This window comes from Streptomyces luomodiensis (genome assembly GCF_031679605.1).
Classification (GTDB): domain Bacteria; phylum Actinomycetota; class Actinomycetes; order Streptomycetales; family Streptomycetaceae; genus Streptomyces; species Streptomyces luomodiensis.
In genome coordinates, this window is the sequence record NZ_CP117522.1 from 3,780,649 (window position 1) to 3,836,696 (window position 56,048).

The window sequence follows — 56,048 nt, forward strand, 5'->3', positions numbered from 1 at the left end:
ATGCGGCGACTGGTTGGACGCGGCGACGATGAACCGTGGGAGGGAGAGCGGCCCATGCTGGACCTGGCCCGGCTGCGGGCGCTGCACGCGGTGGCCGTGCACGGCTCGGTCAGCGCCGCCGCGACCGCGCTCGGCTACACCGCGTCGGCCGTGTCGCAGCAGATCGCCAAGTTGGAGCGGGAGACCCGGACGACCCTTCTGGAGCGGCAGGGCCGGGGCGTCACGCTGACCGACGCGGCCCGGCATCTGGCCGCCACCGCCCAGCAGCTGCTCGCCATCGTCGAAGAGGCCGAGACCACCCTGGAGGAACGGCGCGGACAGCCGACGGGCCGGCTGGTGATCGGCGCCTTCGCCTCGGCGGCGCGCGGGCTGATGCCCGTGGCGCTGGCCGCCCTCGCGACCGAACACCCGGCCCTGGACGCCCGGCTGCTGGAAGTGGACCCGCATCTGTCGGTGGACCTGGTGACGCAAGGGGTCATCGACCTGGCCGTGGCCCACGACTGGGACATCGCCCCGCTGCCCGCCCCGGACGGGCTGGAACGGGCGGTCATCGGGGACGATCTGTGCGATCTGCTCGTACCGGCCGGGCATCCGCTGGCCGCGCGAGCCGAACGGCGACCGCTGTGCCGCGCGGACCTGCCGGGCCAGCGGTGGATCTGCCAGCCGCCCGGGTCGGTGTGCCACGACTGGCTGGTCCGTACGCTGCGCGCCTCCGGCCAAGAGCCGGACCTGGCGTACCAGGCGGCGGAGAACCACACCCAGATCGCCCTGGTGGCGGCCGGTCTCGGTGTCGCCCTCATGCCCCGTCTGGGGCGCGGCCCGCTGCCGGACGGGGTGCTGGCGCTGCCCCTGGAGCCGGTCCCGGTGCGGCGGCTGTACGCCGTGTGGCGCACCGGCGCGGCCCGCCGCCCCGCCATCACCGAAACGGTGCGGCTGCTCCACGGCCTCTGGCCCCGGCGCACGGGCTGACGTGTTACCGCACGGGGCGACCCCCTCCCCGCCCAAATACAGCGCGGCAGGGAGGGAAAAAGCTAGCGCCCGCAACCGGAGGTGCCGGAATCCCGGCAGTGCGGGACGGACGGACTCACGAAACCGCGCCGCCCACCGTCCTCGCGGCTTGACGAACAGCATCAGGCATCAGTGAGGCGAGGTACGCACCAACAGGTGCGCTGGTCATTCAACGAACTCCAGGCCGGTGGGCGAAAGATGTCGTGCGCGTGCTCACTAGACCTCACCAATGGAATGAGCACTTGACACCTGTCATCCCAGCAGGCGGGTGTGAATGGCTTCGCTGATGGCCCGCACTGCACGGTCAACACCTTGCTTCATGGATTCAGGGGAAAGCCGTTCGGATTCATAGATGAAGGCTGTGGAACCGCGCCGGCTGCCGCAGTAGTCGATGATCCCGTGCTCGATTTGCGTCCGTAGTGCCTTCTCGTATCCGTGGCGCTCATACGCACCCGAGTCGCCGCCGGCTATGGGTACAAGATGCGTGGTGAGGTGCTGTAGTTTCGGCCGCAGGCCCGAAGCGGATGAGTACTCGAAGGCCCAGCCGTTGACGAAGACACGGTCGATCCACCCCTTCAGCAGTGCGGGCATCGACCACCAGTACACGGGGAAGACCAACACGAGATCGGTGGCACGCTCAAGACGGCACTGCTCAGCCACGACGTCAGCCGGATGGTTGCCACCCTCCTGGTACGCCCGACGATCCGCTGAAGTGAACCGGGGGTCGAACCGCTCCTCGGACAGGTCGGCGATCTCGACCGAACCGGGACGAAGCGCTGCCTCGAGTCTTCCCAGCACGAAATGCGTCAGGGACTGGGGGTCCGGGTTGGCGGCAACCAGCAAGGTGTGCATCGATGGCTCCAGTTACCTGAAGAGCGGACGTTTACAAAGGCGAGGATGTGCGGGATTGCGCGCGGACTCCTTCTCCTGAATGTCCACTGCGCCGGAGCGGCCGCCGCGGGATTCAGCGCCGCCAGGCTCCCGCTGCTGCGGCCCGCAGGACGAAGTCCTCAAAGGTCCGCGGCGCGCGTCCCAGCACGGTGACGACGTCGTCCGTCGTCCAGGCGGTCACCCCGCGCTCCAACAGCACGAACATTTCGGCGAGGAGATGGGCCTCGTTCTCGCGCCAGCCCTCCTGGACCAATGCCGCGGTGTACTCGGCCGGGGAGATCTGCCGGTAGGCGATGGGCAGTCCGGACGCCCGGGAGATCAACTCGACCGCCTCCGCCCAGCTCAGCCCGCGCGGCCCCGTCAGCTCGTAGACCCGACCAGCATGTCGGCCGGGCTCGGCCAGCACTGCGGCCGCAACGTCGGCGACGTCCTCGAGGTCGATGAACGGCTCGGGCACCGCACCTGCCGGAAGCGCCAGCTCGCCAGCGGCCAGCGGGGCGTGAAAGGGGTGCCCGTCGAAGTTCTGGGCGAAGTTCGCGGCACGCAGAACGGTCCATTCCAACGTCGAACTGCGCACGGCATCCTCGGCCGAGCGCATGTCCAGCCCGAACGCGGAGTCGCCCCAGTCGTCGGCGCCGTGCCCGGAGAGCAGGACCAGGCGCCGCACGTCGGCGGCCTCGGCCCGGGCCACGAACTCGTGCACTGGACCGGGCACGGTCGGGGGCACCACGTAGACAGTGGTGACGCCCTGCAGGACCTGATCCCAGTGGGCGGGGTGGAACCAGTCGAACGGGGTCTGGCTGGAACGGGAGGCGACGCGCACATGCGTGCCGCGCAACCGCAACCGGGCGGCTACCCGTCGACCGGTGTTGCCCGTCGCGCCAAGGACCAAAGTGGTGTCGCTGCTCATGACGGCGATTCAACGGCACGCATTCGGACGGATCCATAGGCGACAAGCCGAACCACCTGGTTAATCGTCCAGTTCGTTTAGTCTCGCAGGGTGGACGCTTTCGGTGACCTCCTACGCGGGGTGCGGGCCCAGGGCTCATTGTTCGGCAGCTCGACCCTGACCCCGCCCTGGGCGCTGCACTTCGTGGACGGTGCACCGCTGACGTTGTGCACTGTCCTCTCCGGGGGCGGCTGGATCGTGCCGGAGCACCGCCCGCCCGAACCTTTGTGCGTCGGCGAGACAGTGGTCGTGCGGGGCCCGGCGCCGTTCCTCTTCGTCGACGAGGTGGGCACCCGGGCGGAGCCCGTCGCGTGCGGCGCGTTCTGTTCGACGCCCGATCAGGGCGGAACCCGACACCGGCTCGGCTGGCACGAAACCTATGACGGAGGCGACAGCGCGACGACACTTGTCGTCGGCGCCTACCCGGTGCACGGCGAGATCAGCCGCAGGCTGCTGGACGCGCTGCCCGTCGTACTGCGCGTGGGGTCCGGCGGCAAGCCCGACCCCGTGTGGGAACACCTCGCCGTCGAAGCCGCCGCCGACACACCGGGCCAGCAGGTGGTCCTCGACCGGCTGCTGGACTGGATGCTGGTGTGCGCACTGCGCGAGTACTTCGATCGGCCCGACGGTAATCCCCCGGGCTGGTATTCCGCCGGGCGGGACCCGGTGGTCGGCGGCGCGCTGCGGCTGCTGCACAGCGAACCCGCGGCGCCATGGACGGTCGCCTCACTGGCCGAGCGCACCGGGGTGTCACGCTCCACGCTGGCCAAGCGATTCACCGACCTGGTCGGCAAGCCGCCACTGACCTACCTCACCCACTGGCGCATGACGCTCGCGGCGGACCTGCTGACCGAGCGCCAAACGGCGACGGTCGCGGAGATCGCCCGCACAGTGGGCTACTCCGACGCGTTCGCATTCAGCGCGGCGTTCAAACGGCTCCGCGGCGTCAGTCCCAGCACATACCGCAGCGCCGCGACAGCCCTGTCCCAGCAGCCGGCCGGCACCCTCCCGACCCACCCCGGTAACGGGCCCGCCATCCCGATTCAGGCCGGCTCACCCGCCTGAGCCCGCCACCCGACCCGCAGCGTTTGTGGACCATGGTCAGCTATGAGGGGAGAGGGTGCCGTGCGCAGGCCGGTCACAGGCGAGGGGCATGTCCACTGCAGCCAGATCTGCGCCGCGAGCGACCCGAACAGCGCGAATCCGGGTCGCCCGCCCTGACACACCACACGCGGAACCGTTGCGAGCCGCCGCGCGTCGAAGCGGTGTGCTGAGGGGGAGTCCCCGTACGGCGGTCATCGGTCTCGCTGTCGGCCGCGTCGCCGACCGCCCTCTCCGCCGCCCGCGGCCCGCAGCACCCGCCGCCGACGCGACACCCCTCCCAGAGCGTCGGCGGCGCCCCGGGGGGGCCGAAACGCGTCGTACGGCCGTCGGACGGGACACACCACCGGGCCGACAAGATGAGCAACTTTCCTTGACCGGGACCGGGTTGGTGTCCCAGCGTGTCCAGCACACCTTCGGCCGCCCCCTCCGAACCCGTGGAAGGAGTGCGGGTGCATACGCCCACGTCCCGCCGTGCCTTGCTCACCGCCACCCTGGCCGCCGCCGCGGCCGGTGCCTGTAGCGCGCCGACGCACAGCTCGCCCGCGTCCGCCACTCCCGCGCGCCACCCCGCCTCCGGTTCCGGCGGCGCTTCCGCGACCCCCTCCGGACCCGCCTCCGGCTCCGGCCGGGACCGGGAGCGCGACCGCCGGCGGATCGACGACCTCATCGGGCGGATGACGCTGGATCAGAAGATCGGCCAGCTCTTCGTGATGCGGGTGTACGGCCATTCGGCCACCCGCCCGGACCCCGCCGACGTGGCGGCCAACCGCAAGGAGATCGGCGTCGACAACGCCGCCGAGCTGATCGCGAAGTACCACGTGGGCGGGGTGATGTACATCCGCTGGGCGCACAACATCCGCGACCCCCACCAGGTCGCCGCGCTCTCCAACGGCATCCAGAAGGCCGCCGCGAAGGGCTCCGCGCCCGTCCCCGTCCTGATCTCCACCGACCAGGAGTACGGCACCGTCGCCCGGATCGGCGCGCCCGCCACGCTGTTCCCCGCCGCCATGGCGCTCGGCGCGGGCGGCAGCGCGGCCGACGCCCGTACGGCCGCCCGTACCGCGGGGGCCGAGCTGGCCGCGCTCGGCATCCGGCAGGACTACGCCCCGATCGCGGACGTCAACGTCAACCCCGCCAACCCGGTGATCGGCGTGCGCTCCTTCGGGGCCGATCCGAAGGCCGTGGCCCGGCTGGTGGCGGCCCAGGTGGCGGGCTATCAGAGCGCCGGGGTCGCGGCCACCGCCAAGCACTTCCCCGGCCACGGCGACACCAGCGTGGACAGCCATGTCGGCCTGCCGCTGATCACCCACTCACGGAAGGAGTGGGAGCGGCTGGACGCGCCGCCGTTCCGGGCCGCGATCGAGGCGGGAATCGACTCGATCATGACGGCGCATCTGCTCTTCCCCGCGCTCGACCCGGCCGACGACCCCGCCACGCTCTCCCGCCCCATCCTCACCGGAGTGCTCCGCGAGGAGCTGGGCTACGACGGGGTGGTGGTCACCGACTCCCTCGGCATGCAGGGGGTGCGGAAGAAGTACGGCGACGACCGGGTGCCGGTGCTCGCGCTCAAGGCGGGCGTGGACCAGCTGCTGAACCCGCCGAGTCTGTCCGTCGCCTTCCAGGGGGTGCGCGCGGCCGTCCGGGCGGGCGAGATCGACGAGGACCGGATCGACCGGTCGCTGCGGCGCATCCTGGACCTCAAGGCGCGCCGGGGGCTGTTCGACGACCCGTACACCAGCGACCGCGCGGTCAACCGCACGGTGGGCACCCGCGAGCACCGCGCCACCGCCGACCGGATCGCCGAGCGCACCACCACCCTGATCACCAACCGCGGCGGGCTGCTCCCGCTGTCACCGGACCGCCATCGCGACCTGCTCGTGGTGGGCGTGGACGCCGCCGCGCCCTCCGGCACCGGCGGCCCGCCGACGGCCGTCCTGGCCCGCGCCCTGTCCGGGCTGGGCTTCTCGGCGGAGGCGCTGCCCACCGGCACGGACGGCTCGCCCGGCCCCTCGCCGGAGCGGATCGAGGCGGCGGTCGCGGCGGCCCGGGGGCGGGACGCGGTGATCGTGACGACGTACGACATCGCCTCCGGCTCGTCCCAGCGCACCCTGGTGGCGCGGCTGGTGGCCACCGGTGTGCCGGTGGTGCATCTGGCGCTGCGCAATCCGTACGACATCGCACGGCTGGACGGACGCGGCACGGCCCCCGGGGCGTCGCTGGCCACGTACTGCTGGACGGACGGGGAGCTGCGCGCGGCCGCCCGGGTCATCGCGGGACGGGCCACCCCGCGCGGCAAGCTGCCGGTGGCGGTGCGGCGCGCGGACGACCCGTCCCGGGTGCTGTACGAGATCGGGCACGGGCTGACGTACTAGCCATCCGGGCGGGCGTACCAGCCCACCCGGGCGGCGTACCGAGCCCGTGCCCGATCGGGTCCAGGGTCCTTGCGGACGTTACGGACGTTACGGATGTTACGGACGCAGCACCGGCTCGCGCTCGATCCCGCGCCGGTCGAGCTTCGCGTCGTGCCGGGCAAGCGGCTCGCGCGTCTGGCTGACGCCCGCCCACCGCTGTACCTCCGCCGTGGCCTTGGCCTTCTCCTCGGCCGAGAGCTGGGCGATGTTCGAGCCGTGGTTGCCGCCGGCGACCGTGTAGACGTAAGCGTCCTTGGCGCCCTTGCCGACCCGGAACCGCTCGGCGCCCCACGGGTCGTTCTGCCCGTAGACGAAGAGCATCCGCTGGGCGTCCTGCCGCACCCAGCGGTCGATGTCCCGCATGGCGGCCGGGTGGAAGCGCATCGGGATGTCGCGCGGCACATAGCTGCGCGGGGCGTAGATGCCGGGGTAGCGCAGCAGCCCGGCCAGGTGCGGGGTCGCGAAGGTGGGCGAGCCGAGCTCGGTGCCCGCCTGGTAGTAGTACGGCGTGTAGGTCTCCAGGCCCTGGTCGGTGTAGGCGGAAAAGCCCGAGATCTCGTCGATGAAGCCGTACAGTTCGTCGGTCGAGGCGGTGGGGGCGGGGACGTCCCCACAGTCCTTCAGCAGGTGGTACTGCCAGAAGGCCCACACCAGGTCCAGGACGACGTTCTCGTACGCCTTGTCGGCGCTGCCGACGACGGTGAAGGTCTGCCCCTCGTCGTCCGCCCACTTCTGGTAGCGCGTCACGATCTCGTCGCGCCGCACCAGCGCCTCGTGCTGCACCGCGTTCAGCTTGTCGCGGCATTCGGCCGTGCCGACGTTCGCGAAGAAGCGGTCGTAGGCGGAGTCCTCCTTGTCGACCACGTCGTTGGGCGCCACGTAGGCGATGGTCCCGTTCATGTCACGCGGATAGAAACGGCGGTAGTAGGTGGCCGTCATTCCGCCCTTGCTGCCGCCGGTGGCCAGCCAGTTCTTGCCGTAGACGGGCTTGAGGGCCCGGTAGAGGCGGTGCTGGTCGCTGGCGGCCTGCCAGATGTCCAGCTTGGACCAGTCGGCGGGCTGCGGCCGGGACGGGGTGAAGAAGCGGTACTCCAGCGACACCTGGTTGCCGTCCACGATCTGCGTCGGCTCGCTGCGGCGCGGTGCGGTGGTGACGTTGTAGCCCGAGGTGTAGAAGACCGTGGGCCGGTCGGTGGCCTTGTGCAGCAGGGTGAACCGCTGCTGGAAGGTGCCCTGGGAAGGATGCCGGTGGTCCACCGGCTGGGTGTAGGTGAAGACGAGGAAGCGGTAGCCCTCGTAGGGCTGTTCCTCGACGAAACGCATGCCGGGAATCGCCAGGACGCGTTCCTTGATGTCCGGCTGGGCGGGGGCGGCCGGTGCCGCGGACGCGCCGGTGGCACCCGCGCCGACCGCCCCCATCAGTATCGCGAGCGACAGCAGCCATCTGAGCACCTTGCGCATGCACTCTCCCCTTGTCGCCGTTATGGCCCTCGCGACCCGTGAATTCGCACAGGTCGCCGAGAACCTATCCGGGCACACACGCGGGTGGCCAGAGGCTGTTGGCTCACCAACGCGACGCCGGATACGGAGAGTTGTTACCGTCGCCCTCTTTCGTAGCGGGCTGTGATGGCTCATGCTGCCTGTATGGACCGAGACGAACGGCACGACCGGAGTGAACGGGCCGAGCGGCTGACGCGGTATCTGAACGAATTGCAGGAACGGATCGACCCTCGCTCGCTGGAGCTGCTGATGCGGCTGCTGCGCGAGCTGAGCACCTCACCGGCCGTCCGCGGAGGGACGTACGAGCTCGGTATGGGGCCGGAGGAGAAAGAGCTGTTCACCCCCGCTCTCCAGGCCGAGTTGCTGGTGTTGTTCGGCCTGCTCACCTCCCAGGACGAGCGTGTGGTGGTCGACCTCGGCGACAGTCCGCACGCCAAGGGCATGAAGGTGCTGGTCCCTCAGGAGCGGGCCCAGGACCCCGAATTCCTGTACCGCCACAAGCAGCGGGTGGCGGCCGAGGCGGAGCAGCGGGAGCGCGACCGGCGGGAGGTGGAGGGCATAGCGAGGGCCAGCGGCATGGAACCGTGACGTTACCGTACGTAACATCGGGCGAACGCTGAGCGTTACCGGCCATAAGGCGGCCGTAAGGCGACCATGCGGCAGATGGGCGACACACGGTCGGCACGTGGGGCGACACACGGGCGGCATGGGGGCGGCATATGACCGGTGCACTCCCCCCGCCCCCGCGCCGCGGGCCCACCCGACGCGCTGCCACGCGACGGCGGGCCCACGCGACGCGGGCCATCGGCGAGTGCCGGGCGACGGCGGAGGCCGGCGGCGGGCCGCCACCGCCCGCGGGCTCAGGCGACGGCGGGGGCCGTCAGCACGTGTCAGGCGACGGCGGGGGCCGTCTCGCCCATGAAGGTGCGCCACAGCTCGGCGTACCGGCCGTCCCGCGCCACCAGCTCCTCGTGGGTGCCGTCCTCGACGACCCGGCCGTGGTCCAGGACCACCACCCGGTCCGCGCGGGCCGCGGTGGTCAGCCGGTGCGCGACGACCAGTGTGGTGCGCCGGCCCGTCAGGCGGTCCGTGGCCTGGTTGACCAGGGCCTCGGTGGCCAGATCGAGCGCGGCCGTGGCCTCGTCGAGCAGCAGGACGTCCGGGTCGACCAGCTCGGCGCGGGCCAGCGCGATCAGCTGCCGCTGCCCGGCAGAGAGATTGCGCCCGCGCTCGGAGACCTCGTGCAGATAGCCACCGTCGAGCGACGCCACCATCGCGTGGGCGCCGACCGCCCGCGCGGCGGCCTCCACCTCCGCGTCGCTCGCGTCGGGGCGCCCGTAGGCGATGGCGTCCCGCACCGTCCCGGCGAACAGATACGGCTCCTGCGGGACCACACCGAGGTGGCGGCGGTACCCGGCGAGGTCGAGCTCGCGCAGATCCGTTCCGTCCACCCGCACGGCGCCCCCGGTGGGGTCGTAGAACCGCGCCACCAGCTTGACCAGGGTGGACTTACCGGCCCCGGTCTCCCCGACGAACGCCACGGTCTGCCCCGCGGGGATGGTGAGCGAGATGCCCGCCAGCGCCTCCTCGCCGTCCCCGTACCGGAACCGCACCTCGTCGAACGTGATCTCGCCGCGCATCCCACGCACCTCGCGCGGGGCGTCGGCGACCGGTGTGGTGGTGGGCTCGCGCAGCAGCTCCTGGATGCGGCCGAGCGACACGGTGGCCTGCTGATAGCCGTCGAAGACCTGGGAGAGCTGCTGGACGGGGGCGAAGAACAGATCGATGTAGAGGAGATAGGCCACCAGCGCGCCCGCCGTCAGCGTGCCGTCCCCGACCCGTCCGGCGCCCACGATGAGCACCAGCGCGGACGCCACGGACGACAGCAGCTGGACGAACGGGAAGTACACCGAGATCAGCCGCTGACCGCGCAACCGCGCCTGGCGGTAGGCGTCGCTGCGTGCCGCGAACCGCTCCCGGCCGGACCGCTCACGCCCGAACGCCTGCACGATCCGCAGCCCCGCCACGCTCTCCTGGAGATCCGCGTTGACCACGCTCACGCGCTCGCGGGCCAGCTGGTACGCCTTGACGCTGCGGCGCCGGAACAGCACGGTGCCGAGGACGAGCGGCGGGAGGGTCAGGAAGACCACCAGCGCCAGCTGCACGTCGATGATGAGCAGCGCGACCAGGATGCCGAAGAAGGTCAGCAGGCTGACGACGGCGGTGACGAGGCCGGTCTGGAGGAACGTGGACAGCGCGTCGACATCGGTGGTCATCCGCGTCATGATCTTGCCGGTCAGCTCGCGCTCGTAGTAGTCGAGACCGAGCCGCTGCAACTGCGCGAAGATCTTGACGCGCAGCGCGTAGAGCACCCGTTCACCGGTCCGCCCGGTCATCCGCGTCTCGCCGATCTGGGCGGCCCACTGGACGAGGACGACGAGCAGCGCGAGCCCGGACGCGGTCCACACCGCCCCGAGCGCGAGCCGCTGGACGCCCTGGTCGATACCGTGCCGGATCAGCACCGGCAGCAGCAGCCCGGCGATCGCGTCCACGGCGACGAGCAGCAGCGCGAGCGCGAGCGGCGCCCCGAAACCGCGCAGCAGCCGCCGCAGCCCGTACGCCTCCTCGGGGCGGGTGGCCCGCTCCTCGTCGATGTCGGGCGTATCGGTGGCGGGCGGCAGGGCGGCGACCTTCGCGAGCAGCTCGGGGGTGGCGGGCATCCCGGACAACGCCCCGGCGAACCCGGGCCCGGCCACGGCCCCCGCCCCGGCCGCCGGCGCCCCCGCCTTACGTCCCTCACCATCGGACCGCACCCACAACTCGGGCGTCACGCCCTGCTCGGGGGTCGTGTCACGGCTCACGCCCTGCTCGGGGGCCACACCTCGCTCGCGGGTCGCGCCCCGCTCGGGGCCCGTCCCGGCCCCGTCGGGCCGGGGCCCCGGCGCGGGATACGGCTCGCTCGGTCCCTCGGCGCCCGCCGCACCGCCGGACGCCCCGGCGAGCCCTGTCGCCCCCGCCCGGTCTCCGGCGCGGGCGTGGTCGGGGTCGTCCCCGCCGTGCGGGCGGCACCGCTCCTCGCCACTGCCGTCGGACCGCGCCCACAGCTCGGGCATCAGCCCGTCGCGCCCCGTTTCGCCCGTGGCGTGCGCCGGGTCGTCCCCGCCGCGCGGGCACAGGTCCGCGCCCGCGTCGGGGCGGCCCCCGTGGCCGTCACCGGTCCCCACCTCCGCGGCACCTGGCTCCGCTCGGTCCGCGACCGGGGCGTCGGCCCGGCCGGCCGCCTCCGGACCACCGTTCTCCTGCCGCTCACCGTCACGGCACGGCGCGGTCGGCCCCGCCGGAGCGGCCTTGCCCCCGAAGGCGCCGGTGCGGCCCGCCTCCGTCCGGCCCTGCGCACCCCCGCGATGCGCCGGGTCGTCCCCGCCCCGCGCCCGCACGCCCGCCGCCGGGTGCGGGCACCCCTCGCGGTCGCGCGCCGGGCCGTCGCCATCGGCGGACGGCTCCCCGTCGAGGTACGGCTCGGCCAGCCCCGTCGCGGCGGACTCCCCGCCGAACGCACCGGCGAACCCCGCCGCGCGCGTGGCGCCGCCGCGCGGCTCGGTATGGGCCGGGGCCGGGGCGGGCGCGTCCGCGCCCCGAGCCGCCGTGCCGTCGGCGCCCGGGGCGGCGGGCGCGGCGGGCGCGTCGTCCGTCAGCAGGCTCCGGTACACGGCGCTCCGCGCCCTCAGCTCCTCGTCCGTGCCCACGTCCACGACCCGGCCCCGCTCCATGACCGCTATGCGGTCGGCGAGGGCGAGCGTGGAGGGGCGGTGGGCGATCAGCAGCGTCGTACGGCCTGCCATGACGCCGCGCAGCGCCTCGTGGATCTCGTGCTCGACGCGTGCGTCCACCGCCGAGGTGGCGTCGTCGAGGATGAGCAGCCGGGGGTCGGTGAGGATCGCGCGGGCCAGGGCCAGCCGCTGGCGCTGGCCGCCGGAGAGGGTCAGCCCCTGTTCGCCGACCTCGGTGTCGTAGCCGTCCGGCAGTGCCGTGATGAAACCGTCGGCCTGCGCGGCGCGCGCGGCGGCCCGGATGCGTTCCTCGGACGCGTCCGGCAGCCCGTAGGCGAGGTTGGCGCGCACCGTGTCGGAGAAGAGGAAGCTGTCCTCCGGCACCAGTCCGATCGCCCCGCGCAGCGAGTCGTACGTCAGCTCCCGCACATCGTGGCCGCCGATCCGCACCGCCCCCGACGACACGTCGTAGAAGCGCGGCAGCAGCATGGACAGCGTCGACTTGCCGCTTCCGGAGGCGCCCACGACGGCCAGGGTCTCGCCCGGTTCGATCCGCAGGGACACCTCGGACAGCACCGGGCGCTCGGGGTCGTAGCCGAAGCTCACCCGGTCGAACTCGACCGTCGCGGGGGCGTCCTCGGGGAGCTCCCGGGCGTCGGGGCGCTCGTCGATGACCGGCTCGGTGTCGATCAGCTCGAAGACGCGCTCGACCCCGGCCCGCGCCTGCTGCCCGACGGTCAGGATCATCGTGAGCATCCGCACCGGCGCCACGAGCTGGGCGAGGTAGGTGGAGAAGGCCACGAAGGTGCCGAGGGTGATCTGGCCCCGCGTGGCCATCCAGCCGCCGAGCGCCAGCATGGCGACCTGGCCGAGGGCGGGGACGGCCTGGAGGGCGGGGGTGTAGCGGGAGTTCAGCCGTACGGTCCGCAGCCGGGCGGCGAACAGCCGGCGGCCGACCTCCCGCAGCTTGTCGGTCTCCTGCGCCTCCTGCCCGAACCCCTTGACCACCCGGACACCGGTCACGGCCCCGTCGACGACCCCCGCGACGGCGGCCGCCTGCCCCTGGGCGTACCAGGTGGCGGGGAAGAGCCGGACGCGGCTGCGCGAGGCGAGGATCCACAGGGCGGGGGCGACGGCGAGGGCGACGACGGTGAGCAGCGGTGACAGCACCGCCATCACGACGAGGGAGACCAGGAAGAGCAGTACGTTGCCGATCATCATCGGCACCATGAAGAGCAGGCCCTGGATCAGCTGGAGGTCGCTGGTGGCCCGGCCGATGATCTGGCCGGTGGAGAGGTTGTCCTGCCGCCTGCCGTCGAAGCGGGTGATCGCCGCGAACATATCGGTGCGCAGCGCGTGCTGGACGTCGAGGGCGAGCCGTCCGCCGTAGAAACGGCGGATGTAGGTGAGGACGTACACCACGAGCGCGGCGACGATCAGCAGGGTGGCCCAGGGGGCGAGTGACCGGTCGTGCCGGACGATCACATCGTCGATGATCAGCTTCGGCACCAGTGGGACGAGCGCCATGACGGCCATCCCGACGAGCGAGGCGCCCAGCGCGAGCAGCACATCGCCGCGGTACCGCCAGCAGTAGCCGAACAGCCGCCGTACCCAGCCCTGTCCTGCATCCGCGCCGCCGGCGTCCGCTCCGCCCGCTTTGACCGCTCCGCCCGTTTCGCCAGCCGCTACGTCCGCCACCCGTGAACCTCCCGATCCGCACACTCTTCCGGAAGGCGGCAACACACTGAGGTGCGGATTTCATCCTGCCGCAACAAACGGACCGGGGCGCGTCAGGCCACCGGACCCCGGACCGCCCCTGCTCACCCGTCCTGATCAGGGTGGCCCCGGCCGGGCCGGGATGTCGTCGGCCTGCTGCGCACGGGCGGACCGGGCGGACCGGACGGACCGGGCACCGGGTGAACCAGGTCAGAACGCGGCCGGGCGCACCAGTCCCGTCTCGTAGGCGAACACCGCCGCCTGGGTCCGGTCACGCAGCTCCAGCTTGGCCAGGATGCGGCTGACATGGGTCTTCACGGTCTGCTCGGCCAGCACCAGCCGTTCGGCGATCTCCGCGTTCGACAGCCCCTGGGCGATCAGGGTGAGCACCTCGGTCTCGCGCTCGGTCAGGTTTCCGACGCGCTCTTTGAGCGGGGCCCGGTGCCCGGCCGTCACCCGGGAGAACTCGCCGATCAGGCGCTTGGTGATGTTCGGCGCCAGCAGTGCGTCACCGGCCGCCACCACCCGTACCGCCTGGGCCAGTTCGTCCGCCGAGGCGTCCTTGAGCAGAAACCCGGACGCGCCCGCGCGCAGCGCCTCGTAGACGTATTCGTCGAGGTCGAAGGTGGTCAGCACGAGGACCTTGACGGTGGCGTCGGCGGGTTCGGTGAGCCGGCGGGTGGCCTCGATACCGCCGACACCCGGCATCCGTATGTCCATCAGCACGACGTCGGGGGCGAGTTCGGCGACCTGGTCGACGGCGTCGGCGCCGTCCACGGCCTGGCCGACAACCTCGATGTCCGGTTCCGCGTTCAGCAGGACCGTGAAGCCCTGGCGGACCATCATCTGGTCGTCGGCGATCAGCACCCGGATGGTCGTCGTCATGCGGTGTCCTCGGCGGTCTCGGTCGCGGCGGTGCCGGTCGCCGCGGTCTCGGGCGCGGGGCTGCCGGTCGCCGCGGTGGCTCGGGCGGGGTCGTGCGTGGGCAGCACGGCGGTCACCTCGTAACCGCCGTCCGGCGTCGGGCCGGTGGTCAGCTCGCCCCCTAGCATCGCAGCGCGCTCCCGCATCCCGAGCAGCCCGTGCCCGGCGCCCGGTGAGGGCGGGGCGGGCCGGTCCGGCGGGGTGTTGACGACCCGGACGGTGAGCCCGCGCCGCTGGTACCCCAGCTCCACCCGTGCCTCGGCCCCCGGCGCGTGCCGCATCAGATTGCTCAGCGCCTCCTGCACGATGCGGAACGCCGACAGCTCGACACCCGGCGGCAGCGGCCGCCGCTCCCCGGTGACCTCGGTGCCGATCGCGATCCCGGTCCCCCGCACCGTGCCCACCAGCTCGTCCAGCCGGTCCAGGGTGGGCTGCGGGGCGTGCCGGGCGGCGTCGGCCAGGGGGTCCTCGGAGCGCAGCACACCCAGCACCCGGCGCAGTTCGGCCAGCGCCTCGACCGCGTTCTGACGGATGCCCGCGAGGTTCTCCTTCAGCTCGTCCGAGGGGTTCTCGGCCAGATGCGGGGCGACCTGCGCCTGGATGGAGATCACCGACATGTGATGCGCCACCACGTCGTGCAGTTCACGGGCGATCCGGCTGCGTTCCTCCAGCAGGGTGCGCCGGGCCCGTTCCTCCGCGGTGAGCTCCTCCTGCTCGACCAGCCGGGTCCGGGCCACCCGGCGCCCGCGCAGCGCGGCGCCCACCACCACGGCGATCGCGAACCACAGGGTGCCCGTGTTGAGGACCGCGGTGTGGGCCGCCAAGTGGTCCTCGGTGTGGCGCCGCAGGCCGATGAGCACATTGAGCGCCCCCGACAGCAGGGTCAGCACCAGCGCCTCGACCACGATCCGCGGGCGGACCCGCAGCGCGAGGAGGAACAGCAGGAGGGTGTGCAGCGCCATCTGCCCGTCGTTCCAGGGCCAGTGCGCGGGATTCTCGCCGCACACCGCCGCCAGGAAGAGCACGGCGGTCGACAGCCACCAGGCGGCTATGGGCCGGGTCAGCGCGAGGAGGACGGCCACCGACTGGAGCACCACGAACAGCAGCGGATCGGGCCCCGGCACGGACGCGACGCGGGGCCCGTCCATCTCGATCACGTTGAGCTGGCCCATGAGCACGGCGCAGAGCACCACCAGCACATGGGGTGTCCAGGCCAGCCAGCGCATCCGCGGCAGCGGGTCGCGCGCCAGGGTGCACAGGTCCTCGCGCAGGACGCGCGGCACCGCCCGCAGCCCCGCCGTCAGTCGCCCCGCCCTCGTACCGCCCGTCATGACCTTGACCCTAGACATTCCGCTCCGCCACCTGCCCGGCCCCCCGCGTGGGACGTCCCCCGCGGACGGGCCGGCCCCCGCGACGGACGACCCGGCTGCCGCCCTTCCGCGGCCGCCCCGCCTCGTAGCTGTGGAACGCCGCCCAGCAGATCAGCAGCGCCACCGCGAACACCGGCAGCCACAGCAGCCGGTCGACCACCCAGCCGGGGCCGTCGGGCACGGTGTGCAGTCCGGCCAGCGGTCCGGCCGGCCGCAGGGCGGTCACGGTGACCGCCATCATCGCGGTCTGGTGCCACAGGAATATCGTCATCGCGGAGAGGTTGACCAGCGCCACCGCCGCCCACGCGGCGGGCCGCGCCATCGCCCGGCGCAGCGGACCGCGCAGCAGCAGGGCCGCGCCGCACTGGGCGAGGCCGAAGGTGACGGCGGCCAGGGTGGGTGGGTTGAGGTTGGAGACCGGGGCGCCGGGCACCCCGACCATGGCCGCCGGATAGCCGCCGACCAGAACGAGCCCGGCGGTGACGACCACGCCCCCGATCAGCAGCACCCACCCGGCCAACCGCCCGGCCAACCGCCCGCGCGGCCGGCCCTGGCCCCACATGGCGCCCAGGCAGTACGGAACCAGCCAGCCCGCCGGCAGGTTGATCCAGCCGAGCCAGGCCGGGCCGTCGAAGCCGAACCGGACCAGGTCCACATGCAGTACGACGGCGAGCGGCCACAGCGGATGCAGCCGCGCCACCAGCGGGGTCGCGGCCGTGAGCACCGCGTAGACCAGCAGGAACCACAGCGGGGACAGGACGAGTTCGAGCAGCGTGTGCACGGTCAGCAGGCTCACCCCGGAGCCGAGCAGCACCCCCGCCGCCACGGCCCACACGGTGAGCACGACGGCGACGGGCCGGAACAGCCGGGCCAGCCGGGCCCGCAGCCACCGCCGGTAGCCGACGCCCCGGGCGCGGGCGGCGGCGTAGCCCTTGGCAGCCGTGTGTCCGCCGACCAGGAAGAACAGCGCGAGGGTCTGGAACACCCAGGAGACCGGGGTGAGTTCGGGCTGGTACCGCAGCGGGCTGGCCGCGCGCAGGGTGCCGCTGTCGGCGACGAGCGCGGTCACCAGCCAGTGGCCGAGCACGACACCAAGGATGGCGACGGCCCGCAGGGCGTCCACGGCACGGTCGCGGCCGGGCGGGGTGGCGGCGTCGATCCGCCGCACGAGGGCACGCACCCGGCCAAGGCCACGGAGGTCACGCATCACGGCCCGCCACGATGCGGCTCATGCTCGCCAGGGCGGTGGACCCGGGCTTGAGGTAGTCGCTGTGCCCGGCGTCCCCCGCGTCGAAGACCCGTGCGCCGAACTCCCGCGAGACCGGGTCGGTACCGAAGCCGACGGTCGTGACCAGCAGCGGTATCCGCACATGCGGCACCCCGCCGATCCAGTCGCTCCCGCCCCGCCCGGCCCAGACGGTGGCCCGGGTGCGCAGCTGCCGGGCGCTGTCGAACCCGGTGCCGGGGCTGCCGTACAGGACGATGTCCTCGGCGTCCAGTCCATGTGCGGCCCTGGCGCAGACCACGGAACCGTAGGAGTGGCACAGCAGCGAGATCCGGGCCCCGGGCTTGGCCGCGGCCAACTCCCGGACGAACGAGGTGAGTCGGGGCGCCGCGCTGTCGGCCGTCCCCGTGGTCAGCACCTCGGGTTCCACGGTGCCGGGCGTCCTGTACCCGAGCCAGCTGACGACGGCGGCCTTCTCCCCCAGCCGACGGCTCAGCGCGAGGGCCCCGTTCCGGAGCCGCGCGTAGGTGTCCAGGCTGGTGTCCGACCCCGGTACCAGCACCGCGACCCGCCGGGCGCGCCCCAGGTCCCCGTACACCTCGACGGCACGCCCCCCGTCCCGCCCGTCGAAGGACAGAAAGCGCCGCCCCGGCTTCCGCATGGTCCGCAGGGCGGCCGCCCGCCGCCGGTCCCCGTGCCGGTCGGCCATCCGCTCGGCCGCCCGGATCCCCTCCCGGTTGGCCGCGTACCGCTCCTGAAGCCCCGCGACGCTCACCGGCCCCAGCGCCACGGGCTTCGGCGCCGGCACCTCACCGGGCCCGGAGGCCCCCACCAGGGGTACCACCACCGAGGCGGTGACCAGCGCCGCGAGCAGGGCGCGACGAAGACGGGACGCCATGACTGTTCCTTCCGTACCGACCGATGTCGTGAGTACGGAAGGTACGAAGCCGGCCGTGTGGTCGGCGTCCCACCAGGGAGTGCATCTGGGGGGTAGCTCTCAGGTATGACGGGGACGAGGATGCGCTCCGATGCGCCGTTGACGTACCGTCACGCGCCGCACGATGGTCATACAGCCGACTCACGGTGAGTGATCCGCCGATGACAGCACGGAGGAACGTGCATGAATGAAGTCGCCCCCATGCCATGGGGCCTGACCCGTATGAAGCCATTCCCATCAGGCGCACACCTTCCCCACGCCACTGTCGTGCTCGATCCAGAGACACAGACCGGATGCTGGTCCGTGGAGGACGGCGACCTCGCCCCCGTGGCGGCCAAGCACAAAAGATCCGAAACCTCGAAAGAGACCAAGCCGAAGACCAGCTTGGACGGCAATACGGACGAGGGGAGCGACCAGAGCGGGGACAACGACTGATGAGCCGAGCCGGGAAGGACTCGGCGGTGCTCGTGGTGACCGCGTTGGATGATGTCACCGCAGACCTCGTCATCCAGGTGCTCAACGAGCGGAAAGTCCCCGCCGTCCGACTGGACCTCGGCGACTTCCCCACATCCGTGACGACGGACGCGTATCTCGGCCAGACCGGAATCAGCGGCCACGTGATCACGGAGACCCGCGCCCTGGACCTGGCGAGGGTCCGGTCGGTCTACTGGCGGCGCCCGAGTCCCTACACCAGTTCCGCGGACTTGACCGAGCAAGACGCCCAGTGGTGCGTCGAACAGGCCAGATATGGGCTCGGTGGCATTCTGGCCGCGCTTCCGGGCGCCCATTACGTGAACCACCCGTGGCGCAACCGCGACGCCGAATACAAACCCGCCCAGCTCGCGACGGCAGCGCGGTGCGGACTGCCCGTGCTACCGACTTTAATCACCAACGACCCTGGTAAGGCGACCCGGTTCGCCATCGACCACGGTCCGGTGGTCTACAAACCACTACGGAACAGCGACTACCTCAGCGAGGACGCCCAAGCTCTCACGGTGTGGGTCGACGAGGTGGACCCGGTGAGCATCGGCCCAGGTCTGGCGCAGACCATGCACCTCTTCCAACGACGGCTGGACAAGGTGGCCGACATACGGCTCACAGCGGTGGGCGAGCACGTCTTCGCCGTACGCATCGACGGGTCACCTGGTCTTGACTGGCGCCGCGACTACGACGCACTGCGCTACACCCTGGTCGAGCCACCGCCGGCGGTGGTCAAGGGTGTTCACGCCTATCTGGACGCCTTCCATCTGAGCTTTGGCGCCTTCGACTTCGGTCTCGACCGCGCTGGCCGCTGGTGGATGTACGAATGCAACCCGAACGGCCAGTGGGCGTGGTTCCCGGCCCACATCACCGAACGAATCGCCCAAGCCCTCGCAAACCAACTCCAGTGCCGAGGACAGTTACATGACTGCTGATACCGCCTCACTGCGCCGCGCTCTCGCGGCGAAGATCGGCGGCGGTTCGCTGAAGGACCCCGCCTGGCGAGCCGCCGTCGGGTCCGTACCCCGGGAGCTCTTCCTCGGCGCGGGCCTCTTCCGCCCCAATGGGTCGCTGTGGGAACCGGTTCGTCGCGCCACGGTCGGAGAGGAGGAGTGGCACCGATTGGCCTACGCCGACACCACGTGGGTGACCCAGGTGGAGGGTGTTGACGCCACCGAGGCGGTCGGTCCGCTGACGGGCCGGCCGACATCCTCCTCGACGCTGCCCTCCCTCGTCGTCCGCACGCTTGAAGTGGCCGGCATCCACGACGGCGACAAGGTGTTGGAAATCGGCACCGGAACCGGTTACTCGACCGCGGTCATCTGCCACAGGCTGGGCGACGCCAACGTCACCTCCATCGAGTACGACAGTCGTCTGGCGGAGAGCGCCGCCGCCAGCCTTCGCACGGCCGGTTACGCCCCGACCCTGGTGACCGGCGATGGCCTGCACGGATACCGGGATGGCGCCGAGTACGACGCCGTGGTCGCCACCTGCGCGGTACGGCACATCCCCCGCTCCTGGCTCTGGCAGCTCCGCGACGGCGGAACCATCACCGCACCCCTCGGCGGCTGGATGGTGGCGTCCGGCCTGATCCGCCTCACACTGGGCGACGACGGCGTTGCCGAGGGCCGCTTCTCCGGGGACCGTGTCTCCTACATGCTGGCCCGCCCCCACGAACGCCCGCCCCGCCCGACGTTCTACCCGCTTCCTGGCGAAGCCAGGCGGTCCCGTGTCAACCCCGGCCTCTTGCAGGACTGGACAGCACACTTCGTCGCCCAGCTTGCAGCTCCCTCGGCAGAGCTGGTGATGTCGGGCGAGGAGGTGATCCTGGTCGACGTGGCGACCGGCTCCCAAGCGTGGACCGAGCCCGCAGGAGACGGCTGGTCGGTTCACCAGGACGGCCCGCTCCGCCTCTGGGATCAGGTTGAGGACGCGCTCGCGACGTGGCAGACCGCCGGCTCTCCGGACCAGACCGCCTTCGGAATGACGGTCACCGACGAGACGCAGCGGGTGTGGCTCGGCGACCCGGCCGGTCCGAGTTGGAGGCTCCCGACCTGATTCCGGAGCGGTCAGGGGATGAGGTGGTCGAGGCCGCCCGCCCGCCTTGACGCCGACGATGAAGGCGGCGAGGCGGGCGGGGTGCTGGTGAGGATGGTGCAGGGGGCGTCGCTCTCACGGAGGAGGACGGCGCTGGCGCCGCGTGCGAATTCGACGCAGTCGGGATCTTGCGCGCCCGAAAATGACGACTTCCGCCGGTTGAACAACGTGCTCACGGCTACGCCCTCTCTATTCGGCCCGCGAACGCGTCGAACTCCCCCGCCTTCGCGGCGGCGAGGAACATCGCGAAGCGGCTCGGATCGAGGGAGAGAACGGCTCGGGGCTCGTCACTCTCCCGCAGAAGGACCCCGCCGGACCCGCGCGCCACTTCGACGCAGTCCGGCCCTTGGGCACCCGAGAAGCTCGACTTCCGCCACTGAATCGGAGTACTCATGACCACACCTCTCACAGTTCACGCGCGATGTGATGGATGAGCTGCCGCGATTCCTCCGTGCCGAGCGCCGCGCCCTCAGCCTTGTCAAGCAGCTCTCGAAACCTCTGAAGCTCGGCCTCGGCGTCCAGAAAGCGGCCTCCGACCACGCTGTCCACCTGAACCGTGTCCAATTGGGGAACCGCCGCGCCAGCGTACAAAATTGGATGAGTGGTCTCAACGAATTGCTCGTTGGTGAAGGGGACGACCCTCAAGGTGATCGATGGGTTGCCGGAGACCTCCATCAAACGCTCAAGCTGCTTACGGGCCACCTTCCGGCCCCCGAACCGCATGCGCAGCGCCGCCTCATGAATCGTCGCCGTCAGGCGGACCGGCTCCTCCCGCTCCAGAACCACCTGCCTCTTCATCCTGTGCTCAACACGCGTGTTGATCTCGTCCGCAGGCAGTGGTGGAGCGCCGCCCTGGAAGAGGACACGTGCGTAGTCCTCGGTCTGCAACAGCCCCGGGATGACCATCGCCTGCATGGAGCGCAGGTACACCGCGTGGTGCTCCATCTCGGCCACATCCAGAAACCCGGGTACAAGGATGCCTCGATACTCGTCCCACCAGAACTGCCCCCGCCGTTCCTCGGCGATGGCGCACAGGGCGTCGACCAACGCGGTGTCCGCACATGCGTAGAAGGTGGCGAGACGGCGGATGCGCTCACCGCTCACGCCAATGCGCCCGGCTTCGATGTTGCTCACCCTGGCCTGGTCAACGCCCAGCAAGCCAGCGGTCTCGCGAGCCGTCCTGCCCGCGCGTTCACGCATCTTGCGTAACTCGGTGCCGAGGCGCACCTGTCGGGCCGTAGGGGTGTCCCTTGGCGGCATGACTACGTCAGCCCTCCCTTGATTCGCCACCCACATGAGTGAGACAGCACGGAAAACGTTGTTCCGGTGCAACCGTGGGTCGTACCGTCTGTGATCGTACCGCTACACAAACCACCCAGGTGCACTCCCAAGGGAGGACATCCATGTACGAACTCCACGACGAACCCGACCGCCGCTACACGATGCGCGCCCCCAACATCCCCGAAACCGCCAAGGTCGCACGGGAGATGGTCTCGGGGCTGCTCTCGGCCACCGGACACCCCTCCCTCATCGACACCGCCCGCCTCCTCGTCTCCGAGCTGGTGTCCAACGTGCATCTGCACACCAAGGTCCCGCTCCTGATGCTGGAGGCCACGGTCCGCGCGGACCAACTCCACGTATCCGTACGGGACGAGGACCCCTCCGGGATGCCCAATACGACAACGCGACCCACTCCACACGCCGAACACGGCCGCGGCTTACTCCTGGTCCAGGCGTACGCGGACGCATGGGGCACCGTCTGGCACGGCGGGCTGCACCCGCGTGGCAAGAGCGTGTGGTTCGAGCTGGCCGACCAGCCGCGAGCACGGTCCGGTTCGTCCAACGCCTGACCCATCGGACACATCGGGTCCGGCATGACGCCCGGTCGCCGGACCTCGGAAGAAAATCCATGGCTGATGTGCACCGCATATGGCAACGTCCCTCGCCGTGGCAGACATCGACGGCATCACCATCACCCGGCTCTCCGAGCGCCCGGCGCTGATCGACCGCGTCTATGACATCGACGGGAACTGGCCCGCCTTCCTCCCCCATGATCTGGTCGGGAACGCCCTGCTGAACCAGGTGCCGGCGGACTTCCCCGAGTACTGCGTGGTAGCGACCGACGGCGACCGGGTGGTGGCGCGGGGGCTCAGCGTGCCGTTCAACGCCGAGCTCGACGGGCGGGAGGAAATGCCCGACCAGGGCTGGAGCCGCGTACTGGCGTGGGCGTTCCGCGATCGGCGCCGCGGGCAGCCGCCGACGGCGGCCAGCGCGCTGGAGATCACGGTGGACAACGCGTACCTGGGCGGCGGTCTGTCCTACCCCATGCTGGCGGCGATGCGGGAGGCGGTCCGGGAGCAGGGCCACGAGTCGCTGCTGGCCCCGGTCCGCCCGACGGCCAAGCACCGGCAACCGCACGTCCCCATGGCCGACTACATCCTCCAGCTGCGCGACGACGGACTGCCGAGCGACCCCTGGCTACGGGTGCACGTCAAGAGTGGCGGCACCATCGAGAAGGTCGCGCCCGCGTCGATGACGGTCAGCGGATCCCTGGCTCAGTGGCGGCAGTGGACCGACCTGCCCTTCGACCGCGACGGTGACGTCGAGGTGCCCGGTGCGCTGGTCCCGGTGCGGTGCGACCTCACCCATGACCGCGCGGTCTACGTCGAACCCAACGTGTGGATCCGGCACGGCGCACGCAGCCACCCCTAACCCTCGGGCACGTAGAACTCCGTCGTCGCCCGCACCGCGGCCGCCGCCACATCCGCCGACGCGCCCGAGGCCGCGTACGCCACGCCCCAGGCTTCGCTGCTGCGGGTCATGAACTCCCGCCCCTCGCCCGAGGTCTGCCACGCCTCCGGGCCGGCGGGGAGCTCGCCACCCGACAGATACAGCCCGAGGCCGAGCAGTCCGCCGTCCCAGCCGACGCCCACCGCACCGGGGCCGAACTGGTCCCACATCCCGGGCGGTACGACCGCGACATGCTCCAGCTCGAACACGGTCCGCTCCTCGCCCTCGGCCGTCAGCCGGACCTCGACCTCGCTGAATCCGGGGTTCTCGCCGAACAGCCAGCTCACCGCGAGCAGTCGTGGCGGCTCACAGCGCAGGATCTCGCCGCCCGCGTTGCCCTCCAGCTGATAGTGGCCACCGAGCTTCAGGTCACCGCTCACCGGCAGGAACCAGCGGCCGATCCGCTCCGGGTCGGTGCACGCGTCCCATACGTCCTTGATCGCGGCGTCGTAGGTGCGCCGCACCAGGATGGTGCGCGCCTCACCCTCGGGCACCTCGCGGGTGCCGACCTCGCGGTGGATGTGGTTGATCTGGTCGACGATCTCGCTCATGGCCTACGTTTCCCCATCGGTATCGGTCGCACGGCCGCCGCCGCGCCCCTGGTCGAGCCGTCGTCGGCGGTTGCCCCGCGCCAGTTCCGTCCCCAGCGCGTCCAGCCGCTGCTCCCAGAAGCCCCGGAACCGCTCGAGCCACCGGTCGACTTCCCGCAGGGGGGCGGCCTCGACGGCATACAGCCGCCGGGTGCCCTCGGCCCGTACGGAGGCGAATCCGGCTTCCCGCAACACCCGCAGATGCTGCGACACGGCGGGCTGCGAGATGCCGAACTCCTGCTGGATGACGGAGCTGACCTGGCCGGACGGCCGCTCTCCCTCGGCGAGCAGCTCCAGTATCCGGCGCCGGACGGGGTCTCCCAGGACATCGAGTGCGTGCACATCCGGACTCTGCCAGCTGCCGCTTATATAAGTCAAGGCTTAACAAGAGGAGGCGACGCTCCGCCGGATGCCCCGCCCCCCCACTACCCCGAAGACCGCCGCAGCAGCCCCCGTTCCATGGCCACGACCACGGCGCGGGTCCGGTCGTTCACATCGAGCTTGGCGAAGAGCCGCAGCAGATGGGTCTTGACCGTGGCCTCCGCGATGACCAGCCGCTGACCGATCTCGGCGTTGGTGAGCCCGTCGGCGACCGCGTTCAGCACATCGGTCTCCCGCGCGGTCAGCGGCACCTGCACCGGCTGGCGCATCCGGGCCACCAGTTTCTCGGCCACGCGCGGGGCCAGGACGGTCTCGCCGCGCGCGGCCGCGTGGATGGCGTCGACCAGTTGCTCGCGGGTGGTGTCCTTGAGCAGATAGCCGATCGCGCCGGCCTCGACGCCGCGTTCGATCTCGGCGTCCGTGTCGTACGTGGTGAGGATCAGCACCCGGGTCCGCGGATGGTGGGCGACGATCTCGGCCGTGGTCGCGACCCCGTCGAGGACCGGCATCCGCAGATCGATCAGGGCGACGTCGGGGGTGTGGCGGGCGACCAGTTCCAGGGCCTGGCGGCCGTCGGCCGCCTCGCCGATGATCTCGATGGTGGGTTCGGAGGCGAGGAGGGCGATCACTCCGGCGCGCATCACGGTGTGGTCGTCCACCACCAGGACCCGCAGGGGGCCCGACGGTCCGCCCGTCCGGCCGGTCATGCCACTGGTCATGCCACTACCTCGTCCTCGGTCGTGGGGATCACGGCCAGTACGCGGGTGCCGTCGCCGACCGAGCTGGTGACCGTGAGCCGGCCACCGAGTTCGGCCAGGCGCTTGCGCATCCCGTCCAGCCCGAACCCCCGCGCTCGCCCGACCACGAAACCGCGTCCGTCATCGGTGATCTCCAGTTCCACGCCGAACGGCTGCTTGGAGAGGACGACGCCCACCGTGGACGCGGCCGCGTGCTTGCGCACATTGGCCAGGGACTCCTGCGTGCACCGCAGCAGGGCGATCCTGGTGGGCTGGTCGCACGCGATGTCCGCCAGGTCGGCGGTGACGGTGAGTCCGGAGTCCTCGGTGAACCGGTCCAGGGTGCGGCGCAGCGTCTGGGCCACCGATCCCACGGCCACCTGGCCGACCTGCGCGGAGCCGACCAGGGCACGGGCCTCGGCCAGGTTCTCGCGCGCGGTGTTCTCGATCGAGCGCAACTGCTGGGCGCTCCTTTCCGTGTCCGTGTCGAGCCCGGCCCGTGCGGCTTCGGCCAGCACGATGATCGATGCGAATCCCTGCGCGAGCGTGTCGTGGATGTCCCGCGCGATGCGCTCGCGCTCGTCCGCGGCGCCCTGGCGCTGGTGCGCCTCGGACAGCTCCAGCTGGGTGCGTTCCAACGCGGCGATCAGCCCGGCCCGTTCCTTGCTCTGGGCGACGACCGCGTGCACCCACAGCCCGAGCAGCACGCTGGCCGCGGCCACGATGAGGGTGGACACGAGCGTGGAGCTCAGGAAGTCCGCGCTCCAGCCCTGCCGCAGCCAGCTCCCGGTCAGCGACGAGACGGTGGCGAGCCCGGTGAACACGATGGACGTCCGCGGCGTCCTGCCGAACAGCCAGTAGTGCGGCAGCGTCACGATGAACAGCGCCGCATAGCCGCCGCGCAGATACGACAGGCCGCCGAGCCCGAGGACGAGCACCCACAGATAGGTGTGCGGCCGCAGGACGGGGTTGTCGGGGAAGCGGTCGAGGATCAGATAGGCGAGCGCCACACAGCCCAGCAGCGCCAGGGCCGCGTACTTGCTGCCGCCGGGCCGGTCCAGCGCGGCCAGCCCCACGGACATGGCCGCGAACAGCACCCAGCAGACCGCGTTCCACTGCCGGAGCGAGGCGACCCAGAACGGGTCGGCGGGGTGGCCGACGGCCGCTTCCCTGTCGGAGTTCGCACGGCCGCCGGCCCTCCACCACACGTTCACGGGGATCAACGTACGTCGGCCGGTACGGTCTCCCCAACCGGCCCCCGGGCTTCCCCAACCGGCCCCGGGGCATCCCCAACCGGCCCCGGGCGCACGGCGGTCGACTGGGCGCGCCGCATTCCGCGCGAGGGCCACCAGCTCGCCTTGCCGAGCAGCAGCATCACCGACGGCAGGATCATGATGCGGATGATGAAGGCGTCCAGCAGCACGGCCGCCGCCAGTACGAAGCCGATCTGCTTCATCTCGATCAGATGCAGGAAGACGAAGCTGGCGAAGACCGTCACCATCACCACCGCCGCGCTGGTCACCACGCGCGCCGAGCTGCCGATCCCCTCCAGCACCGCCGTGCGGGTGGGCACCCCGCGCAGCGCGGCCTCCCTGATCCGGCTCACCACGAACACCTGGTAGTCCATCGAGAGCCCGAAGAGGATGACGAACAGGAACAGCGGCACCCGGGAGCCGATCGACCCGGTGGAGTGGAAGCCGAGCAGTCCCTCCGCCCACTCGCCCTGGAACACCAGCACCAGCAGTCCGAGCGCCGCCGCGGCGGACAGCAGGTTGAGGACGACGCCGACGAGGCCGAGCACCACGGAGCGGAACGCGAGCACCGTCATGGCGAAGGTGACCAGCAGCAGCGCTCCGATGACCAGCGGGAGCTTGTCGCTCTGGTGCGCCGGATAGTCGGCGTAGCGGGCGACGTCCCCGGTCACCCCGTACTGCACGCCCCGCAGCGCGCCGACCGTGGCGGGCAGGTAGTCCTCGCGGAGGTGGCCGAGGGAGTCCCGGGCCTCGGTGGAGTCGCCCAGATACGGCACGGACAGCTCCAGCACGCTGACCGTGTGGTCCGCCGAGGTCCGCAGCCGGGGCGAACCGGTGAACAGCGGGTCGCCCTGGGCCCGTCGGCCCAGTTCCCGCAGCGCCTCCGTCACCTCGCCGGCCCGGTCCGCCGCCGCGCGCACGACCACCTGATGGGTGACCCGCAGCTCCGGGAACGCCTCGTTCAGCCGGTCGTACGTACGCATGGCGGGGATGGCGCGGGAGTGGGTGTCCCGGCTCATCTCGGTCAGGTTCAGCCCCGCCACCGGGGCGGCGAGGCCCAGCATGACCAGCACCGAGACGCACAGCGTCCGGGCGGGGTGGTGGGTCGCGGGCCGCATCAGCGCGGCCCACACCCGGCCGGAGCCGGTCCGCGGCTCCCGCCGCGCCCGCCGCTCCCGCCGCTCCCGCCACGGTGTCTTGTTGGCCGCCCGGCGCTCGGCCCGCTGACCGATCTTCACCAGCAGCGCGGGCAGCACGGTCAGCGAACTGACCACGGCCACGGCCACCACCACGACGGTGCCGGTCGCCAGCGAGGAGAAGATGACGTCGGACGCCAGGTACAGCGTCGCCGTGGAGGCGATGACGGCGAGCCCGGACACCACCACGGCCCGGCCTGAGGTCGCGGCGGCCAGCTCCACCAGGGCCTCGGGCCTCAGCGTCCCGCCCGTGCGCGCCCGTTCCTCACGCTCCCGCTTGAGGTAGAAGAGGGTGTAGTCGACGCCGACCGCGAGGCCGATGAGCAGGATGACGTTGTTGCCCACTCCGGCATCGGGGGAAAGGTGCGAGGCGATCATCGAAAGCCCCATGGCCGCGGCGATCGACGAGAGCGCCAGCAGCAGCGGCACCAGGGCCATGACCACCGAGCCGAACACGACCAGCAGGGTGATCAGGGTGACCGGCAGGGTGATCGCTTCGGAGAGGGCCAGATCGCTGCCGCGCTGCGCGTCCACGCCCTTGCCGATGGAGGGGCTGCCGGTCTCCTCCACCAGCAGCCTCGGGTTGTCCTTCTGGACCGCCGCCGACTGGGCGCGCAGCGGGTCGACATGCTTCTTGGCGTCCAGCTCCGAACCCTTCATGGTCACTTCGACCAGCAGGGTCTCGCCGTCCTTCGACATACGGGGCGGGGCGACGGTCTCGACCTCGGGCAGCCGCTCCATCCGGGCGACGACGTCCCGCGCGGCGGCGTCGGCCGCCGCCTTGTCCAGGGCGCCCGCGCCCGGCCTCGCCGAGATCAGCACCTGCTCGGTGGGGCGGCGCTGAAGATGTCCGTCGGCCGCCATGGCCTCGGCCCGGCCGGCCTCGCCGACCCGGTAGTCCTCGGTGGTCGCGCCATGGGTGCCGACCGCGCTGCCGATGCCCAGGCACAGCACCACGAACACCAGCCATCCGACGATGGCACGCCAGGGGTGCAGAGCGCTCCAGCGAGCGGCGCGCACAGGTAGCTGTTTCATACGGCCAAGCCTTGTTGACCAGGCCCTTCGCCCAACAGCATCACCCGGTTGTACTTTCGATCCACCGGTCGGTGTACTCCCCGGGTGGGGTTATCCCCCCTGCGGTTCGCCGCGCGTCACCGAGGCGGCGGGGGCGGACCCGGCGGCCGCTGCGGGCGCGGCGGGTTCGGGGGCTGGGGCGGGCCCGGCGGGTTCGGGGGCTGGGGCCGGATTCGGCGCCCCCTCCTCCGCAGCCAGTCGCGCTTCACCTCGTCCATGGCCGCGTGCCATTGCATATGGCCGCAGCCCGCACAGACGAAGGCGTTGAAGACGGTGTGCTTGCTGACGAGCCCACCCGGTTTGCGCATTCCGAACTGCCCGGCCAACTCGATCTCGTAGACCTCGTCGCCCCTGCAGGCCGAGCACCGGCCACCCTGCATGTTCTCCATCGCCATGCCGACCGACCCTATCCAGGCCGGTCGATGCGGTGCGTGTCCACCGACGCGGGCACCGTCAGGGTCACACCGGCGAGAACGGCAGGCTTTCCAGGTAGCGGACGTCCTCGGACACCACGAGCTCGTCGAGAACCTGGACGGCGGCCGCGAACCGCGGCGAAGGCGATGCGGCCGGCGCGGCGAACGCGCGGGACCCGTGCCACCGACATCGTGGCCCCGGCACGATGTCCATCGGGACCGGTTATTGGGACACCATGTCCATTTTCTCGCCGCAGGGGCGACAATAGGTCACATGCCGATACCCAGCGCCGTGCCCAGCCGTGCCGAACTGATCGACCACCTCATCCGTACGCGCATCGCGGGCGATGTCGCCACCCCCCGCGAGAACAACCTCTCCCACTACCGCAAGCTCGCGAACGGCGACCGCCACTACTGGCTGGGACTGGAGCTGGGCGACCGCTGGACCGATGAGCAGGACGTGCTGGCGGTCATGGCGGAGCGGTGCGGGGTGGTCGACGACCCGGAGCACCGCTCGGGGCAGGACACGATCGACCCGGAGCTGACGGTCGGCGCGCTGGACCGGATGGCGTCGGTGCTGCGGAAGGCGGCGGAGGCGAAGGAGCGGGTGCTGTTCGCCACCGGGCATCCGGGCGGGCTGCTGGAGGTCCACCGGGCCACGGCGGCGGCGCTGCGGGCGGCGGGGTGCGAGATCGTGGAGATCCCGGGCGGGCTCCAGGCGGACGAGGGGTACGTCTTCCAGTTCTGCGACGTGGCGATGCTGGAGCGGGGTGCCACGCTGTGGCACACCCACTCCCCCGCGCCCATGGCGGCGATCCTCGACGGACTGGCCCACGAGGGGCGTCCGCTGCCCGATCTGGTGGTCGCCGACCACGGCTGGGCGGGGTGCGCGGGACAGCGGGGCATCGACGCGGTCGGCTACGCGGACTGCAATGACCCGGCACTCTTCCTGGGCGAGTCCGAGGGCACGCTGTCGGTGGTGGTCCCGCTGGACGACCACGTCACCAGCCCGAGGTTCTACGACCCGATGACGGCGTACCTGCTGGACGCGGCGGGACTGACGGCCCAGTTCTGACCCGAGCGGGACGGCCCGTTCGGCGCCGGGCCCACGGAGGTCCCGTACGGCGTGTCGGTACCGGGCCCGCAGACTGGCACGCCGACGTCCGGCCCACGCACGGCCTGTCTGCGCCCGGCACACGCACGGCCCACAGGGCGCACAGCCCATGGACAACACGACGCGGCCGGGCCCGCAGGGCGCACGGCGCACGCACGACACGCCGTGGCCGGGACCACAGACGGCACGCAGGCGCCCGACGCACGCACGGCCCGTCGCGGCCGGGACCACAGACGGCCCCCAGTGTCCGGCGCACGCACGACCCGGCGGCCTCCAGCGCACGCACGGCCTGACGCGGCCGGGACCGCAAACGGCCCGCCGGTGCCCGACGCACGCACGGCCCGCCGTGGCCGGGACCACAGACGGCACGCAGGCCGCCCGGCGTACGGACGACACGCCCGCGCCCAGCGCACCCGCACCCGGGCCTACCCGGGCCGCCCCGCGCGCCCCGCCATCCCCACCACGCTCACTTCTTCTCGCGCGGTACCCGCATGACCCCTTCCTGGATCACGGAGACGGCCAGCCGCCCGTCGGCGGTGAAGATGCGGCCCTTCGCGAGACCGCGCCCGCCGGACGCGGAGGGGCTCTCCTGGTCGTACAGCAGCCAGTCGTCCACCCGGAACGGCCGGTGGAACCACATGGCGTGGTCCAGGCTGGCCCCGACGATGTCGCCGACCGCCCAGCCGCCGCGCCCATGGGCGAGCAGCACGGAGTCCAGCAGCGTCATGTCGGAGACATAGGTCGCCAGGCAGACGTGGAGCAAGGGGTGGTCGGCGACGCCGTCCAGTTTGCCGTTGGTCCGGAACCAAACCTGCGACTTGGGCTCACGCGGCCGTCCAACGCTGCCGAAGGGCGGCTCGTCCACGTACCGCAGATCGACCGCGGCCCGCGCCTGGAGCATCCGCTCGGTCACGCCGGGGCCGGCGAAGAGGTGCTCGTACCGGGGCAGCAGCTCCGCGGCGGTCGGCAGGGAGAGCGGGTCCGGTACGTCCGGCATCCGCTCCTGGTGCTCGAGGCCGTCCTCGTAGAGCTGGAAGGAGGCCGAGAGGTGGAAGATGGGCTGCCCGTGCTGGACGGCGACCACCCGGCGGGTGGTGAAGGAGCGGCCGTCCCGGATCCGGTCGACGGTGTAGACGATGGGCGCCCCGGGATCGCCGGGCCGCAGGAAGTACGCGTGCAGCGAATGTGCCGAGCGGTCCTCGGGGACGGTACGGCCCGCGGCGACCAGGGCCTGGGCGGCGACCTGACCGCCGAAGACCCGCGGTACGAGGGGTGCGGCGTCGCTGGTGCCGCGGAAGATGTCCTCCTCGATCTGCTCGAGGTCGAGCAGATCGAGGAGTCCCTGAAGTGCGTCATTCATGATTCAAGCAGTCTTGCAGACCCGTATTGCGGTCCTGTTGCCGCTGGTCATGACGGTCGTCACAGGCCCAAGGACTTGGCGACGATGGAGCGCATGACCTCGCTGGTGCCGCCGTAGATCCGGTTGACGCGGGTGTCCGCGTACAGCCGCGCGATGGGGTACTCCATCATGTAGCCGTAGCCGCCGTGGAGCTGGAGGCACTTGTCGATGACGACGGCGGCGCGCTCGGAGGTGAAGAGCTTGGCGGAGGCGGCGTCGGCGGCGGTCAGCTCTCCGGCGTCATGCGCGTCCAGGGCCCGGTCCACGACCGCCTCCATCGCGTCCACCTCGGACTTGCAGTCGGCGAGCACGAACTTGGTGTTCTGGAACGACGCCACCGTCTTGCCGAAGACGGTGCGGTCCCGCACGTACTCGGTGGCGAACCGGACGGCGGCCGCGGCCTGTGCGTACGCCCCGATGGCGATGCCCAGGCGCTCCTGCGGCAGATTGTGGGCGAGGTAGCCGAACGCCTTGCCCTCCTCACCCAGCAGGTCCTCCACCGGCACCTTGACGTCGGTGAAGGAGAGCTCGGCGGTGTCGGAGGTCTTCAGGCCCAGCTTCTCCAGCTTGCGGCCGACCGCGTAGCCCTCGCTCTTGGTGTCCACGACGAGGATGGATATGCCGCTGCGGCGGTCCTCGGGGGTGGGCGGGGCGGTGCGGGCGCAGACCAGCACCCGGTCGGCGAGGACACCGCCGGTGATGAAGGTCTTGGCGCCGTTGAGGACGTAGTGGGTGCCGTCCTCGGAGAGCTTGGCGGTGGTCTTCATGCCCGCCAGGTCGGAGCCGGTGCCGGGCTCGGTCATGGCGATGGCGGTCATCATCTCGCCGGTGACGAAGGGGGGCAGCCAGCGCCGCTTCTGCTCCTCGTTGGCGTACTTGAGGAGGTAGGGCAGGCACAGCGCGGTGTGGACACTGCTGCCGCCGAAGCTGACCCCGGCGCGCGCGGTCTCCTCGGTGATCACCGCATTGAACTTGAAGCTGGTCTCGCCCGCCCCGCCGTACTCCTCGGGCACCTCGATGCCGAAGACGCCGAGCTCGCCGAGCTTCTTGTAGAACTCGCGCGGGGCCTGGCCCGCCTCCCGCCACTCCTCGTAGTACGGCACGACCTCGGCCGCGATGAAGTCGCGGATGGTCTCCCGGAACGCCTCGTGGTCCTCGTTGAACACCGTGCGGCGCATATTGGCGCGACCTCCCCGAGTCTTGGCTAAGCGCTTGCTCAGCGAAAGCTACCCGCGAGTCATCGGGCCTGTCCAGAGCCGTCCGCACCGCGGGCGCCACCGAAGGCGCCATGGGCACCGCCGAAGGCGCCGAGCGCGAGACGGCGCAGCAGCGCGGCGGTGGCCGCACGTCCGGGGAGGGAGCCGGGGCGGCCGAGGTGGGGGGTGGAGTTGAGCAGCCCGAAGACGGCGTGGACACACGCGCGGGCCTCGGCCTCGGCGAGCCCGGGATAGACCTTGCGCACCACTTCGACCCACAGTTCCACGTACTGCCGCTGGAGTGAGCGCACCAGCTTGCGGTCGGTGTCCCGGAGCCGGTCGAGCTCGCGGTCATGGAGGACGATCAGCGGGCGGTCGTCGAGGGCGAAGTCGATATGGCCCTCGATCAGCGAGTCCAGCACCTCGGCCGGGGTCTGCCCGGCCCCCTCCCCCTCGGCGACGCGCCGCTTGCCGCCCGTCAGCAGCCGGCCGCTGATGCCCACGAGCAGCTCGGCGAGCATGGCCTCCTTGCCGGGGAAGTGGCGGTAGAGACCGGGGCCGCTGATGCCGACCGCCGCGCCTATCTCATCGACGCCGACGCCGTGGAAGCCGCGCTCGGCGAAGAGGCGCGCGGCCTCCTTGAGGATCTGCTCGCGGCGGGTCGGTGCGGGTGCTTGCGTGCTCATGAAATCAATTCTAGACAGCGCGGTTAGTGGTCGTTAACCTGGTGGTGAAGAGTTAACGATGACTAACCGGATCGAGCTGGATTCGAGCTGGAGCGAGCTGGGTCGACCCGGATCGAGCGATACCGAGCGAGGGGGCTCGTAGCCATGGAGCAGGCACCGGCGCTGCGCAGCGGCGCCGACCCGGCGTCCGACACCTGGCGGGTCAATGAGGCCGCCCACCGCGAGCTGGCCGCGCGGCTGCGCGAGAAGCTGGCCGTCGCGCGGCTGGGCGGCGGGGAGAAGGCGCGGGCGCGGCACACCGCGCGCGGCAAGCTGCTGCCGCGCGACCGGGTGGACACGCTGCTGGACCCGGGCTCCCCGTTCCTGGAGCTGGCGCCCCTCGCGGCCGAGGGGATGTACGAGGGCCAGGCCCCGGCGGCGGGGGTGATCGCCGGAATCGGGCGGGTGGCGGGCCGCGAGGTGGTCGTGGTCGCCAATGACGCCACGGTCAAGGGCGGCACGTACTACCCGATGACGGTGAAGAAGCATCTGCGCGCCCAGGAGGTCGCGCTCGACAACCACTTGCCGTGCGTCTATCTGGTCGACTCCGGCGGCGCCTTCCTCCCCATGCAGGACGAGGTCTTCCCGGACCGCGACCACTTCGGGCGGATCTTCTACAACCAGGCGCGGCTGTCCGGCGCCGGGATTCCGCAGGTCGCGGCGGTGATGGGGTCCTGCACGGCGGGCGGGGCGTATGTCCCGGCGATGAGCGACGAGGCCGTGATCGTGCGCGGGCAGGGCACGATCTTCCTGGGCGGGCCGCCGCTGGTGAAGGCGGCCACCGGAGAGGTCGTCTCGGCCGAGGAGCTGGGCGGCGGCGAGGTCCACTCCCGGGTCTCGGGCGTCACCGACCACCTGGCGGAGGACGACGCCCACGCGCTGCGGATCGTCCGCTCCATCGTCGCCACCCTGCCGCCGTCCCCGCTGCGGCAGGGGTCGCCGCCGTGGCCGCTGGAGCCCTCCGAGGAGCCCGCCGTGGACCCGGCGGGGCTCTACGGGGCGGTTCCGGTCGATTCCCGCACGCCCTACGACGTGCGAGAGGTCATCGCGCGGCTGGTGGACGGCTCGCGGTTCGCCGAGTTCAAGGCCGAGTTCGGCACCACCCTGGTCACGGGCTTCGCGCGGATCATGGGCCACCCGGTGGGCATCGTCGCCAACAACGGCATCCTGTTCTCCGAATCGGCCCAGAAGGGCGCCCATTTCATCGAGCTGTGCGACCAGCGCGGCATCCCGCTGGTCTTCCTCCAGAACATCTCGGGCTTCATGGTGGGCCGCAGCTATGAGGCGGGCGGGATCGCCAAGCACGGCGCCAAGATGGTGACCGCCGTCGCCTGCACCCGCGTCCCCAAGCTGACGGTCGTGATCGGCGGTTCCTACGGCGCGGGCAATTACTCGATGTGCGGCCGCGCCTATTCGCCGCGCTTCCTGTGGATGTGGCCCAACGCGAAGATCTCCGTGATGGGCGGTGAGCAGGCCGCCTCCGTGCTCGCCACCGTCAAGCGCGACCAGATGGAGGCGCGCGGCGAGGACTGGAGCGCCGAGGAAGAGGAGGCGTTCCGGGCCCCGGTCCGCGAGCAGTACGAGGCGCAGGGAAACGCCTACTACGCCACGGCCCGGCTGTGGGACGACGGCGTGATCGACCCCCTGGAGACCCGCACGGTCCTCGGGCTCGCCCTGACCGCCTGCGCCAACGCCCCGCTGCCCGGCCGTGCGGCCACCGAGACCGTGGCGCCCGGCTACGGCGTCTTCCGGATGTGAGGGGGATGCACCCGATGAGCCCTACGAGCCCTACGAGCCCTACGAGCCCGACCAGCTTGCCGACCGGGACGCCTGCGGTGAGCCCGTCGCCCGCGCTGTTCGACACCGTCCTGGTGGCCAACCGCGGCGAGATCGCCGTGCGCGTCATCCGCACCCTGCGGCGGCTCGGGGTGCGCTCGGTCGCCGTCCACAGCGACGCGGACGCGGACGCCCGGCATGTGCGGGAGGCGGACACGTCGGTGCGGATCGGCCCCGCCCCCGCCGCGCAGAGCTATCTGTCCATCGAGCGGCTGCTGGAGGCCGCGGCGCGCACCGGCGCCCAGGCCGTCCACCCCGGCTACGGCTTCCTCGCGGAGAACGGGGCGTTCGCCCGCGCCTGCGCCGACGCCGGGCTCGCCTTCATCGGGCCGCCCGCCGGGGCCATCGAGCTGATGGGCGACAAGATCCGCGCCAAGGAGACCGTGCACGCGGCCGGGGTGCCGGTGGTGCCGGGCTCCTCGGGCAGCGGGCTGACGGACGCACAGCTCATCACCGCCGCCCGCGAGATCGGGACGCCGGTGCTGCTGAAGCCCTCGGCGGGCGGCGGCGGCAAGGGCATGCGGCTGGTCCGCGACGAGGCGCTGCTCGCCGACGAGATCGCGGCCGCCCGGCGGGAGGCCCGTGGCGCGTTCGGCGATGACACGCTGCTGGTGGAGCGCTGGATCGACCGGCCCCGGCATATCGAGATCCAGGTGCTGGCGGACGGTCACGGCCATGTGGTGCACCTCGGGGAGCGCGAGTGCTCGCTCCAGCGCCGCCATCAGAAGATCATCGAAGAGGCGCCCAGTCCGCTGCTGGACGAGGCCACCCGGGCGCGGATGGGCGAGGCGGCGGTGGCGGCGGCGCGGTCGTGCGGCTATGTGGGCGCGGGCACGGTCGAGTTCATCGTGCCGGGCGACGATCCGTCCGCGTACTGCTTCATGGAGATGAACACCCGGCTCCAGGTGGAGCATCCGGTGACCGAGCTGACGGTATCGGTCGGCGGACGGGCGGGCCTGGACCTGGTGGAGTGGCAGCTGCGCGTCGCCGCGGGCGAGCCGCTGCCGTTCGGACAGGACGACATCGCCTTCGGCGGCCATGCGGTGGAGGCCCGTATCTGTGCCGAGACCGCCCGCTCGGCGGCCGACGGCCGGGTGGACTTCCTGCCCTCGGCCGGCACCGTGCTGGCGCTGGACGAGCCGGCGGGCGAGGGGGTGCGGGTCGACTCCGGGCTGAGCACGGGCACCGAGGTCGGCACGGTCTACGACCCCATGCTCGCCAAGGTCATCGCCCACGGCCCCGACCGCCCCACGGCCCTGCGCCGGCTGCGCGCCGCCCTCGGCTCCCTGACCGTCCTCGGCGTGGACACCAACACCGGCTTCCTGCGCCGCCTGGCCGCCCACCCCACGGTCGTCTCGGGCGAGCTCGACACGGGCCTGGTCGACCGCGCGGCGGCCGCGCTGATCCCCTCGGCCATACCGCAGGAGGTCTACGCGGCGGCGGCCCTGCTGCGCCAGGCGGCGCTGGAACCCACGGCTCCGCGCGGCGGCGGGCCCGGTCCGCATCCAGAGCCCGTCGGCCCCGGCGGTCCCGGCGGCCCGGCGCGCGGCCCGGCCGCGGACGTCTGGGTCGATCCGTTCTCGGTGCCGACCGGCTGGCGGCTGGGCGGAGCCCCCGCCTGGACCATCCACCGCCTGCGCGTGCCGGGCCACTCCCCGGTGACCGTCCGCATGCGCGGCCGCGCGCATGACGCGGAACTGCGGATCGAGCACCCGGCCTCCCACACAGCGGAGGACACCACACCCGTGCGACCCGCAGGGCCGGCCGGTGCGGCGGCCCACAGCGCGCCGGAGATGGCACCCGGCGCCGGCGGCACCACGGCGGGCGCGGGCGAGTCGCCCCGGGCCCCCGGCGCGAGCGGCCGCCCGGCAGCCGGGATGAGCGGCCCGGCAGCCGCTCACCAGCCGGCGGCGGACTACGGGCCCGGCGGCGCGGCCGGGGCCACGCGAGTCCCGGCAGCCGCCGCGGACGCAGGAGGCGTGCGGGCTCGGCTCGTCGTCCTGGACGAGGGCACCGTGCTGGTGGACCTCGGCGGGGTCACCCACCGCTTCCGCCATGCCGCCCATGGCACGAGCCACTGGCTGGGCCGGGACGGGGACACCTGGCGCGTGGTCGGCCACGACCCCGTGGAGGAGGCGCTGCGCGGAGGGGCCGCCGCCGCGCACGCCGGGGAGCTGACCGCGCCCATGCCCGGCACCGTCACCGTCGTGAAGGCGGCCGTGGGCGACGAGGTCACCGCGGGTCAGGGCCTGCTGGTGGTCGAGGCGATGAAGATGGAGCACCTCATCTCCGCCCCGCACGACGGGACCGTCACCGAGCTCGATGTGGCCCCCGGCAGCACGGTCGCCATGGACCAGCTGCTGGCGGTCGTCACCCCGCACGAGAGCACTCCGCATGAGAACCACGAGAGCACTCCGCACGAGAACGAGGAGCGTGAGTGATGACCCTCCCGATGTCCCTCCCCATGACCGTCCCGGCCCCCGGGCTGCCCGCCCGGGTCCGGATCCACGAGGTGGGCCCGCGGGACGGGCTGCAGAACGAGAAGACGCTGGTCCCGGCGGCCATCAAGGCCGAGTTCATCCGGCGGCTCGCCGAGGCCGGTCTCACCACCATCGAGGCCACCAGCTTCGTCCATCCGAAGTGGGTGCCCCAGCTGGCCGACGCCGAGGAGCTGATGCGGCTGGTCGACGACGTGGACGCCCGGCTCCCGGTGCTGGTGCCCAATGAGCGCGGGCTGGACCGCGCCCTCGCGCTGGGCGCGCGCGAGATCGCCGTCTTCGCCAGCGCCACGGAGTCCTTCGCCAGGGCCAATCTCAACCGCACGGTGGACGAGGCGCTGGAGATGTTCACACCGGTCGTCGCCAAGGCCGAGGACGCGGGCGTGGCCGTGCGCGGCTATCTGTCGATGTGCTTCGGCGACCCGTGGGAGGGGCCGGTCCCGGTCTCCCAGACCGTCTCGGTCAGCCGCCGCCTCCTGGACATGGGGTGCGACGAGATCAGTCTCGGCGACACCATCGGCGTGGCCACCCCCGGCCATGTGCGGGAGCTGCTGGACGCGCTCAACGAGGCGGGCATCGCCGATGACCGGCTGGCCGTGCACTTCCACGACACCTACGGCCAGGCCCTCGCCAACACCCTCGCGGCCCTGCAGCACGGTGTGACCACCGTCGACGCCTCCGCCGGGGGCCTCGGCGGCTGCCCCTACGCGAAGAGCGCCACCGGCAATCTCGCCACCGAGGACCTCGTGTGGATGCTCGACGGCCTCGGCATCGAGACCGGGGTCGACATCGGCCGTCTCACCGCAACCAGCGTGTGGATGGCCCGGCACCTGGGCCGGCCCAGCCCGTCCCGCACCGTCCGCGCCCTCTCCCAGAAGGAGACCTGAGCCATGCCGATCGACCACCGACTCAGCCCGGAACACGAGGAACTGCGCCGTACCGTCGAGGCGTTCGCGCACGATGTGGTCGCCCCCAAGATCGGGGAGTACTGGGAGCACCATGAGTTCCCGTACGAGATCGTCCGCGAGATGGGCCGGATGGGCCTGTTCGGCCTGCCCTTCCCGGAGGAGTACGGCGGTATGGGCGGGGACTACTTCGCGCTCTGCATCGCCCTGGAGGAGCTGGCCCGGGTGGACTCCTCGGTGGCCATCACCCTGGAGGCGGGGGTCTCGCTCGGTGCGATGCCGATCTTCCGCTACGGCACGGAGGAGCAGAAGCGCACCTGGCTGCCGGCGCTATGCTCCGGGGAGGCCCTGGGCGCGTTCGGCCTGACCGAGCCCGGCGGCGGCTCGGACGCGGGTGCCACCCGCACCACGGCCCGGCTGGACGAGGCCACCGGCGAGTGGGTGATCAACGGCACCAAGTGCTTTATCACCAACTCCGGTACGGACATCACCACGCTGGTCACCGTCACCGCGGTCACCGGCCGCACGGAGGACGGCCGCCCCGAGATCTCCTCGATCATCGTGCCGTCGGGCACGCCCGGCTTCAGCGTGGCCGCCCCCTACTCCAAGGTGGGGTGGAACGCCTCGGACACCCGCGAGCTGTCCTTCGCCGACTGCCGGGTCCCGGCCGCGAACCTGCTGGGCGCGGAGGGCCGGGGCTACGCCCAGTTCCTGCGGATCCTGGACGAGGGCCGGATCGCGATCTCCGCGCTGGCCACCGGGCTCGCCCAGGGCTGTGTGGACGAGTCGGTGGCGTACGCCAGGACGCGCGAGGCGTTCGGCCGTCCCATCGGCGCCAACCAGGCGATCCAGTTCAAGCTCGCCGATATGGAGTCGCGCGCCCATATGGCCCGGGTGGCCTGGCGTGACGCGGCCTCCCGGCTGGTGCTCGGCGAACCGTTCAAGAAAGAGGCGGCGATCGCGAAGCTCTACTCCTCCGAGGTCGCGGTGGACAACGCCCGCGAGGCCACCCAGATCCACGGTGGCTATGGCTTCATGAACGAGTACCCGGTGGCCCGGATGTGGCGGGACTCCAAGATCCTGGAGATCGGCGAGGGCACCAGCGAGGTCCAGCGCATGCTGATCGCGCGAGAACTGGGCTTCGCAAGCTGACCCACCACAGGGCTCCGCCCGCAACCCCCGCCCCGCGGCACCGCCTCGTGGGCACCGCCCCATGGGCCCCCGCCCGTGGACCCGCCCCGCAGGCCCGCCCCCTGGCACCGCCCCGCAAGCCCCGCCTCCTAGGACGCCGCCCCGTGGGCCCGCCCCCTGGGGCGGGCCCACGGTCCGCCCCTTCGCGCGGTCCCGAGCCCCGAGCTCGGGGCCCGCACCCTCGCTCCGAGACCGTGACGGAAGGTCCCGCGCGTCAGCCTGACTGTGGCAGCCCCGCCCCTGGCGGGCGCCCGACGCCGGAGCCACCATCGAGCGCCCGCTCGCCGGGCCCACCACTGGGCCACCGCCCGCCGGAGCCAGGCCCACCATTCGAGGTAGGGCCACACCCCGGGACAAGACCACACCCCAGAGGCCAGGCCCACAACCCATCCGCAAGGTCGAGGGCACGCGGCCCCCGCGTCCCGGCGCCCCGGGGACGCGGGGGCGCGGGGGCGCGGGGGCGCGGGGGCCGTGCCGGTGGGGGGTCAGTCGGTGGGCCAGGGGATCTGCGGGGAGGGGTAGTACGCGATGCGCAGCGCGTCCCAGCGGGGGCCCTGCGCCGCGAGCCGGACCCGGTAGTCGCTCCAGTCGTGCGTACGCGCGGGCGACCAGCCGAGTTCGGCGATGCCGGGGAGGCGGGGGAAGGCCATGTACTCGAGCTGCGGGCTGGTCAGCAGGGTCTCCGACCACAGTGGCGCCTCGACACCGAGCACCGATGACGCCGGGGCGTCCTTGATGTAGGTGGCCGGGTCCCAGTCGTAGGACTGCTTCGCCTCGACGTACCCGGCCCAACTCAGCCCCAGCGGAGTATCGGCGTCGTACTTCATGTCCAGATAGGCGCGGTTGGCCGGTGAGAGGACCAGCCGGGTGCCCGCCTTGGCCGCCTCGGCGACCTCCTTCTCGTTCCCGTTCAGGCCCCAGTACTGGGCGATCGCGCCCTTCGCGGGACGCGCTCCGGTGAGCTGGTGCCAGCCGACCACCGTCTTGCCGTACTTGGCGACGACCGGCTGTACCCGGTCCATGAAGGCCGCGTAGTCCTCATGGCTGGTGGAGTGGGCCTCGTCCCCGCCGATGTGCAGATAGCGGCCGGGGGTAAGCGCGGCGAGTTCGCGGATGACGTCGTCCACGAAGTCGTACGTCACCTCCTTGGGCGCGCACAGGGAGCTGAAGCCGACATCGGTGCCGGTGTAGAGCGGCTGGGCGACGCTGTCGCAGTTGAGCCGCGCGTAGGAGGCGAGCGCCGCGTTGGTGTGGCCCGGCATGTCGATCTCGGGGACGACGGTCAGCTCACGGCTCGCCGCGTAACGCACGATCTCGCGGTAGTCGGCCTTGGTGTAGTAGCCGCCGGGCCCGCCCCCGACCTGCGTGGAGCCGCCGTACGTGGCCAGCCGTGGCCAGGAGTCGATCGCGATCCGCCACCCCTGGTCGTCCGAGAGGTGCAGATGCAGCTTGTTGAGCTTGTAGAGAGCCAACTGGTCGATGTAGCGCTTGACCTGATCCACGCTGAAGAAGTGCCGGGAGACATCGAGCATCGCGCCCCGCCAGGCGTAGCGCGGCACATCGGTGATGGTGCCTCGGGAGACCCGCCACGGGCCCGGCTGCCGGGTGGTGCGCTCGACCGACGCGGGCAGCAGCTGCCGCAGCGTCTGCACGCCGTGGAACAGCCCCGCGGAGCCACGCGCGCTGAGGGTGATCGCGCGTCCGGTGACCTCCAGCCGGTATCCCTCCGCGCCCAGCTTCCGCACCCCGGCGGCCTGGGGCAGCAGCCGCAGCCGGATGCCGTCGCCGCCCGACCGCGCGGTCACGGGCAGCGAAAAGCCGGTGGAGGGGCGCAGCACCTTCGCCAGGTAGTCGCCCACCCGGCGCGCCGGACGCGCCGAGCCGTCGGAGGCGGACACCCGGATGCGGGTGTTCGAGCGGATCGTGTACGAGCCCGCCGCGGGCCGTACGGACGCGGGCGCGGGCACCACCCGGTCCAGGGGGGCCGGGGCGGTGGCGGCCTGGGCCACCCCGGCGGCGTGCGAAGGGGAAGCGAAAGAAGCGGAAGAGGCGGACGCGGAGGAGGCCGCGGTCCCCGCCCCGGCGACCACGGTCAGCAGCAGCGAACACAGAAGTCGGGCACGGCGTCGTCTCACAGGGGATCCCTTCACCGAAACGTCGCTCTTGGGTACCGCGAGGCCCAGGTGCGGTCAAGGTGTAGACCAATGTGTCGCCATGGAGCCGCCGGAATGCACCACATGGCGTAATTCGCCCGCATATCACCCAACAAGAGGGCATGTGCGGCCTCGACGGCGAAAGCGCGCCCCAGAACTCCGCGTTCACCCCAAGCCCTGCCCGATATCGGGCAGGATTGTTGCGAAACCCGTCTCCGCATCGCAGTATCAACGGGTGCTCGATCGCCGTATGTCCCACGATGACCTTATCGACCACCTGGTCCGCAGTACGCCGCTCAGCCGCGGCGAGGCGGCCCGGGTGGTGCTGGACGTGCTGGCGTACTTCGACGAGACGACGGAGGAGTTCGTCCGGCGCCGCCACCGCGAGCTACAGTCCGGCGGGCTGACCAACGCGGACATCTTCGAGCGAATCACCGCCGAGCTGCCGCACCGCGCGGTGGCCCCGCCCGAACTCTCGCTGCGCCAGCTGCGCCGCATCGTCTACGGCTGACGACGCCAATCCACGACGCCAATACACGACACCGGCCCACGACGGCGGCCGCCACCGCCGAACGCCGGCACGGGCACGAGCACGCATGAGCGATCCAATGGGAGGCCCAGAACACCATGTGCGGAATCGTCGGATACATCGGAAAACGCGATGTGGCACCGCTGCTGCTGGAGGGACTACAGCGCCTGGAGTACCGCGGCTACGACTCCGCGGGCATCGCGATCCAGGGCAAGCCGGGTAAGGGCGGGCAGAACGCCTCGTCGACCGGGCTGAAGACCGCCAAGGCCAAGGGCCGGGTCCGCGAGCTGGAGGCCAAGCTTCCCAAGCGGTTCACGGGCACCACCGGTATCGCCCACACCCGCTGGGCCACCCACGGCGCGCCCAACGACCGCAACGCGCATCCGCATCTGGACGCGGACGGCAAGGTGGCCGTCGTCCACAACGGCATCATCGACAACGCCGCCGAGCTGCGCGCCAAGCTCACCGCCGACGGCGTGGAACTGGCCTCCGACACCGACTCCGAGGCGCTCGCCCACCTCATCGGCCGCTCCCAGGCGCCCACTCTGGAGGAGAAGGTCCGTCACGCGCTCGCGATGGTCGAGGGCACCTACGGCATCGCCGTGCTGCACGCGGACTTCCCCGACCGCATCATCGTCGCCCGCAACGGCTCGCCGGTGGTGCTGGGCATCGGCGAGAAGGAGATGTTCGTCGCCTCGGACGTCGCCGCGCTGGTCAGCCACACCCGCCAGGTGGTCACCCTGGACGACGGCGAGATGGCCACCCTCAAGGCCGACGACTACCGCACCTACACCACCGAGGGCAGCCGCACCTCCACCTCCCCCACCACCGTGGAGTGGGAGGCCGAGTCGTACGACATGGGCGGCCACGACACCTATATGCACAAGGAGATCCACGAGCAGGTCGACGCCGTGGACCGGGTGCTGCGCGGCCGGATCGACGACCGCTTCTCCACCGTCCGGCTGGGCGGGCTCAACCTGGACGCCCGCGAGGCGCGCGGGGTGCGCCGGGTCAAGATCCTCGGCTGTGGTTCGGCGTACCACACGGGTCTGATCGGGGCCCAGCTGATCGAGGAGCTGGCCCGGATCCCGGCGGACGCGGAGCCCGCGAGCGAGTTCCGCTACCGCAACCCGGTCGTGGACCCGGACACCCTCTACATCGCGGTCAGCCAGTCCGGCGAGACCTACGACACCCTGGCGGCCGTCCAGGAGCTCAAGCGCAAGGGCGCGCGGGTGCTGGGCGTCGTCAACGTCGTGGGCAGCGCGATCGCCCGGGAGACGGACGGCGGGGTGTACGTCCACGCGGGCCCGGAGGTGTGCGTCGTCTCCACCAAGTGCTTCACCAACACCGCCGTCGCCTTCGCGCTGCTCGCCCTGCACCTGGGCCGGATCCGCGATCTCTCGGTCGCCGACGGCAAGCGGATCATCGACGGGCTGCGCAAGCTGCCCGAGCAGATCGCCGAGGTGCTGCGCGGCGAGCAGGAGATCGAGAAGCTCGCCGCCGAATATGCGAACGCAAAGAGCATGATGTTCGTCGGGCGGGTCCGCGGCTACCCGGTGGCGCGCGAGGCGTCCCTGAAGCTGAAGGAGGTCTCGTACATCCACGCCGAGGCGTACCCGGCCTCCGAGCTCAAGCACGGGCCGCTCGCCCTGATCGAGCCCGAGGTGCCGACCGTGGCGGTCCTCCCGGACGACGACCTGCTAGAGAAGAACCGCGCGACACTGGAGGAGATCAAGGCCCGCAGCGGCCGGATCCTGGCCGTCGCCCACCGGGAGCAGGAGAAGGCCGACCACACGATCGTGGTACCCCGCAACGAGCCCGAGCTCGACCCGATCCTCATGGGCATCCCGCTCCAGCTGCTCGCGTACCACACGGCGCTGGCGCTCGGCCGGGACATCGACAAGCCCCGGAACCTCGCCAAGTCGGTGACGGTCGAATAGGCCCGAGCCCCGGTCCGCACCCCGCGCGACCTCGGCGGATCCCTCGGCAGGTCCCCTCGACGAACCGCTCGGCGGTCCCCCGCGTGTGCCACCACGCACGCGGGGGCCGCCTCCCCTTCGCCGACGTCGCCCTGGCACGCCGGCGGCTGGCCGCCGCGCGGGAACCGTCACTTCCCGCGCGACAGCACGATCGAACGATTTGTACCCCTCACAAACGCACAATCCACCTCTACGCACCGGTAGGTTTATCGGTTGTCAAGATGAACTTGACGCCATCTCGCTTGCGGTCCAGCGGAGTTGAAGGTGTCCGGTTCCAGGCGCCCGCGCCAAGTCGTCACGACGAAAGAGGTTTTGGCTTGAACAACGACGCTTGACGAAGCGGCTCCGGGACACAGCGCGCTGGACGCACAGGGGCCTCGAAGGGCGCGGAAAGCCCCGGACCCGAATGCCCAGCCCAGGAGAACTCCGGGCCGTTCAGGGCTCCTCAGGGCCGCTCAGCGGCCGCCCGGAACACCTCGCGACCACTCACGGCAGCTCACGGGACTCAGGGGATGACGCAGCTCACGACAACTCACGGGACTCAGGGGATGACGATGACGGGCCGCTGCGCCCGCCGCGCGAGCCGCCCCGCCACCGAGCCGAAGATCCGCCCCACCAGCCCGTGCGTGGAGCCCACCACAATCGCGTCGGCCGCGTACTCCCGGCCGACCTCCTCCAGCTCATGACAGATGTCCCCGCCCCGCTCGACGAGGATCCAGGGCACCTCGGCGAGATGGTCGGCGCAGGCCAGCTCGAGCCCCAGCACCTCGGTGCGGTGATCGGGAACGTCGACGAAGACGGGCGGCTCACAGCCCGCCCATACGGTCGTCGGCAGCCGGTTGGCCACATGGACGATGATCAGCCCTGAGCCGGAGCGCCGGGCCATGCCGATGGCGTAGGCGAGGGCGCGCTCGCTCGATGTGGAACCGTCGAATCCCACCACGACTCCGTGCTGGAACGCTGGATCGCAGGAATGACGTGTTTCTTCCGCCGCTTCGGGGTGCGCCATGTGATCGGCGACCCGCTTGCGGTCCGCGGGTTCGGGGATTTCGTGACCGGCCATCGGTGTCTCGGCGAAGGATGTCCTCGTGCGGAGGGATCGGCGGGGGCTCAGGTTGCGGGCTGTCGGGGGACATGAGCTCCGCTGGAGCTCGGGGACGTCATCGAGGGGTCGAAATCCGTCCGGGATTCATCTTTCCAAGCCCTTACCCCCAAGGGTACGGCGGCATTCACCGCCTGCCCAGAGGTTGCCTCGGGAGCGGAGCCGCCCCGAAGCGTTCCCCGGAGCATGCCGGAGGGCGGCCCGTAACGCAATGCCCCAAGTGGTCCCACTCGCCCCGGGACTCGCACCGGGACCCGGCCCGGGACCCGCCCAGGCCGGGCCGCCGCGGTACGCCGTGCGGCCGCCCTGCAGTGACCTGGGGGCGGGCCGGGCGTTGTAGTAGCGGCACGGGGACGGCGGCCCCGGCCCACCCCGGCCACCTGCCCGGCCACCTGCCCGGACGCACCGCCCGCCGCCCCCTCGTCACCCCCGCGCCGACCCCCGTCGGCACCCCGCCGACCCCCGCCGGCCGCTAGATGAGGAGCCCTGCCCGTGCCCGTCACCCCCGCGTACGACGCCCGTCGCGGCGCCCCCGACGGCGGCGCCGGGGCCCCCGGACGGCCGCACGTTCCAAGCTCCGCTCGAGCCCCGGTCCAGCCCGCCGCGAGCGACGCGGTGAGCGAGGTGAGCGCGGTGAACGAGGTGATCCGCTGGGCCGCCTTCGGCTGCGCCGTGGTCCCCGTCGTCCTGCTGATGTGCGGAGCGCCCCTCGGCGGCGCGGTGGCGGCCGCCGCGGGCCTGGCCGCCGTGACGGCCGCCAGCCGCGCCCTGCTGCGCCATTCCGAGCGCACCGCGGCCCGGCTGGACGCGGACGGCGCCAATCCGCACCGGGGCCGCCACGGCCGTACGGGGATCGGCGCGCACCGGGGCGGCCGCCGCGCCTGAGGACACGACCGAGGCACGCCCGCGGGCGGTACGCGGCCGTGCCCCGCCCGCGGGCGTGACCGAGAAGGTGACCGAGAACCCGTCCGCCGACGTGTCCCAGGGCGTGTCCGCGGACGCGTTCGGTAGCGCTCCGCACACTCAGCGCTGATCGAGTACTGCCGAACCCCTGCGGAAGTACGAGCGGGTCGTACGCCGGTCGCATGACGCATCCGCACATCTGCGCCCGCTTGTTTTCAGCCAACTTCGCGTCACAGTTCTTCCCTTGGCAAACACCGTGCTCAACCCCCGTCCGGCCAGCGTGGAAAGGGGTCAGAGGCGCATGTACCCCCTACGGGAAGTGGGTGTCCGCACAAGGCGTACTTCACAGCGAGGGCTACGAGTGCAACGCTTCGTGATCGAATGCTTCGCGCCAAGTTGTCATGTCGACATAGTGGCGGGTGGTGAACTGGTCACGGCGACCACACGCGACACAGTAGATTCGATCTTGGCCATGACCGGCGGGGGAACCGTTCAGGACCGAGGGGAAACGTGCAGGACCGAGAGGACGCGACCACCGAGGGGGGCTTAGTGCCATGAGCCAGGACTCCACGACCGTACCGGAGACCTCGCGCAAGCTCTCCGGACGCCGGCGACGAGAAATCGTCGCGGTGCTGCTGTTCAGCGGCGGCCCCATCTTCGAAAGCTCCATCCCGCTCTCCGTCTTCGGTATCGACCGGCAGGACGCCGGAGTCCCTCGGTACCGACTGCTGGTGTGTGCGGGCGAAGATGTGCCACTGCGAACGACTGGCGGACTGGAACTGACCGCACCATACGGCCTGGAGGCACTCTCCCGGGCCGGGACCGTCGTCGTACCGGCCTGGCGGTCGATAACCCAGCCGCCACCGGCCGCCGCGCTCGACGCGCTGCGCCGCGCGCACGAGGAGGGTGCGCGGATCGTGGGCCTGTGCACCGGGGCCTTCGTACTGGCCGCCGCCGGGCTGCTGGACGGCCGCCCGGCGACCACCCACTGGATGTACGCGCCGACGCTCGCCAAGCGCTACCCGTCGGTCCATGTGGACCCGCGCGAGCTCTTCGTCGACGACGGCGACGTACTGACCTCGGCGGGCACCGCCGCCGGGATCGACCTGTGCCTGCACATCGTGCGCACCGACCACGGCGCGGACGCCGCCGGCGCCCTCGCCCGGCGCCTGGTCGTCCCGCCGCGGCGCAGCAGTGGAGGGCAGGAGCGCTATCTGGACAGGTCGTTACCAGAGGAGATCGGGGCGGACCCGCTCGCCGAGGTGGTGGCGTGGGCGCTCGAGCATCTGCACGAGCAGTTCGACGTCGAGGCCCTGGCCGCCCGCGCCTATATGAGCCGCAGAACCTTCGACCGCAGGTTCCGTTCGCTCACTGGGAGCGCTCCACTCCAGTGGTTGATCACCCAGCGGGTGCTCCAGGCGCAGCGGCTCCTGGAGACCTCCGACTACTCGGTCGACGAGGTCGCCGGGCGCTGCGGCTTCCGCTCGCCGGTCGCGCTGCGCGGACACTTCCGGCGGCAGCTGGGGTCCTCCCCGGCCGCCTACCGGGCCGCGTACCGGGCCCGCAGGCCCCAGGGCGGCCCGGCGGAGCGTACGGACCGCCCGGACCGCGCCGACCGCCTGGAGCGGCTGGAGCGGGCCGACCGGCCCGACCGCGCCGAGGTGATCGAACAGCGCGGCGATCACTCGCTGGCGCTGCGGCGGCCGGGCGCGCCCGGCGGCCACACGGGTCACCCGGCGCATCCCGGGCACCATCACCACGCTCCGCATCCGGAACCTGGCAAACCGGAGTCGGACACCTACGCCCCGCGCCTGCCCGAACAGGCCGCGGGTCGTGCTCCGGGCCGTCCGTCCGTGCCCGGCCAGCGGGAACGCCCCGTAGGGTGAGACGTATGAACGATCGCATGGTGTGGATCGACTGCGAGATGACCGGGCTCTCGCTGGCGAACGACGCGCTTATCGAGGTGGCCGCGCTGGTCACGGACTCCGAGCTGAACATCCTGGGCGAGGGAGTGGACATCGTTGTCCGGCCCCCCGCGGAAGCGCTGGTCACCATGGACGAGGTGGTGCGCACGATGCACACCACCTCCGGCCTGCTCGCCGAGCTCGAGGGCGGGACCACGCTCGAGGACGCCCAGGACCGGGTCCTGGCCTACATCCGCGAGCACGTCCCCGACGCCGGCAAGGCCCCGCTGTGCGGAAACTCGGTCTCCACCGACCGCGGCTTCCTCCTGCGGGACATGCCGACGCTCGAGAGCTACCTCCACTACCGGATCGTCGACGTCTCCTCGATCAAGGAGCTGGCCCGCCGCTGGTATCCGCGGGCCTACTTCAACAGTCCCAAGAAGAACGGCAACCACCGCGCGCTCGCGGACATCCACGAGTCCATCGCCGAGCTGCGCTACTACCGGGAGGCGGTCTTCGTCCCCCAGCCCGGCCCGGACTCGGACACGGCGAAGGCCATCGCGGCCAAGCACGTCCTGCCCGCCCGGCACGCCTGACCCGGTGCTCGCTCCCGACTCCCCGAAAGCCGGGAGCGAGCACCCCTCCGGACCCTGTACACTTTTTCTCGGCCGGTGCGGAAAGCGCCGGTCATGGTGGGTATAGCTCAGCTGGTAGAGCACCTGGTTGTGGTCCAGGATGTCGCGGGTTCGAGTCCCGTTACTCACCCTTGGCGATCAGCCGGTGACCTGCGGAAACGCGGCACCGGCTGATCTTCTTTTGTTTTGGGCCAAACGCGGGCCTAACCGGACCTCCGAATCGCTCCTCCTCTCCCTTCATGGCGACCATCAGGAAGCGTGAGCGCAGGGACGGCTCAGCGATCTATCAAGTCCGGTGGCTCCAAGGCGGCCGAGGCGGATCGTGGCCTCTCCCTCCTCCGGCATACCGACCATGTCGGTATGCCGTGCCAGCCACCATCGCCAACATCACCCCCGACGACATCACCGACTGGGTGCGCGCGGAAGAAGACGGCAAGCGCAATCCCGAGGAACCGAAAAAGTGGCTGCGACGCCCGGCGGCGCCCCGGCCATGAGTCCAGCGTGCGGCGGCCGCCAGGTGCGCGCATCCCCAGAGCCTTCCGATTCAGGCGGAGCGGACCGGACCGAAGTACGCCGGCGACAGGAACAGCGCCTCGAACGCCTTCGCCCCGTGCCGGTCCCGCAGCCACGCGCACAGCGGCGTCAGGACCCCGCTGATCATCGATGTCAGAACCGTGGCGTGCAGGTCGTCGGCCTCCGAGCGGCCGACCTCGTCGAGGAACATGCCGTAGCGCTGATTCACCGACGCCTGATACCTCCCCATAGCCCCGAGGAGATCGGCGGCGGCCGGGGTCGGGGCCACCGCGTCGCACACCTCCTGGCGGGCGAGCTCGTCCGTATCCGCGATGTCCAGCAGCCCCGTCACATCCCGATAGCCGTAGCGATCGATGCCGACCAGCTCCGCCACGCCGAACTGCTGAGCCGCTGCACGGGCGATGCTGCGCGCCTCGCGGTCACACGCACCCTCCATCACCACGCCCAGGTTCCGCGTGGTCGGCGATCCGGCCAGGTCCGGGGCCGAGTACGTGCGGCCGTCGTGCCTGCGGAAGTTCACGCCGTACTGAGTGCGCACGACCTCGTTGCCGCGCAGCCGGTAGCTGCGGTACGAGCCGTAGTGCAGGCAGCCGTGCGCGTACGCCCGCAGTAAGTCCAGCGCGGCCATATCGGGCCGCTCCGGCAGGCCAGCCGCCATGGGCCCGTAGGTGGTGATCAGGGCCCGCATCTGCAAGTGCCGGTAGCCCTGGTTGGAGTAATGAAAGCCCCCGAATGCGCCGTCGCGGCTGGACTGGACGCCGACCAGCACGCGCTCCAGCGGGAGCAGCCGGGACAGGCTTAGGGCTGCGTAGCGGGGCCGCAGGACCGCCAACCCGTACCGGAACAGGCCCGTGTTCAGCCCGGCCGCCTCCCACCGGCGCAGGGCCTGCGGGAGCGGCCGGAAGGTGACCGTCGGGTGTTGCTCGGTCAGGGTGTCCGTCGTCGCGCGCAGCTCGGCCAGCCGTGCCAGGAGCTGGCCGATGTCGGCGGTGCCGGCCAGATGCTCGTTCGGCGCGAGCAACCGCGGGCTGACGCCGACCGGCCGGATCAGTCGTTCGGGTCCTTGCCCAGGATCAGGAGCCGGTGCGACTCCTGCATCCCCTCGGGCAGTTCGTCCGGCGAGAACCATTTCGCCTCCAGGATCTCGAAGCTGTCGATCTTCAGTTCGCCACCGACGAGTACGGCCTCGTAGGCGGCTTCGATGCGCAGCCGGTAACCGCTCTTGAGGTGCACCAGGCGGCCCGGCTTGACCTCCAGGCCGGTCTCCTCGCGCACCTCCCGGACGACCGTCCGCGCGAACTCCTCGCCCTTGACGGCGTAGCCGGTGGGCAGGCCCCACTGGCGGCCCGGCGGCCACATGCGGTGGCGCAGCAGCAGCACCCGGCCCGCGTCGTCACGGACAACGCCGGTTACGCCGACCATGAACTTCGCGTGCGCCAGCCACAGGACTCGCCACTGCATCGGGCCCCGGATGATCCGCCACAGGCGGGCAATGATCCGCTTCATCTCGACCTCCTCCGTGTTCGGCCGCATTCAGCGCGGCCGCGGACCCGTCACGATGGCGCATGGAGCGTGTCGGAACAAACACGCCGCGTATCGGGATGATCTGGTGTATGCCGTCCGACCTCGGCGGGCGGTGGCTGTTGTGGAACCAGAGCACCGCACTGCGACCCCGGCGGCCACGGGCCTTTCACCGGATGTAAAGCCGTTTGCATGTCATGCAAAACCGCCCGATCACGCCCGAGATGTCCCTAAGCTGAGGGCTCGGCAGCCTCACCCCGGGACGGCGCGATGGAACCGAGCAGCGTACGGCCAGCCCCCGAGAACACCCCCGGCGACCTCGTGCGCCGCACCCGCCGGGCAAAAGGGATGACGCTGTGCCAGCTCGGGCAGCTCACCGGCTACTCCACCGCGCAGGTCTCCCGCTACGAACGCGGCATCTCACCCCTGACCGACGTGATGGTGCTGCGCCGGTTCGCGACCGCCCTGGGCATTCCGCCCCAGACCCTGGGACTCGCCCCCGAACCAGTCGCCCAGCACGGTCAACCAGCTGCGCCGATCACCGCCTATCCACGTCTCCCGGGACCTAGGGTGACGGGGACAGCCCAGGACGATGGCGGGGAGGACGCGGTGCGACGACGGCAGATACTCGCCCTGACCCTCACGGCAGCCGCGGCGGTTGGTGCCCCGGCCGGGGCCGAGCCGGTGCGCGGAGCCGCCATCGGCGACGCACTCATCGACCGCCTGCGGGACGCCATGCTCGGCCTCCACCCGGCTGCCGACTTACCCCCTACCGACCTGCACGGGGAACTGGCTCGGGCCGCCGCCGACGCCCGCAACTGCCGGTATGACACCCTCGCCGTACGGCTGCCCCGCCTCCTGAGCACGGCCCACGCTGCGCCCGAGGGCTCGGCGGCTGACGGCGTGCTGGCGCAGAGCTATCTGCTGACCACCCGAGTCCTGGCGAAGCTGGAGGACCAGCAGCTCGGCTGGATGGCCGCGGACCGCGCCCGGCAGCTCGCCGAGGCTGTCGGCGACCCCCTGGCGATCGCCGAGGCAGTCCGGCAACTCGCCGTGCTGGCCCGCCGGGCAGGCTGGAACGACCAGGCGATGACGATCGCTCTCTCCGCCGCCGACGCGCCAGCCCTGCGTGACGCCGGACCCGACGGGACGGCTGCCCGCGGCCTGCTGATCCAGTCCGCTGCCTACACAGCTGCCCGCGACCACGACCAGGCCGGCATGCGGAAGCTCACCAAGGAGGCCGCCGCCATCGCCGGGGAACTCGGGGGTACGCGGCTGCGCGCCCACGGCGGGTTCAGCAGCGCCACGGTCCAGCTCCACCTGATCTCGGCCGAGTGTCGCGCCGGCGACCCATCCGCCGCCATCGCCGCCGCTGACAAGCTCGCGCCACAGGTGCTGCCCAGCATTGAGCGCCGCGCCCGTTACCACGTCGATGTCGCCACTGCCTACGCCCGGTGGGGACGCCGCCAGCAGTGCACCGACGCCCTACTGGCTGCCGAATTCCAGGCGCCGCAGGAGGTCTGCGGGCGCCCGGCGGTCCGCACGCTTATCTCCGGCCTGTTGGTCTCCGGCCGTACGTCGCCGGAACTCCGGGGGCTGGCCGCGCGGACCGGTGTCCTTGCCCGGTAGGTGTGTCGCACGGCCCCTACCCGGTGGGTAGTCGGCGTCCGATTCGGGTCACCAGCTCGGCTGCGACGTCGGCCAGCTCGCCGTCCTGCTCGGCGAGCCGCTGGAGCAGCTGCACGGCGGCCCGCGCCTCGCCGAGCGTGAGCAGCGGCTGCTGCTCGGCCTGGTCCTCGATCATCGTCCACAGCTGTGCCTCCTCCATGCGCTACCAACAGCCCACGGGCCGCCGGGAGCACGGGCGCGCGTAGGAGCCCCACCTCATTCGGGCCGGAGGGGGCGTTTTACCTTGCTGTCTGATAGTTCGAGGAGCTGCTACGGCTTCTCGCCCAGCGCTGCACGGAGCCAGTCGAGAGATCCCTGGTTCAGCAGTTCGTCAGCAAGGCGCTTGCCGGTTTCTGTCACCAACCGGCTACGGCTGTTGTCGACCCAGCGCTGGGCGTTTTCGTATCCCTGGGACAGGTATTCGAGTCCCTGTAGCAGACACTCGAGCTTATCTGCGTCGCGAGCGCATACCGCCTCGGGCGATTCCTTCGCTTCGTACTCGCCGACCCATGCCCGTACAGCGGAAGCGAGGCCCTCGGGCATGTCGACGGTCTGGTCAGCGGTCACCGCCTGCGGGTCGGGGCTGGGCGCGTACTTCTTGCCCAGGTAGTTCACGTCGCCAGTACGTGTCTCCTGCGAGTCATGCCAGACGGCCATGAGAGCGGCTCGGGCAGGATCGGCGCCTTCCAGCTGGGCGATGATCGAGGCAATCAGCGAAGTGCGCCAGGCATGCTCAGCGACTGTTTCAGGGTCTCGCACACCAGCCATCCACCAGCCTGTCCTGCGGTTCTGCTTCAGCGCGCCAGCTTCGAACAGGAAGCGTGCCACCGCATGCAGGTCGTCAGCCACCGTCAACTCCTCTCACGCCTCAGCGAGGCGGATTGCGTACCGGATGCTCTCGAGCTCGCGGCGTGCGGGCGCGGAAATCTTCCGGCTATCCAACATCACTGGCAGTCGTTCCCGGAGGGCGGTTGCGGCATCTCCTGAGCGGAGCGGCTCGGGCCTTGCGGCAAGCAGTGTCCATAGGGCGTGGACATTCAGATCGACGTATCCATGATGCGGTGCGAGCCCCGGCGCACACGACGGGAACGCAAGCCCAGCCCGAGATCCTCGGCGGCCTGCCGTTCCGTGTCCCCAATACCTCATAAAAACCGATACAGTGCTCATCCCCCCACACGCCACATCCGTGTATACCCAGGGGGGAACCATGCGCGCCCGCGCCGTCGCCGTCATCGCCACCGCCGTCCTCTGCCTGTCTCTCGCCGCATGCGGCAGCGAGGACGACAAGGGCAGCGGCATCAGCACCAACCCCAAGACCGAGTCCTCCTCACAAGCCGCCTCCGCCGACGAGACCGCGGGCACCGAGGACACCAAGGACGCCAAGGACGCCGCCGCAGACGCATCCGAGCAGCCCGCGGACGCCCGCGTCGGGGACACCATCACGCTCTCGGGCCAAGAGGACGGCGAACAGCTCGACGTCACCATGAAGAAGTGGCTGGACCCCGCCAAGAGCGCGGATGAGTTCACCACGCCCGGGGCCGGCAAGCGCTGGGTCGCGGTTCAGGTCCAGCTCACCAACACCGGCACCGCCACGTACAGCGACAGCCCGTCCAACGGTCTCCAGGCCGTGGACACCGACGGCCAGCGGTTCGACGCCACGTTCGCCGACATCACGGCCGGCCCGCAGATGACCTCCGACCTCAAGCTCCCGGCGGGTGACAAGGCACTCGGCTGGGTCGTCCTCGAGGTACCCGAGGCATCGAAGATCGCCACGCTGCAGTTCACGATGAACAGTGGCTTCGCCGACGAGACCGGCCAGTGGAAGATCGGCTAGTCGCCGCTGCCGGGGCTACTCCACCGGCTCCACCAGGAGAGTGGTGTGCTGGTTGTCATAGCCCTCCACCATCACGAGGGCACAGGCCGTGACCACCGCCTGATAGACCCGGCTCACCTGGAGGTCGCCGCGGGGGACCAGCGGATACGGGCGGAGCAGGAGGCCACCGTTGCCCCCGCGGCTGGCGTGCACGTGGTTCATGTACCGGATGCCGGTGTCCAGGTCGAGAACGACTGGGTACTGGCACGGGTCGGCCCACGTCGGGGGCTTGTACCGCTTCTTCTCCGGCCGTGTGTCGGCGAACTCGGTGACCTCGATCTTGTGTCCCGCGGGTATCGCGGCGGGATAGTTCAGGGCGAGTGTTAAGGCCATGTGGTGAGCGTAAACCGCCCGCCCGGTCAAGCAGCGGATTGCGGGATGCACACCCCGCCGTCGACCGTGCCGTGCGCCGCCTCGATGACGGCCTCGAGGCGGTCGCGGGTCATGGCCAGGTCGGCCATCTGGGCGTTGATGCGGTCGCGTTCGGCGGCCAGGCGGGCGAGGATGTCGGGGGTGGCGATACCGGTGTGGGTACAGGGGAGGAGTTCGCGGAGGACCTTGCTCGACAGGCCCGCGGCGTAGAGGTGCTGGATGAACAGCACGCGCTCGACCGCGGTGTCGGGGTAGTGACGCTGGCCGCTGGGGCTGCGCTCCGAGGCGAGCAGCTCCTGCTCCTCGTAGTAGCGCAGCGCTCGCACGCTGACACCCGTGCGAGCGGCGAGTTCTCCGATGCGCACCGTGACTCCTGCCTCTGACGTCAGGGAGGTTTCAGGATAGTCGCGGTGCGGGCTCGTCGGCGCGCTCGGTGCGCTGGACCTCGTCCTTGAGGAGCAGGGAGAGGAGCGAGGCCACGGGGAGCCCGGCTTCGGCCGGGTGGCGCAGGACCTTCCCCGGCTCGATGCGGTACGTGTTGGTGCGCCCCTCACGGGTGTGGGACAGATATCCGTCCTGCTCCAGGTCAACGATGATCTTCTGGACGGCACGCTCCGTCAGCCGACAGTGCGCGGCGATGTCGCGGATACGCACGTTCGGGTCATCGGCGATCGCGGCCAGGACGCGGGCGTGGTTGGTCAGGAATGTCCATCCGGTGTGCGACTCAGCAGCTCCTCCCATGGCTGCATGATATTGCCGAGACGACGAACGTACCTAGAAACATGAATCACGTTTCGTGTAAAGCAGGTCGTGTGACACCGGCGCGGCGACCCCGAGGAAAGACAGACAGGTGCACGCACGAGAGGCCATCATGCCCGAGTCCGGACACCACCCGCCGCACAGGCCCATGAACGACGCGGCACCCGGCACATCGGCCGACTCGACGCCGCCGTACCCGTCCGCCCTCCTCACCGACAGCTACTCGGAGGGGCCCCGGAAGGTCGTCATGGTCCGGGGCGAAGTGGACTACGAGACCGCCCCCGCCCTGACCGCCGCCCTGCGCGAGGCCCTGCGCACGTCCGCCGACGGTGTCGACCTGGACCTCGACGCGGTGCGGTTCTGGGACTGCTCGGCCCTCAACGCGCTGCTGAGGCTGCGCCGAGAGGCGCTCGCGCACGGCAAGACGGTCACCGTC

The 56,048-nt window shown here is 71.4% G+C and carries 53 protein-coding genes and 1 tRNA gene (1 of these 54 running past the window's edge); 24 read left to right on the top strand and 30 right to left on the bottom strand.

Features of this window, described 5'->3' with window-relative positions; translation table 11 throughout:
* The first annotated feature begins 54 nt into the window (after positions 1-54).
* Complete coding sequence (locus PS467_RS15735) at positions 55-969, top strand: LysR family transcriptional regulator (protein ID WP_311035816.1); 915 nt, start codon at positions 55-57, stop codon at positions 967-969.
* A gap of 291 nt (positions 970-1,260) precedes the next feature.
* Here the strand turns inward: PS467_RS15735 and PS467_RS15740 are convergent, their stop codons facing one another.
* Together PS467_RS15740 and PS467_RS15745 are read right to left on the bottom strand one after the other, a co-directional pair.
* Positions 1,261-1,860 carry an NAD(P)H-dependent oxidoreductase gene (locus PS467_RS15740; protein WP_311035817.1) on the bottom strand — a complete coding sequence of 200 codons (600 nt, stop codon included), beginning with the start codon at positions 1,858-1,860 and terminating at the stop codon, positions 1,261-1,263.
* Positions 1,861-1,972: 112 nt separating this feature from the next.
* On the bottom strand, positions 1,973-2,809 hold the full coding sequence (locus tag PS467_RS15745) for an NAD(P)H-binding protein (RefSeq protein WP_311035818.1): 837 nt from the start codon (positions 2,807-2,809) through the stop codon (positions 1,973-1,975).
* Positions 2,810-2,899: 90 nt separating this feature from the next.
* Here PS467_RS15745 and PS467_RS15750 point away from each other — a divergent pair, with 90 nt between their 5' ends.
* Complete coding sequence (locus tag PS467_RS15750) at positions 2,900-3,913, top strand: AraC family transcriptional regulator (RefSeq protein WP_311035819.1); 1,014 nt, start codon at positions 2,900-2,902, stop codon at positions 3,911-3,913.
* Between the two features lie 488 nt (positions 3,914-4,401).
* Positions 4,402-6,324: a glycoside hydrolase family 3 protein gene (locus PS467_RS15755; RefSeq protein ID WP_311035820.1), complete on the top strand. Its 1,923-nt coding sequence runs from the start codon at positions 4,402-4,404 to the stop codon at positions 6,322-6,324.
* Positions 6,325-6,420: 96 nt separating this feature from the next.
* Here PS467_RS15755 and PS467_RS15760 read toward each other — a convergent pair whose 3' ends face one another.
* On the bottom strand, positions 6,421-7,824 hold the full coding sequence (locus PS467_RS15760; RefSeq protein ID WP_311035821.1) for a S28 family serine protease: 1,404 nt from the start codon (positions 7,822-7,824) through the stop codon (positions 6,421-6,423).
* 183 nt (positions 7,825-8,007) lie between these two features.
* On the opposite strand from PS467_RS15760, the gene PS467_RS15765 reads away from it, so the two are divergent.
* Positions 8,008-8,451 (top strand): hypothetical protein, encoded by a 444-nt coding sequence (locus PS467_RS15765; protein WP_030841670.1) that lies wholly within the window; start codon positions 8,008-8,010, stop codon positions 8,449-8,451.
* A 302-nt stretch (positions 8,452-8,753) separates the two neighbouring features.
* On the opposite strand, the gene PS467_RS15770 is transcribed toward PS467_RS15765, so the two are convergent.
* The 5 genes from PS467_RS15770 to PS467_RS15790 all read right to left on the bottom strand — a co-directional run bounded on the left by PS467_RS15770 (position 8,754) and on the right by PS467_RS15790 (position 17,766).
* Positions 8,754-13,235, bottom strand: coding sequence for an ABC transporter transmembrane domain-containing protein (locus PS467_RS15770; RefSeq protein ID WP_311039868.1), 4,482 nt, complete (start codon positions 13,233-13,235; stop codon positions 8,754-8,756).
* 324 nt (positions 13,236-13,559) lie between these two features.
* The gene (locus PS467_RS15775; protein WP_268972157.1) at positions 13,560-14,234 is read right to left on the bottom strand and encodes a response regulator; all 675 of its coding nucleotides are present in this window, start codon (positions 14,232-14,234) and stop codon (positions 13,560-13,562) included.
* Entirely contained in the window at positions 14,231-15,604 is a 1,374-nt protein-coding gene (locus PS467_RS15780; RefSeq protein WP_311035822.1) for a sensor histidine kinase, read from the bottom strand. Before PS467_RS15780 ends, PS467_RS15775 begins: the two co-directional genes overlap by 4 nt.
* A 10-nt stretch (positions 15,605-15,614) precedes the next feature.
* Positions 15,615-16,850: an acyltransferase family protein gene (locus PS467_RS15785; protein ID WP_311035823.1), complete on the bottom strand. Its 1,236-nt coding sequence runs from the start codon at positions 16,848-16,850 to the stop codon at positions 15,615-15,617.
* Positions 16,843-17,766: an alpha/beta hydrolase gene (locus tag PS467_RS15790; protein WP_311035824.1), complete on the bottom strand. Its 924-nt coding sequence runs from the start codon at positions 17,764-17,766 to the stop codon at positions 16,843-16,845. The genes PS467_RS15785 and PS467_RS15790 overlap by 8 nt, the downstream gene beginning before the upstream one ends.
* A 240-nt stretch (positions 17,767-18,006) precedes the next feature.
* On the opposite strand from PS467_RS15790, the gene tgmA reads away from it, so the two are divergent.
* Genes tgmA through tgmC form a run of 3 tightly spaced genes read left to right on the top strand, consistent with a single transcriptional unit; the run spans position 18,007 to position 20,343 of the window.
* Positions 18,007-18,240 carry a putative ATP-grasp-modified RiPP gene (gene tgmA / locus PS467_RS15795; protein WP_311039869.1) on the top strand — a complete coding sequence of 78 codons (234 nt, stop codon included), beginning with the start codon at positions 18,007-18,009 and terminating at the stop codon, positions 18,238-18,240.
* Positions 18,241-18,266: 26 nt separating this feature from the next.
* Entirely contained in the window at positions 18,267-19,220 is a 954-nt protein-coding gene (gene tgmB / locus PS467_RS15800; protein WP_311035825.1) for an ATP-grasp ribosomal peptide maturase, read from the top strand.
* Positions 19,210-20,343 (top strand): ATP-grasp peptide maturase system methyltransferase, encoded by a 1,134-nt coding sequence (gene tgmC / locus PS467_RS15805; protein ID WP_311035826.1) that lies wholly within the window; start codon positions 19,210-19,212, stop codon positions 20,341-20,343. The genes tgmB and tgmC overlap by 11 nt, the downstream gene beginning before the upstream one ends.
* Positions 20,344-20,354: 11 nt before the next feature.
* Here tgmC and PS467_RS15810 read toward each other — a convergent pair whose 3' ends face one another.
* From PS467_RS15810 to PS467_RS15820, 3 genes are read right to left on the bottom strand one after another with little or no spacing between them, the layout of a single operon-like run.
* Positions 20,355-20,558, bottom strand: coding sequence for a DUF397 domain-containing protein (locus PS467_RS15810; protein ID WP_311035827.1), 204 nt, complete (start codon positions 20,556-20,558; stop codon positions 20,355-20,357).
* Between the two features lie 2 nt (positions 20,559-20,560).
* Complete coding sequence (locus PS467_RS15815) at positions 20,561-20,776, bottom strand: DUF397 domain-containing protein (RefSeq protein WP_311035828.1); 216 nt, start codon at positions 20,774-20,776, stop codon at positions 20,561-20,563.
* A gap of 11 nt (positions 20,777-20,787) precedes the next feature.
* On the bottom strand, positions 20,788-21,642 hold the full coding sequence (locus PS467_RS15820) for a helix-turn-helix domain-containing protein (protein WP_311035829.1): 855 nt from the start codon (positions 21,640-21,642) through the stop codon (positions 20,788-20,790).
* Between the two features lie 143 nt (positions 21,643-21,785).
* On the opposite strand from PS467_RS15820, the gene PS467_RS15825 reads away from it, so the two are divergent.
* Both PS467_RS15825 and PS467_RS15830 read left to right on the top strand, forming a co-directional pair.
* Positions 21,786-22,232, top strand: a complete 447-nt coding sequence (locus PS467_RS15825) for an ATP-binding protein (protein ID WP_311035830.1) — start codon at positions 21,786-21,788, stop codon at positions 22,230-22,232.
* A gap of 79 nt (positions 22,233-22,311) precedes the next feature.
* Positions 22,312-23,094, top strand: a complete 783-nt coding sequence (locus tag PS467_RS15830; RefSeq protein WP_311035831.1) for an N-acetyltransferase — start codon at positions 22,312-22,314, stop codon at positions 23,092-23,094.
* On the opposite strand, the gene PS467_RS15835 is transcribed toward PS467_RS15830, so the two are convergent.
* The 7 genes from PS467_RS15835 to PS467_RS15865 all read right to left on the bottom strand — a co-directional run bounded on the left by PS467_RS15835 (position 23,091) and on the right by PS467_RS15865 (position 29,030).
* Entirely contained in the window at positions 23,091-23,723 is a 633-nt protein-coding gene (locus PS467_RS15835; RefSeq protein WP_311035832.1) for an SRPBCC family protein, read from the bottom strand. The genes PS467_RS15830 and PS467_RS15835 overlap by 4 nt on opposite strands.
* A 3-nt stretch (positions 23,724-23,726) precedes the next feature.
* A complete protein-coding gene (locus PS467_RS15840) occupies positions 23,727-24,104 on the bottom strand; it encodes an ArsR/SmtB family transcription factor (protein ID WP_311035833.1) in 378 nt (125 codons plus the stop codon).
* An 83-nt stretch (positions 24,105-24,187) separates the two neighbouring features.
* On the bottom strand, positions 24,188-24,862 hold the full coding sequence (locus tag PS467_RS15845) for a response regulator (RefSeq protein ID WP_311035834.1): 675 nt from the start codon (positions 24,860-24,862) through the stop codon (positions 24,188-24,190).
* On the bottom strand, positions 24,859-26,094 hold the full coding sequence (locus PS467_RS15850) for a sensor histidine kinase (RefSeq protein WP_432280589.1): 1,236 nt from the start codon (positions 26,092-26,094) through the stop codon (positions 24,859-24,861). The genes PS467_RS15845 and PS467_RS15850 overlap by 4 nt, the downstream gene beginning before the upstream one ends.
* Positions 26,095-26,099: 5 nt before the next feature.
* Positions 26,100-28,364 carry an MMPL family transporter gene (locus tag PS467_RS15855; protein ID WP_311035835.1) on the bottom strand — a complete coding sequence of 755 codons (2,265 nt, stop codon included), beginning with the start codon at positions 28,362-28,364 and terminating at the stop codon, positions 26,100-26,102.
* A gap of 116 nt (positions 28,365-28,480) precedes the next feature.
* Positions 28,481-28,798: a hypothetical protein gene (locus PS467_RS15860; protein WP_311035836.1), complete on the bottom strand. Its 318-nt coding sequence runs from the start codon at positions 28,796-28,798 to the stop codon at positions 28,481-28,483.
* A 64-nt stretch (positions 28,799-28,862) separates the two neighbouring features.
* A complete protein-coding gene (locus PS467_RS15865) occupies positions 28,863-29,030 on the bottom strand; it encodes a hypothetical protein (protein WP_311035837.1) in 168 nt (55 codons plus the stop codon).
* Positions 29,031-29,090: 60 nt separating this feature from the next.
* Here PS467_RS15865 and PS467_RS15870 point away from each other — a divergent pair, with 60 nt between their 5' ends.
* Complete coding sequence (locus PS467_RS15870) at positions 29,091-29,891, top strand: phosphatase (RefSeq protein ID WP_268972165.1); 801 nt, start codon at positions 29,091-29,093, stop codon at positions 29,889-29,891.
* A gap of 505 nt (positions 29,892-30,396) precedes the next feature.
* On the opposite strand, the gene PS467_RS15875 is transcribed toward PS467_RS15870, so the two are convergent.
* From PS467_RS15875 to PS467_RS15885, 3 genes are read right to left on the bottom strand one after another with little or no spacing between them, the layout of a single operon-like run.
* Entirely contained in the window at positions 30,397-31,290 is an 894-nt protein-coding gene (locus PS467_RS15875; protein ID WP_311035838.1) for an acyl-CoA thioesterase, read from the bottom strand.
* A 59-nt stretch (positions 31,291-31,349) separates the two neighbouring features.
* The gene (locus PS467_RS15880; protein ID WP_311035839.1) at positions 31,350-32,507 is read right to left on the bottom strand and encodes an acyl-CoA dehydrogenase family protein; all 1,158 of its coding nucleotides are present in this window, start codon (positions 32,505-32,507) and stop codon (positions 31,350-31,352) included.
* A 59-nt stretch (positions 32,508-32,566) separates the two neighbouring features.
* Positions 32,567-33,211 carry an SACE_7040 family transcriptional regulator gene (locus tag PS467_RS15885; protein WP_311035840.1) on the bottom strand — a complete coding sequence of 215 codons (645 nt, stop codon included), beginning with the start codon at positions 33,209-33,211 and terminating at the stop codon, positions 32,567-32,569.
* Positions 33,212-33,355: 144 nt separating this feature from the next.
* On the opposite strand from PS467_RS15885, the gene PS467_RS15890 reads away from it, so the two are divergent.
* From PS467_RS15890 to PS467_RS15905, 4 genes are all read left to right on the top strand, one after another.
* On the top strand, positions 33,356-35,008 hold the full coding sequence (locus PS467_RS15890; protein WP_311035841.1) for a carboxyl transferase domain-containing protein: 1,653 nt from the start codon (positions 33,356-33,358) through the stop codon (positions 35,006-35,008).
* A 95-nt stretch (positions 35,009-35,103) separates the two neighbouring features.
* On the top strand, positions 35,104-37,527 hold the full coding sequence (locus tag PS467_RS15895; protein ID WP_311039871.1) for an ATP-binding protein: 2,424 nt from the start codon (positions 35,104-35,106) through the stop codon (positions 37,525-37,527).
* Between the two features lie 11 nt (positions 37,528-37,538).
* On the top strand, positions 37,539-38,471 hold the full coding sequence (locus PS467_RS15900) for a hydroxymethylglutaryl-CoA lyase (RefSeq protein WP_311039872.1): 933 nt from the start codon (positions 37,539-37,541) through the stop codon (positions 38,469-38,471).
* Between the two features lie 3 nt (positions 38,472-38,474).
* Positions 38,475-39,641, top strand: coding sequence for an acyl-CoA dehydrogenase family protein (locus PS467_RS15905; protein WP_311035842.1), 1,167 nt, complete (start codon positions 38,475-38,477; stop codon positions 39,639-39,641).
* A gap of 524 nt (positions 39,642-40,165) precedes the next feature.
* Here PS467_RS15905 and PS467_RS15910 read toward each other — a convergent pair.
* Positions 40,166-41,815 (bottom strand): beta-N-acetylhexosaminidase, encoded by a 1,650-nt coding sequence (locus tag PS467_RS15910; protein ID WP_311035843.1) that lies wholly within the window; start codon positions 41,813-41,815, stop codon positions 40,166-40,168.
* A 253-nt stretch (positions 41,816-42,068) separates the two neighbouring features.
* On the opposite strand from PS467_RS15910, the gene PS467_RS15915 reads away from it, so the two are divergent.
* Both PS467_RS15915 and glmS read left to right on the top strand, forming a co-directional pair.
* Entirely contained in the window at positions 42,069-42,344 is a 276-nt protein-coding gene (locus tag PS467_RS15915; RefSeq protein WP_268972173.1) for a hypothetical protein, read from the top strand.
* A gap of 116 nt (positions 42,345-42,460) precedes the next feature.
* The gene (gene glmS, locus PS467_RS15920) at positions 42,461-44,302 is read left to right on the top strand and encodes a glutamine--fructose-6-phosphate transaminase (isomerizing) (RefSeq protein ID WP_311035844.1); all 1,842 of its coding nucleotides are present in this window, start codon (positions 42,461-42,463) and stop codon (positions 44,300-44,302) included.
* A 580-nt stretch (positions 44,303-44,882) separates the two neighbouring features.
* Here glmS and PS467_RS15925 read toward each other — a convergent pair.
* Complete coding sequence (locus tag PS467_RS15925) at positions 44,883-45,404, bottom strand: universal stress protein (RefSeq protein WP_257632792.1); 522 nt, start codon at positions 45,402-45,404, stop codon at positions 44,883-44,885.
* A 531-nt stretch (positions 45,405-45,935) separates the two neighbouring features.
* Between PS467_RS15925 and PS467_RS15930 the strand changes: the two genes are divergently transcribed.
* The 5 genes from PS467_RS15930 to PS467_RS15950 all read left to right on the top strand — a co-directional run bounded on the left by PS467_RS15930 (position 45,936) and on the right by PS467_RS15950 (position 49,379).
* Positions 45,936-46,328, top strand: a complete 393-nt coding sequence (locus PS467_RS15930) for a hypothetical protein (protein WP_432280590.1) — start codon at positions 45,936-45,938, stop codon at positions 46,326-46,328.
* Between the two features lie 572 nt (positions 46,329-46,900).
* On the top strand, positions 46,901-48,232 hold the full coding sequence (locus PS467_RS15935; RefSeq protein ID WP_268972175.1) for a helix-turn-helix domain-containing protein: 1,332 nt from the start codon (positions 46,901-46,903) through the stop codon (positions 48,230-48,232).
* Between the two features lie 5 nt (positions 48,233-48,237).
* Entirely contained in the window at positions 48,238-48,846 is a 609-nt protein-coding gene (gene orn / locus PS467_RS15940) for an oligoribonuclease (RefSeq protein ID WP_268972176.1), read from the top strand.
* 96 nt (positions 48,847-48,942) lie between these two features.
* Positions 48,943-49,015, top strand: a tRNA-His gene (locus tag PS467_RS15945).
* A 235-nt stretch (positions 49,016-49,250) separates the two neighbouring features.
* Positions 49,251-49,379, top strand: coding sequence for a hypothetical protein (locus PS467_RS15950; RefSeq protein WP_311035845.1), 129 nt, complete (start codon positions 49,251-49,253; stop codon positions 49,377-49,379).
* A gap of 50 nt (positions 49,380-49,429) precedes the next feature.
* Here the strand turns inward: PS467_RS15950 and PS467_RS15955 are convergent, their stop codons facing one another.
* Complete coding sequence (locus PS467_RS15955) at positions 49,430-50,440, bottom strand: hypothetical protein (RefSeq protein ID WP_311035846.1); 1,011 nt, start codon at positions 50,438-50,440, stop codon at positions 49,430-49,432.
* Between the two features lie 26 nt (positions 50,441-50,466).
* Positions 50,467-50,925: an NUDIX domain-containing protein gene (locus PS467_RS15960; RefSeq protein WP_311035847.1), complete on the bottom strand. Its 459-nt coding sequence runs from the start codon at positions 50,923-50,925 to the stop codon at positions 50,467-50,469.
* Between the two features lie 285 nt (positions 50,926-51,210).
* On the opposite strand from PS467_RS15960, the gene PS467_RS15965 reads away from it, so the two are divergent.
* A complete protein-coding gene (locus tag PS467_RS15965) occupies positions 51,211-52,569 on the top strand; it encodes a helix-turn-helix domain-containing protein (RefSeq protein WP_311035848.1) in 1,359 nt (452 codons plus the stop codon).
* Positions 52,570-52,585: 16 nt separating this feature from the next.
* On the opposite strand, the gene PS467_RS15970 is transcribed toward PS467_RS15965, so the two are convergent.
* A complete protein-coding gene (locus tag PS467_RS15970) occupies positions 52,586-52,768 on the bottom strand; it encodes a hypothetical protein (protein WP_311035849.1) in 183 nt (60 codons plus the stop codon).
* Between the two features lie 110 nt (positions 52,769-52,878).
* Positions 52,879-53,457 (bottom strand): HD domain-containing protein, encoded by a 579-nt coding sequence (locus PS467_RS15975; protein ID WP_311035850.1) that lies wholly within the window; start codon positions 53,455-53,457, stop codon positions 52,879-52,881.
* Positions 53,458-53,815: 358 nt separating this feature from the next.
* Between PS467_RS15975 and PS467_RS15980 the strand changes: the two genes are divergently transcribed.
* A complete protein-coding gene (locus PS467_RS15980) occupies positions 53,816-54,442 on the top strand; it encodes a DUF4352 domain-containing protein (RefSeq protein WP_311035851.1) in 627 nt (208 codons plus the stop codon).
* Between the two features lie 15 nt (positions 54,443-54,457).
* Here the strand turns inward: PS467_RS15980 and PS467_RS15985 are convergent, their stop codons facing one another.
* Genes PS467_RS15985 through PS467_RS15995 form a run of 3 tightly spaced genes read right to left on the bottom strand, consistent with a single transcriptional unit; the run spans position 54,458 to position 55,594 of the window.
* Entirely contained in the window at positions 54,458-54,814 is a 357-nt protein-coding gene (locus PS467_RS15985; protein ID WP_311035852.1) for a hypothetical protein, read from the bottom strand.
* A gap of 26 nt (positions 54,815-54,840) precedes the next feature.
* Positions 54,841-55,218: a MerR family transcriptional regulator gene (locus tag PS467_RS15990; RefSeq protein WP_268972189.1), complete on the bottom strand. Its 378-nt coding sequence runs from the start codon at positions 55,216-55,218 to the stop codon at positions 54,841-54,843.
* Between the two features lie 31 nt (positions 55,219-55,249).
* Positions 55,250-55,594 (bottom strand): helix-turn-helix transcriptional regulator, encoded by a 345-nt coding sequence (locus PS467_RS15995; protein WP_311035853.1) that lies wholly within the window; start codon positions 55,592-55,594, stop codon positions 55,250-55,252.
* Positions 55,595-55,703: 109 nt separating this feature from the next.
* Here PS467_RS15995 and PS467_RS16000 point away from each other — a divergent pair, with 109 nt between their 5' ends.
* Positions 55,704-56,048: the 5' portion of an STAS domain-containing protein gene (locus tag PS467_RS16000; RefSeq protein ID WP_311035854.1), read on the top strand. 96 nt of this gene lie beyond the right edge of the window; 345 of the gene's 441 nt are visible here — the first part of the coding sequence; its start codon is at positions 55,704-55,706; its stop codon lies off the right edge, out of view.

What these genes read in the sequence shown, in the direction of transcription:
- PS467_RS15735 (WP_311035816.1), top strand. Translation starts at nt 55, where the DNA reads ATGCTGGACCTGGCCCGGCTGCGGGCGCTGCACGCGGTGGCCGTGCAC.
- PS467_RS15740 (WP_311035817.1), bottom strand. Translation starts at nt 1,860, where the DNA reads ATGCACACCTTGCTGGTTGCCGCCAACCCGGACCCCCAGTCCCTGACG.
- PS467_RS15745 (WP_311035818.1), bottom strand. Translation starts at nt 2,809, where the DNA reads ATGAGCAGCGACACCACTTTGGTCCTTGGCGCGACGGGCAACACCGGT.
- PS467_RS15760 (WP_311035821.1), bottom strand. Translation starts at nt 7,824, where the DNA reads ATGCGCAAGGTGCTCAGATGGCTGCTGTCGCTCGCGATACTGATGGGG.
- PS467_RS15765 (WP_030841670.1), top strand. Translation starts at nt 8,008, where the DNA reads ATGGACCGAGACGAACGGCACGACCGGAGTGAACGGGCCGAGCGGCTG.
- PS467_RS15775 (WP_268972157.1), bottom strand. Translation starts at nt 14,234, where the DNA reads ATGACGACGACCATCCGGGTGCTGATCGCCGACGACCAGATGATGGTC.
- PS467_RS15780 (WP_311035822.1), bottom strand. Translation starts at nt 15,604, where the DNA reads ATGACGGGCGGTACGAGGGCGGGGCGACTGACGGCGGGGCTGCGGGCG.
- PS467_RS15785 (WP_311035823.1), bottom strand. Translation starts at nt 16,850, where the DNA reads ATGCGTGACCTCCGTGGCCTTGGCCGGGTGCGTGCCCTCGTGCGGCGG.
- PS467_RS15790 (WP_311035824.1), bottom strand. Translation starts at nt 17,766, where the DNA reads ATGGCGTCCCGTCTTCGTCGCGCCCTGCTCGCGGCGCTGGTCACCGCC.
- tgmA (WP_311039869.1), top strand. Translation starts at nt 18,007, where the DNA reads ATGCCATGGGGCCTGACCCGTATGAAGCCATTCCCATCAGGCGCACAC.
- tgmC (WP_311035826.1), top strand. Translation starts at nt 19,210, where the DNA reads ATGACTGCTGATACCGCCTCACTGCGCCGCGCTCTCGCGGCGAAGATC.
- PS467_RS15815 (WP_311035828.1), bottom strand. Translation starts at nt 20,776, where the DNA reads ATGAGTACTCCGATTCAGTGGCGGAAGTCGAGCTTCTCGGGTGCCCAA.
- PS467_RS15820 (WP_311035829.1), bottom strand. Translation starts at nt 21,642, where the DNA reads ATGCCGCCAAGGGACACCCCTACGGCCCGACAGGTGCGCCTCGGCACC.
- PS467_RS15825 (WP_311035830.1), top strand. Translation starts at nt 21,786, where the DNA reads ATGTACGAACTCCACGACGAACCCGACCGCCGCTACACGATGCGCGCC.
- PS467_RS15830 (WP_311035831.1), top strand. Translation starts at nt 22,312, where the DNA reads ATGGCAACGTCCCTCGCCGTGGCAGACATCGACGGCATCACCATCACC.
- PS467_RS15835 (WP_311035832.1), bottom strand. Translation starts at nt 23,723, where the DNA reads ATGAGCGAGATCGTCGACCAGATCAACCACATCCACCGCGAGGTCGGC.
- PS467_RS15845 (WP_311035834.1), bottom strand. Translation starts at nt 24,862, where the DNA reads ATGACCAGTGGCATGACCGGCCGGACGGGCGGACCGTCGGGCCCCCTG.
- PS467_RS15855 (WP_311035835.1), bottom strand. Translation starts at nt 28,364, where the DNA reads ATGAAACAGCTACCTGTGCGCGCCGCTCGCTGGAGCGCTCTGCACCCC.
- PS467_RS15860 (WP_311035836.1), bottom strand. Translation starts at nt 28,798, where the DNA reads ATGGCGATGGAGAACATGCAGGGTGGCCGGTGCTCGGCCTGCAGGGGC.
- PS467_RS15865 (WP_311035837.1), bottom strand. Translation starts at nt 29,030, where the DNA reads ATGGACATCGTGCCGGGGCCACGATGTCGGTGGCACGGGTCCCGCGCG.
- PS467_RS15870 (WP_268972165.1), top strand. Translation starts at nt 29,091, where the DNA reads ATGCCGATACCCAGCGCCGTGCCCAGCCGTGCCGAACTGATCGACCAC.
- PS467_RS15875 (WP_311035838.1), bottom strand. Translation starts at nt 31,290, where the DNA reads ATGAATGACGCACTTCAGGGACTCCTCGATCTGCTCGACCTCGAGCAG.
- PS467_RS15880 (WP_311035839.1), bottom strand. Translation starts at nt 32,507, where the DNA reads ATGCGCCGCACGGTGTTCAACGAGGACCACGAGGCGTTCCGGGAGACC.
- PS467_RS15885 (WP_311035840.1), bottom strand. Translation starts at nt 33,211, where the DNA reads ATGAGCACGCAAGCACCCGCACCGACCCGCCGCGAGCAGATCCTCAAG.
- PS467_RS15890 (WP_311035841.1), top strand. Translation starts at nt 33,356, where the DNA reads ATGGAGCAGGCACCGGCGCTGCGCAGCGGCGCCGACCCGGCGTCCGAC.
- PS467_RS15900 (WP_311039872.1), top strand. Translation starts at nt 37,539, where the DNA reads ATGTCCCTCCCCATGACCGTCCCGGCCCCCGGGCTGCCCGCCCGGGTC.
- PS467_RS15905 (WP_311035842.1), top strand. Translation starts at nt 38,475, where the DNA reads ATGCCGATCGACCACCGACTCAGCCCGGAACACGAGGAACTGCGCCGT.
- glmS (WP_311035844.1), top strand. Translation starts at nt 42,461, where the DNA reads ATGTGCGGAATCGTCGGATACATCGGAAAACGCGATGTGGCACCGCTG.
- PS467_RS15925 (WP_257632792.1), bottom strand. Translation starts at nt 45,404, where the DNA reads ATGGCCGGTCACGAAATCCCCGAACCCGCGGACCGCAAGCGGGTCGCC.
- PS467_RS15935 (WP_268972175.1), top strand. Translation starts at nt 46,901, where the DNA reads ATGAGCCAGGACTCCACGACCGTACCGGAGACCTCGCGCAAGCTCTCC.
- orn (WP_268972176.1), top strand. Translation starts at nt 48,238, where the DNA reads ATGAACGATCGCATGGTGTGGATCGACTGCGAGATGACCGGGCTCTCG.
- PS467_RS15960 (WP_311035847.1), bottom strand. Translation starts at nt 50,925, where the DNA reads ATGAAGCGGATCATTGCCCGCCTGTGGCGGATCATCCGGGGCCCGATG.
- PS467_RS15965 (WP_311035848.1), top strand. Translation starts at nt 51,211, where the DNA reads ATGGAACCGAGCAGCGTACGGCCAGCCCCCGAGAACACCCCCGGCGAC.
- PS467_RS15970 (WP_311035849.1), bottom strand. Translation starts at nt 52,768, where the DNA reads ATGGAGGAGGCACAGCTGTGGACGATGATCGAGGACCAGGCCGAGCAG.
- PS467_RS15980 (WP_311035851.1), top strand. Translation starts at nt 53,816, where the DNA reads ATGCGCGCCCGCGCCGTCGCCGTCATCGCCACCGCCGTCCTCTGCCTG.
- PS467_RS15985 (WP_311035852.1), bottom strand. Translation starts at nt 54,814, where the DNA reads ATGGCCTTAACACTCGCCCTGAACTATCCCGCCGCGATACCCGCGGGA.
- PS467_RS15995 (WP_311035853.1), bottom strand. Translation starts at nt 55,594, where the DNA reads ATGGGAGGAGCTGCTGAGTCGCACACCGGATGGACATTCCTGACCAAC.